The organism is Microvirga massiliensis, from assembly GCF_001006805.1.
Taxonomy (GTDB): domain Bacteria; phylum Pseudomonadota; class Alphaproteobacteria; order Rhizobiales; family Beijerinckiaceae; genus Microvirga; species Microvirga massiliensis.
In genome coordinates, this window is sequence record NZ_LN811360.1 from 126,180 (window position 1) to 169,254 (window position 43,075).

The 43,075-nt window shown below is 62.7% G+C and carries 58 protein-coding genes; 34 read left to right on the forward strand and 24 right to left on the reverse strand.

Annotated elements, in window-relative coordinates; translation table 11 throughout:
• The first annotated feature begins 97 nt into the window (after nt 1–97).
• Nucleotides 98–1,240 carry a plasmid replication protein RepC gene (gene repC / locus BN1233_RS28540; protein ID WP_046867045.1) on the forward strand — a complete coding sequence of 381 codons (1,143 nt, stop codon included), beginning with the start codon at nt 98–100 and terminating at the stop codon, nt 1,238–1,240.
• 37 nt (nt 1,241–1,277) lie between these two features.
• Here repC and BN1233_RS28545 read toward each other — a convergent pair whose 3' ends face one another.
• Complete coding sequence (locus tag BN1233_RS28545; protein ID WP_046867046.1) at nt 1,278–1,706, reverse strand: SPOR domain-containing protein; 429 nt, start codon at nt 1,704–1,706, stop codon at nt 1,278–1,280.
• A 536-nt stretch (nt 1,707–2,242) separates the two neighbouring features.
• Here BN1233_RS28545 and BN1233_RS28550 point away from each other — a divergent pair.
• The 9 genes from BN1233_RS28550 (at nt 2,243) to BN1233_RS28590 (ending at nt 9,691) form a co-directional block, all read left to right on the forward strand.
• Nucleotides 2,243–2,557, forward strand: coding sequence for an HU family DNA-binding protein (locus tag BN1233_RS28550; protein ID WP_046867047.1), 315 nt, complete (start codon nt 2,243–2,245; stop codon nt 2,555–2,557).
• Between the two features lie 412 nt (nt 2,558–2,969).
• Nucleotides 2,970–3,806: an HlyD family secretion protein gene (locus tag BN1233_RS28555; protein WP_046867048.1), complete on the forward strand. Its 837-nt coding sequence runs from the start codon at nt 2,970–2,972 to the stop codon at nt 3,804–3,806.
• 48 nt (nt 3,807–3,854) lie between these two features.
• Nucleotides 3,855–4,175: an HlyD family secretion protein gene (locus BN1233_RS46145; protein ID WP_046867049.1), complete on the forward strand. Its 321-nt coding sequence runs from the start codon at nt 3,855–3,857 to the stop codon at nt 4,173–4,175.
• Nucleotides 4,176–5,897 (forward strand): glycosyltransferase, encoded by a 1,722-nt coding sequence (locus BN1233_RS28565; protein WP_244471030.1) that lies wholly within the window; start codon nt 4,176–4,178, stop codon nt 5,895–5,897.
• Between the two features lie 6 nt (nt 5,898–5,903).
• Entirely contained in the window at nt 5,904–6,158 is a 255-nt protein-coding gene (locus BN1233_RS49965) for a hypothetical protein (protein WP_244471031.1), read from the forward strand.
• A 62-nt stretch (nt 6,159–6,220) separates the two neighbouring features.
• Nucleotides 6,221–7,360, forward strand: a complete 1,140-nt coding sequence (locus tag BN1233_RS28570) for a cache domain-containing protein (RefSeq protein WP_046867050.1) — start codon at nt 6,221–6,223, stop codon at nt 7,358–7,360.
• Nucleotides 7,361–7,945: 585 nt separating this feature from the next.
• Nucleotides 7,946–8,158: a hypothetical protein gene (locus tag BN1233_RS28580; protein ID WP_147707613.1), complete on the forward strand. Its 213-nt coding sequence runs from the start codon at nt 7,946–7,948 to the stop codon at nt 8,156–8,158.
• Nucleotides 8,143–9,081: a cache domain-containing protein gene (locus BN1233_RS28585; RefSeq protein ID WP_046867053.1), complete on the forward strand. Its 939-nt coding sequence runs from the start codon at nt 8,143–8,145 to the stop codon at nt 9,079–9,081. Before BN1233_RS28580 ends, BN1233_RS28585 begins: the two co-directional genes overlap by 16 nt.
• 97 nt (nt 9,082–9,178) lie before the next feature.
• Nucleotides 9,179–9,691, forward strand: coding sequence for a hypothetical protein (locus BN1233_RS28590; RefSeq protein WP_046867054.1), 513 nt, complete (start codon nt 9,179–9,181; stop codon nt 9,689–9,691).
• Nucleotides 9,692–9,830: 139 nt separating this feature from the next.
• On the opposite strand, the gene BN1233_RS48585 is transcribed toward BN1233_RS28590, so the two are convergent.
• The 3 genes from BN1233_RS48585 to BN1233_RS28600 form a co-directional block, all read right to left on the reverse strand.
• Nucleotides 9,831–9,971, reverse strand: a complete 141-nt coding sequence (locus tag BN1233_RS48585) for a hypothetical protein (RefSeq protein WP_156312736.1) — start codon at nt 9,969–9,971, stop codon at nt 9,831–9,833.
• A gap of 598 nt (nt 9,972–10,569) precedes the next feature.
• Nucleotides 10,570–10,722: a hypothetical protein gene (locus tag BN1233_RS47370; RefSeq protein ID WP_154678303.1), complete on the reverse strand. Its 153-nt coding sequence runs from the start codon at nt 10,720–10,722 to the stop codon at nt 10,570–10,572.
• Between the two features lie 67 nt (nt 10,723–10,789).
• A complete protein-coding gene (locus BN1233_RS28600; RefSeq protein WP_046867056.1) occupies nt 10,790–11,206 on the reverse strand; it encodes a hypothetical protein in 417 nt (138 codons plus the stop codon).
• Between the two features lie 164 nt (nt 11,207–11,370).
• On the opposite strand from BN1233_RS28600, the gene BN1233_RS28605 reads away from it, so the two are divergent.
• Nucleotides 11,371–11,721, forward strand: a complete 351-nt coding sequence (locus tag BN1233_RS28605; protein ID WP_147707614.1) for a hypothetical protein — start codon at nt 11,371–11,373, stop codon at nt 11,719–11,721.
• Nucleotides 11,722–11,803: 82 nt separating this feature from the next.
• Nucleotides 11,804–12,127, forward strand: coding sequence for a hypothetical protein (locus BN1233_RS28610; RefSeq protein ID WP_046867058.1), 324 nt, complete (start codon nt 11,804–11,806; stop codon nt 12,125–12,127).
• Nucleotides 12,128–12,214: 87 nt separating this feature from the next.
• Here the strand turns inward: BN1233_RS28610 and BN1233_RS28615 are convergent, their stop codons facing one another.
• Entirely contained in the window at nt 12,215–12,937 is a 723-nt protein-coding gene (locus BN1233_RS28615; protein WP_046867059.1) for a hypothetical protein, read from the reverse strand.
• Between the two features lie 116 nt (nt 12,938–13,053).
• On the opposite strand from BN1233_RS28615, the gene BN1233_RS28620 reads away from it, so the two are divergent.
• The 4 genes from BN1233_RS28620 (at nt 13,054) to BN1233_RS28635 (ending at nt 15,064) form a co-directional block, all read left to right on the forward strand.
• Nucleotides 13,054–13,239 (forward strand): hypothetical protein, encoded by a 186-nt coding sequence (locus tag BN1233_RS28620; RefSeq protein ID WP_048710068.1) that lies wholly within the window; start codon nt 13,054–13,056, stop codon nt 13,237–13,239.
• Between the two features lie 29 nt (nt 13,240–13,268).
• Nucleotides 13,269–14,105 carry a DNA/RNA non-specific endonuclease gene (locus BN1233_RS28625; RefSeq protein WP_046867061.1) on the forward strand — a complete coding sequence of 279 codons (837 nt, stop codon included), beginning with the start codon at nt 13,269–13,271 and terminating at the stop codon, nt 14,103–14,105.
• Entirely contained in the window at nt 14,102–14,368 is a 267-nt protein-coding gene (locus BN1233_RS28630; RefSeq protein WP_046867062.1) for a hypothetical protein, read from the forward strand. Before BN1233_RS28625 ends, BN1233_RS28630 begins: the two co-directional genes overlap by 4 nt.
• A 153-nt stretch (nt 14,369–14,521) precedes the next feature.
• Nucleotides 14,522–15,064, forward strand: coding sequence for a hypothetical protein (locus tag BN1233_RS28635; RefSeq protein WP_046867063.1), 543 nt, complete (start codon nt 14,522–14,524; stop codon nt 15,062–15,064).
• A gap of 140 nt (nt 15,065–15,204) precedes the next feature.
• Here BN1233_RS28635 and BN1233_RS47375 read toward each other — a convergent pair whose 3' ends face one another.
• On the reverse strand, nt 15,205–15,360 hold the full coding sequence (locus BN1233_RS47375) for a hypothetical protein (protein ID WP_154678304.1): 156 nt from the start codon (nt 15,358–15,360) through the stop codon (nt 15,205–15,207).
• Between the two features lie 243 nt (nt 15,361–15,603).
• Between BN1233_RS47375 and BN1233_RS28640 the strand changes: the two genes are divergently transcribed.
• The 7 genes from BN1233_RS28640 to BN1233_RS28665 all read left to right on the forward strand — a co-directional run bounded on the left by BN1233_RS28640 (nt 15,604) and on the right by BN1233_RS28665 (nt 19,607).
• On the forward strand, nt 15,604–15,915 hold the full coding sequence (locus tag BN1233_RS28640) for a hypothetical protein (protein WP_147707615.1): 312 nt from the start codon (nt 15,604–15,606) through the stop codon (nt 15,913–15,915).
• A 17-nt stretch (nt 15,916–15,932) separates the two neighbouring features.
• Nucleotides 15,933–16,361 carry a hypothetical protein gene (locus BN1233_RS28645; protein ID WP_046867065.1) on the forward strand — a complete coding sequence of 143 codons (429 nt, stop codon included), beginning with the start codon at nt 15,933–15,935 and terminating at the stop codon, nt 16,359–16,361.
• 158 nt (nt 16,362–16,519) lie between these two features.
• Nucleotides 16,520–17,044, forward strand: a complete 525-nt coding sequence (locus BN1233_RS28650) for a PAS domain-containing protein (protein ID WP_046867066.1) — start codon at nt 16,520–16,522, stop codon at nt 17,042–17,044.
• A gap of 218 nt (nt 17,045–17,262) precedes the next feature.
• Nucleotides 17,263–18,318 carry a methyl-accepting chemotaxis protein gene (locus BN1233_RS28655; protein ID WP_048710071.1) on the forward strand — a complete coding sequence of 352 codons (1,056 nt, stop codon included), beginning with the start codon at nt 17,263–17,265 and terminating at the stop codon, nt 18,316–18,318.
• Between the two features lie 90 nt (nt 18,319–18,408).
• Nucleotides 18,409–18,582 (forward strand): hypothetical protein, encoded by a 174-nt coding sequence (locus BN1233_RS47380; RefSeq protein ID WP_154678305.1) that lies wholly within the window; start codon nt 18,409–18,411, stop codon nt 18,580–18,582.
• Nucleotides 18,583–18,647: 65 nt separating this feature from the next.
• On the forward strand, nt 18,648–19,154 hold the full coding sequence (locus BN1233_RS28660; protein WP_046867067.1) for a hypothetical protein: 507 nt from the start codon (nt 18,648–18,650) through the stop codon (nt 19,152–19,154).
• Nucleotides 19,155–19,244: 90 nt separating this feature from the next.
• A complete protein-coding gene (locus BN1233_RS28665; RefSeq protein WP_046867068.1) occupies nt 19,245–19,607 on the forward strand; it encodes a hypothetical protein in 363 nt (120 codons plus the stop codon).
• A 161-nt stretch (nt 19,608–19,768) separates the two neighbouring features.
• Here the strand turns inward: BN1233_RS28665 and hpf are convergent, their stop codons facing one another.
• Nucleotides 19,769–20,143 carry a ribosome hibernation-promoting factor, HPF/YfiA family gene (gene hpf / locus BN1233_RS28670; RefSeq protein WP_063776752.1) on the reverse strand — a complete coding sequence of 125 codons (375 nt, stop codon included), beginning with the start codon at nt 20,141–20,143 and terminating at the stop codon, nt 19,769–19,771.
• Nucleotides 20,144–20,252: 109 nt separating this feature from the next.
• Between hpf and BN1233_RS28675 the strand changes: the two genes are divergently transcribed.
• Together BN1233_RS28675 and BN1233_RS28680 are read left to right on the forward strand one after the other, a co-directional pair.
• Complete coding sequence (locus tag BN1233_RS28675) at nt 20,253–20,690, forward strand: hypothetical protein (RefSeq protein WP_046867069.1); 438 nt, start codon at nt 20,253–20,255, stop codon at nt 20,688–20,690.
• A gap of 42 nt (nt 20,691–20,732) precedes the next feature.
• Entirely contained in the window at nt 20,733–20,948 is a 216-nt protein-coding gene (locus tag BN1233_RS28680) for a hypothetical protein (RefSeq protein WP_046867070.1), read from the forward strand.
• A gap of 7 nt (nt 20,949–20,955) precedes the next feature.
• Here BN1233_RS28680 and BN1233_RS28685 read toward each other — a convergent pair whose 3' ends face one another.
• Entirely contained in the window at nt 20,956–21,687 is a 732-nt protein-coding gene (locus BN1233_RS28685; RefSeq protein WP_046867071.1) for a DUF72 domain-containing protein, read from the reverse strand.
• 255 nt (nt 21,688–21,942) lie between these two features.
• On the opposite strand from BN1233_RS28685, the gene BN1233_RS28695 reads away from it, so the two are divergent.
• Nucleotides 21,943–24,816, forward strand: a complete 2,874-nt coding sequence (locus tag BN1233_RS28695; protein WP_187144391.1) for a DEAD/DEAH box helicase — start codon at nt 21,943–21,945, stop codon at nt 24,814–24,816.
• Here BN1233_RS28695 and BN1233_RS28700 read toward each other — a convergent pair.
• Together BN1233_RS28700 and BN1233_RS28705 are read right to left on the reverse strand one after the other, a co-directional pair.
• Nucleotides 24,805–25,353, reverse strand: a complete 549-nt coding sequence (locus BN1233_RS28700; RefSeq protein WP_046867074.1) for an AAA family ATPase — start codon at nt 25,351–25,353, stop codon at nt 24,805–24,807. The two genes, BN1233_RS28695 and BN1233_RS28700, sit on opposite strands and share 12 nt — an antisense overlap.
• A gap of 230 nt (nt 25,354–25,583) precedes the next feature.
• Nucleotides 25,584–27,389, reverse strand: coding sequence for a hypothetical protein (locus BN1233_RS28705; protein ID WP_046867075.1), 1,806 nt, complete (start codon nt 27,387–27,389; stop codon nt 25,584–25,586).
• Nucleotides 27,390–27,688: 299 nt separating this feature from the next.
• Here BN1233_RS28705 and BN1233_RS28710 point away from each other — a divergent pair, with 299 nt between their 5' ends.
• Nucleotides 27,689–27,919 (forward strand): hypothetical protein, encoded by a 231-nt coding sequence (locus tag BN1233_RS28710; RefSeq protein WP_046867076.1) that lies wholly within the window; start codon nt 27,689–27,691, stop codon nt 27,917–27,919.
• A gap of 134 nt (nt 27,920–28,053) precedes the next feature.
• Here BN1233_RS28710 and BN1233_RS28715 read toward each other — a convergent pair whose 3' ends face one another.
• The 4 genes from BN1233_RS28715 to BN1233_RS28735 all read right to left on the reverse strand — a co-directional run bounded on the left by BN1233_RS28715 (nt 28,054) and on the right by BN1233_RS28735 (nt 31,197).
• Nucleotides 28,054–28,263, reverse strand: coding sequence for a hypothetical protein (locus BN1233_RS28715; protein ID WP_046867077.1), 210 nt, complete (start codon nt 28,261–28,263; stop codon nt 28,054–28,056).
• Between the two features lie 249 nt (nt 28,264–28,512).
• A complete protein-coding gene (locus BN1233_RS28725) occupies nt 28,513–29,376 on the reverse strand; it encodes a DUF2182 domain-containing protein (RefSeq protein ID WP_052763966.1) in 864 nt (287 codons plus the stop codon).
• A gap of 11 nt (nt 29,377–29,387) precedes the next feature.
• Nucleotides 29,388–30,038, reverse strand: coding sequence for a DUF1326 domain-containing protein (locus BN1233_RS28730; protein ID WP_046867079.1), 651 nt, complete (start codon nt 30,036–30,038; stop codon nt 29,388–29,390).
• Nucleotides 30,039–30,291: 253 nt separating this feature from the next.
• Nucleotides 30,292–31,197 carry a LysR family transcriptional regulator gene (locus BN1233_RS28735; protein ID WP_046867254.1) on the reverse strand — a complete coding sequence of 302 codons (906 nt, stop codon included), beginning with the start codon at nt 31,195–31,197 and terminating at the stop codon, nt 30,292–30,294.
• 111 nt (nt 31,198–31,308) lie between these two features.
• Between BN1233_RS28735 and BN1233_RS28740 the strand changes: the two genes are divergently transcribed.
• The 5 genes from BN1233_RS28740 to BN1233_RS28760 all read left to right on the forward strand — a co-directional run bounded on the left by BN1233_RS28740 (nt 31,309) and on the right by BN1233_RS28760 (nt 36,030).
• Entirely contained in the window at nt 31,309–32,208 is a 900-nt protein-coding gene (locus BN1233_RS28740) for an alpha/beta hydrolase (RefSeq protein ID WP_046867080.1), read from the forward strand.
• Between the two features lie 59 nt (nt 32,209–32,267).
• On the forward strand, nt 32,268–33,587 hold the full coding sequence (locus BN1233_RS28745) for an MFS transporter (RefSeq protein ID WP_052763967.1): 1,320 nt from the start codon (nt 32,268–32,270) through the stop codon (nt 33,585–33,587).
• A gap of 67 nt (nt 33,588–33,654) precedes the next feature.
• Nucleotides 33,655–34,377 carry an SDR family NAD(P)-dependent oxidoreductase gene (locus BN1233_RS28750; protein ID WP_046867081.1) on the forward strand — a complete coding sequence of 241 codons (723 nt, stop codon included), beginning with the start codon at nt 33,655–33,657 and terminating at the stop codon, nt 34,375–34,377.
• The gene (locus tag BN1233_RS28755; protein WP_046867082.1) at nt 34,374–35,189 is read left to right on the forward strand and encodes an SDR family NAD(P)-dependent oxidoreductase; all 816 of its coding nucleotides are present in this window, start codon (nt 34,374–34,376) and stop codon (nt 35,187–35,189) included. The genes BN1233_RS28750 and BN1233_RS28755 overlap by 4 nt, the downstream gene beginning before the upstream one ends.
• 166 nt (nt 35,190–35,355) lie before the next feature.
• Nucleotides 35,356–36,030, forward strand: coding sequence for an SDR family oxidoreductase (locus BN1233_RS28760; protein ID WP_046867256.1), 675 nt, complete (start codon nt 35,356–35,358; stop codon nt 36,028–36,030).
• Between the two features lie 75 nt (nt 36,031–36,105).
• Here BN1233_RS28760 and BN1233_RS28765 read toward each other — a convergent pair whose 3' ends face one another.
• The 10 genes from BN1233_RS28765 to BN1233_RS28800 form a co-directional block, all read right to left on the reverse strand.
• Nucleotides 36,106–37,428, reverse strand: coding sequence for an aspartate aminotransferase family protein (locus BN1233_RS28765; RefSeq protein ID WP_046867083.1), 1,323 nt, complete (start codon nt 37,426–37,428; stop codon nt 36,106–36,108).
• Between the two features lie 70 nt (nt 37,429–37,498).
• Complete coding sequence (locus tag BN1233_RS28770) at nt 37,499–38,536, reverse strand: amino acid ABC transporter substrate-binding protein (protein WP_046867084.1); 1,038 nt, start codon at nt 38,534–38,536, stop codon at nt 37,499–37,501.
• 76 nt (nt 38,537–38,612) lie between these two features.
• Nucleotides 38,613–39,314: a GntR family transcriptional regulator gene (locus BN1233_RS28775; RefSeq protein ID WP_074078381.1), complete on the reverse strand. Its 702-nt coding sequence runs from the start codon at nt 39,312–39,314 to the stop codon at nt 38,613–38,615.
• A gap of 239 nt (nt 39,315–39,553) precedes the next feature.
• A complete protein-coding gene (locus BN1233_RS47385) occupies nt 39,554–39,697 on the reverse strand; it encodes a hypothetical protein (RefSeq protein WP_154678306.1) in 144 nt (47 codons plus the stop codon).
• A 130-nt stretch (nt 39,698–39,827) separates the two neighbouring features.
• Complete coding sequence (locus BN1233_RS48590) at nt 39,828–39,983, reverse strand: hypothetical protein (RefSeq protein ID WP_187144392.1); 156 nt, start codon at nt 39,981–39,983, stop codon at nt 39,828–39,830.
• A gap of 251 nt (nt 39,984–40,234) precedes the next feature.
• On the reverse strand, nt 40,235–40,396 hold the full coding sequence (locus tag BN1233_RS47390; protein ID WP_154678307.1) for a hypothetical protein: 162 nt from the start codon (nt 40,394–40,396) through the stop codon (nt 40,235–40,237).
• 86 nt (nt 40,397–40,482) lie between these two features.
• A complete protein-coding gene (locus BN1233_RS28785) occupies nt 40,483–40,716 on the reverse strand; it encodes a hypothetical protein (RefSeq protein ID WP_046867087.1) in 234 nt (77 codons plus the stop codon).
• Nucleotides 40,713–40,940: a hypothetical protein gene (locus BN1233_RS28790; RefSeq protein WP_046867088.1), complete on the reverse strand. Its 228-nt coding sequence runs from the start codon at nt 40,938–40,940 to the stop codon at nt 40,713–40,715. Before BN1233_RS28790 ends, BN1233_RS28785 begins: the two co-directional genes overlap by 4 nt.
• Nucleotides 40,937–41,353 carry a nucleoside diphosphate kinase regulator gene (gene rnk / locus BN1233_RS28795; protein ID WP_046867257.1) on the reverse strand — a complete coding sequence of 139 codons (417 nt, stop codon included), beginning with the start codon at nt 41,351–41,353 and terminating at the stop codon, nt 40,937–40,939. Before rnk ends, BN1233_RS28790 begins: the two co-directional genes overlap by 4 nt.
• 537 nt (nt 41,354–41,890) lie before the next feature.
• Entirely contained in the window at nt 41,891–42,178 is a 288-nt protein-coding gene (locus BN1233_RS28800; RefSeq protein WP_046867089.1) for a PilZ domain-containing protein, read from the reverse strand.
• A gap of 313 nt (nt 42,179–42,491) precedes the next feature.
• Between BN1233_RS28800 and BN1233_RS28805 the strand changes: the two genes are divergently transcribed.
• Nucleotides 42,492–42,680, forward strand: a complete 189-nt coding sequence (locus BN1233_RS28805; protein WP_147707616.1) for a hypothetical protein — start codon at nt 42,492–42,494, stop codon at nt 42,678–42,680.
• Between the two features lie 199 nt (nt 42,681–42,879).
• Nucleotides 42,880–43,075 (forward strand): hypothetical protein (locus BN1233_RS48595; RefSeq protein WP_046867091.1); only part of this gene is annotated, 196 nt, incomplete at its 3' end.

Here is a 43,075-nt window from a genome sequence, read left to right on the forward strand (position 1 = left end):
AAGCAAGTTCCTTATGCCAGCACCACAGACTCACGTCAAGTAACACCAAGTCGGTGAACGCTCCTGCTTTGCCCTCATTGTGGAGGGAGCGACGCAATTGGCATCGACAGGAGGCCGGCGGCTGAAACCCGCCGCTCTGGCCGCGAAAACTTTTGCGCTCGAAAAAGAGCGCACTGTATCAAAAGGTGAATTGCGGCAGGCCAACGACGACGCCCAGAAGGCCCTCAAGCTGCGCCCGTCCGTGCGCATGGTGCTGTCGAAGCTCGTCGCATGCTGGGGAGAACACGAATGGGATCGACTGCTCGTCTGGCCGTCGAACGAGTGGCTCATGGCCGGAACCGGGCTCTCTGAGCGCGCGGTGCGCAATGCAATTCGGGAGTTGATCGAACTGCAGTTGGTCGTTCCCAAGGACTCGGCGAACGGGAAGCGGTTCGCCGTTCGCGACGCAACCGGCAAGGTCATCGACGCCTACGGGCTCGACCTCACGCCCCTCTACGTCCGGCGTGGAGAGTGGAAGGCCAAACTCGCCGAGCAAAAGGTCCTGATCGGCCTTCGCAAGCAGGTACTCGAGGAGATCACGATCTGCCGTCGCGCCACCGAGGAAGCGCTCACGGCCCTGGCGCTGCATTTCCCAGATGTGGACCGCTCCGAGTTCGAGCACCGCTTCGAGGGTCTCAGGGCCCGCAGCCGGCGCCTGTCCCGGCTCGCCCATCCGAGTGAGCTCCTGGTCGCGTGGCAGGAACTCCGAAGCTTGGTGGAAAAAGCCTTTCTGGAGTCCGGCAATGGGGGCACGAAATGCAGGCACATAGACTCAGAGTCCAAATCTCCTAGTGAGACTTGTGACAAGGGCATCCGGCCGACAGCGCGATCCGAGCCCCATCCTGGGTCCGCAGAGGATCCCTCGGCCGTCGCGGCGATCGTCGAGGCGTGCCCGACCGTCAGGGATTATCATCGACCCGTTCGGGAACTCGGAGACATCATCGCGGCAGGCCGATATCTCAGGGCGTCGCTCGGCGCCCACGAGAGCGCCTGGCAGGAAGCCGTCGCCGCCATTGGGCCCCTCGAGGCAGCCGCCTCCGTACTCTACGTCCTCCAGCTCTATGCGGACGATGTCGAGCGCGGGAGAAACCAGATCCGTAACCCAGGAGGCTATTTTCGGACAATCGTGCGCATGGTCAAAGCGGGTAAGATCGACCTTTGGGCCGAAATCCGGGCCATGCGCAGGCGGCGGATGTGCTGATCCGATGGACTTGCGCGATCAGCGCGTCCGGATCTCGTCAGCGATCGGCCAGGACAACGCAGCTTTCGCCGGACGCATGCAGGCTGTCGCAGAGTTCCGTCGCGGCCGTGCGCGAGGAAACCTGCAGGCGCACACGGTAGAATGCGGCTCGTCCGCGGTTGCCATACGGCGTCTGGACGACGACAGGCTCGCGGTCTCCGACGAGCTCAGCACGGCGGGCGCGCAGTTGCGAGAACGCGGCGAGTGCCTGTTCCTCCGAGAAGCTGCCGGCCAACTGCACGGCCCACTGCCGCGGAGAGACTTCACTCCCGGAGGTCGAGTGGTTCATCTCTCGAGCCGCAGTCGTCATGGCACGAGGGTCTGCAGACCCAGGAGCCGCATCCGGGGTCCTGTCCGTCGGTTCCAAAGCGACGGCCGGCAGGCTGAGGCCAGCCAGAACAGCCGCGAGTAGAGCGAGCCTGGTCATGCTCCTGCTCCATCATCGATCTCGTGCCGTGGTCAATCCGGCGCGGGCGGGTCCATCCCGCTTGGGTCACTCTCGGCGTGGGTGATCAGGCCAGCCGAGGAAGGCACACGCCGAAACTCGTAATCCCGTTCAGTCGAGAAGGAGGTGCCGTAGCGCACCCTCCCGTGGGTGGATGCGATGGCCTCCCGATGTGGAAGCGCCGGACGATTCCGTCAGGGCTGCCGTTCGCGATTGGAGAGGCCTCCTGCTTGCTGACAGGATCATCATGGCAGTCAGGAGCGCCGAGCGGAAATACCAGGTTGGTTCGGGTTCGATACGCGTCGGCTATGAAGCCGGCTCGCATCGGTCCGATAAGCGGTGTCCCTGCGGGCACCACGCGTGCTTGAATCCTGAGGCTGCAAACCGTCCCAACGTCCGCACTCCCAGCCACTGGCCCATTTTCCGGTGCGTCAGCACTCTTCTTCGCCCAAAGATCCCTTGACGCTCAAAGGAAGGCGTCATCTGCTCGGATCCCTTCTGGAGGAGTTAGGAGCCACATGAACAAAGCCGACCTGATCGAGAAAATCCGGGATGATTATGACCTGACCAGGGTGCTGGCCCGCGACATCGTCGAGAACGTCTTCGAGACCCTCGCGACCACCATCCAGAGTGGCGAAGAGGTCTCGATTTCGAACTTCGGCGCCTTCAAGCTGGCCGACAGGGCCGCCCGCAAAGGCCGCAATCCCGCGACAGGCGAAGCCATCAAGATCGCGGCCAGCAGAACCGTCAAGTTCAGGCCGGCTGCGCCCCTGAAGGCCGCACTCAATGTGAAGCGGCGCTCGTCCAAAAAGTCTTCCAAAAAGAGAGCCTGAACGGGTCGGTTGCTTTCCGACACACGCCACAAAGCAGCAGGACGAAGAGTTTCGCCCTGCCGCACGAAACGCCGGGCGAGCCCAGGCGCTTTGCGACCCGCTCCCGAAGCCGCCAATAATCAGGTCATAATTTCGCTTCGGCAGCGCCACGGCCCGTTCCACGCTTGGAACACCCCATCGGTCGGGCGCTCAATTCGGCGACCTCGAACGGCCGGAGCCCTTTACGAGCCTCGAAAAAGGAATGCTGTCGGGGGACACCGATGTCCAAGCCCAGTCGTCACCGCATTGGAAATACGGATCTTGCCCACCTTGTTTCTTATGATATCCACTTACGCTCATTTTCTGCAAAAAGACACAGGGAAACAGTGATTTAATCCCCAAATTTCAACTCGATCATTGATTTAGGATTATTATGAAGCCCGTTCGCACAGCGCTGGGAGTCGTTTTGCTCCTCGGCGGGTTATACGTTGTCGTCGGAGAACACCTTTCGGGGACGAGCGCAGACGCCACCATCAACGCTCGGACCACCGTCTTGAGGGCGCCCGTCGAGGGCCGGGTGGAGTTTGCCGTCCACACCATCGGCTCCCTGGTCCCGGCCGGAGAGATCGTCGCGAGCATCAGCGACGACCGGTTCGACAACGCCCGCCTGATCGATCTCGAACGGGCCCGCGCCTCTCTCGAGACCGATGCCAAGCGGATCGCCGAGCAAATTGGTGCCGTCACCGAAGCCCGGGCGATCCTTCGGGCCCACGCGGAGAACTACCAGGCGGGCCGGATCCAGCAGATCGAATCGCGCGTTGCGGAAGCCCAAGCCGCCAAGGCCTCAGCTGAGGCCCGCGTCCGCGAGGCCGAAAGTGCGTTCAAGCGCACCTCCCAGCTGAACGACCGAGGCCTGCAGACCAATATCACGCTCGACCGGGCGATCGCCGACTACGATGTCGCCAAGCAGGACGTCGAGCGCACCCGCCAGCAGTTCAACTTCCTGACCACCGAGCTCGCGTCCGCGCGCGACGGCGTGTTCATTGGCGACTCCTACAACGACGCTCCCTACTCGATCCAACGTATCCGGGAGTTCGATCTGCGCCTCGCCGAGCTCAAGGCCGAGGCGGATCACGTCGATCTCCGCCTGAAGCAGAGCGCCGAGCAGATCTCCGCCGAGCGCGTGCGCGTCAACAGGCTCACGCGCGCGGACCTGAGCGTCGACAAGCCGTCGATCATTTGGAACTTCCACTCGAGCAACGGTGAGTAAGTCTCCCGCGGCCAAGAGCTGGTCCGCCTGGTCGACTGCACGACCACCATGATCACCGCGAGCGTCAGCGAAACCGTCTATTCCACCCTGAAGGTCGGCATGCCGGCCCAGTTCCGGGTGAATGGCGACAGTCGCACCTTCGAGGCCACGATCACGCGTCTGGCCGGGTCCGGGGCGGCAAGCCTCTACGAGAATCTCACGATCGGTCCCAGCCCGGAGCATCTCAAGCGGTACGACGTGACCCTGGTGGCCCCGGGCGTGCGCAGTGACCCGGGGCTGTCCTGCGCCGTTGGCCGGACCGGCCGCGTGGCGTTCGCGGGTGGTCCGCTCAGCCTTCTTCGCCAAATCACAGCCCGGTTCGGATTCTAAGTGCTTCTCCTCAGCCCGTTTCTCTCGAGCCTCGCCGGTGCCGCGATCGTCATCGGCATCGCCCTGCTGGTGCTCCCGCACGTATCGCGGACCAATGTCTGGGTGCGCAGCCTCCTGCTCGGAATGACCGCGGTTCTCGCCTGGCGCTACATGCTCTGGCGCTTCACCGAGACGATCCCTCCGTTCAGCCTTGCGCCCGACGCCCTCGCGAGCTGGATCTTCGTCACGATCGAAGTCCTCTCGATGGTGTCATCGACCTTGGCCTACTTCTTCCTGACCCGGCACAAGGACCGGACTCCGGAAGTCGACCAGAACCTCACCTGGTGGGACCGGAAAAATCCACCGCGGGTCGATGTCTACATTGCGACCTACAACGAGGAGCGCGAGGTTCTCGAGCGCACGCTCGCCGGCGCCCAGGCCCTGGCCTACCCGGGAACTCGCGTCTTCGTGCTCGACGACGGGCGCCGTGATTGGCTCGCGGAGGTCTGCCAGCATTATGGCGCCGAGCACAGAACCCGGCCCGACAACGCCCACGCCAAGGCCGGCAACATCAACTACACGTTCCAGCAGCGGCTCAAGGATGAGGACCCGCCAGACTTCATCGCCGTTCTGGACGCCGACTTCGTTCCCCACCGGAACTTTGTCAGCCGGGCCCTGGCCCTGTTTCACGCCCCCACGGTCGGGCTGGTCCAAACGCCTCAGCACTTCTTCAATCCCGATCCGGTCCAGCACAACCTGAAGATCGCCGACGCCTACCCGGACGAGCAGCGGTTCTTCTTCGACAACGTCGAGCCGGCCCGTGACGCGTGGGGGATCGCCGTGTGCTGTGGCACCTCGTCGATGGTCCGGGTCGAGGCGCTGAAAGCCATCGGGGGCCTGCCGACCGAGTCCGTGACGGAGGACTTCCTTCTCACGGTCCGCCTGAGCACCCATGGCTGGAAGACGGTCTACCTCAACGAAGCGCTCACCGAGGGTCTCGCCCCCGAAGGCCTCCACGAATACGTCGTGCAACGGGGCCGGTGGTGCCTCGGCATGATGCAGATCGTGCGCAACGTCTACAATCCGCTCGGATCCAACAATCTCCCGCTGATGCAACGCGTGAGCCTCCTGGATTCTGCCCTCTATTGGACGACCACGTTTCCGTTCCGCCTGATCAGTCTGGTGGGCCCGCTTCTGTATTGGTTTTTCGGCATCATCGTCGTGATCGCGACGGTGCCGGACATCACGTCGTATTTTCTGCCGTACTACGTCGCCGTCCTCGTTACCCTGAACTGGATTTCCCACGGGAAAATCATTCCCGTGCTCAACGACGTCTCGCAGCTCCTGGCGGCTTGGCCCATCACCCGGGCCGTGTTCATGGGGCTGTTCACGAAAGGCCCTCACAAGTTCCGTGTGACCGCAAAAGGCGGCGATCGGACTAGGACGGTCGTGCAGTGGCCACTGATGAAGCCCTTTGCAATCCTGTTCGGGCTGACCCTGCTGGGCATGGTTCTGCCGCTCACCACCGACTCCGGTTTCAGCCATATCGGTCAAGCCGGGGACGGGATCCGCGTCGTCCTGTTCTGGACGATCTACAACCTGCTGGTTCTCGCAATCACGATGCTCGCCTGCATCGAGCGCCCGCGCGTCAATCGCCCCCAGAGAGGGGTCGTCGAGAGGGCCCACCTGTCATCGGGACACACGAGGATCACGTGCTGGCTCCTCGAACTCGGTATCGATTAGGCCCGGTTGAGAGGAGCCGACGGACTGAACATCGGACACAATGGCACCCTGACCCTGCAGGACGTCGGCGATGTTTTCGTCCGCATCACCGAGAAGCTTCACGATGGGTATCGTCTCAGCCTGCACCCGACCGAGTCGCAGAAGATCCAGATCCTGCAGAAGATCCACACGGCGGATGCCGTGCCGGGCGCAGCGGGCGGGGATCTCTCCGGCATGGTACGGGGATGGATGCGGGCTCTGTCGTTCAACAAGAGCGCCTGATCCGGAGAACACATCAGCACAACGCCTGAATTCACCAAATCATTTATTTTAGGATTTTCGATATGCGCCTCAATATCAGGACTGTCATCGTTCTCGGAATCGGCGCTCTCATGATGGCACCGGCGCTGATCGCGGGGACGATTTATACGAACGCCGTGCAGCAGCGCGCCGAGGCCGTCAATATGACCCGCCTCAAGACCGTCGGACAGATGGCGTCCGACCTGCTCGGGCGCCGTACGCATCAACTGTGGCGCGATGTGGAGGGGCTGTCCCGGGTGCTGGACCTCGAAGACACCACGGAAATCCGCCGTCACTTGTCCTTCATGAGCCACATCGACCCGCGATTTACCTGGATCGGCGTCGCCAATGTCGAAGGCCAGGTCCTGGCGGCGTCGCAGGCGCTGCTCGAAGGGCAGAGCGTTGCCGAGCGCCCCTGGTTTCGCCGTGGGCTCAATGCGCCGACGGCGGTCGACGTGCACGATGCCAAGCTCCTCGAGAAAGTCCTGCCCGCGCGGCCGCAGCCCCGCCGCTTCGTGGATTTTTCCGCTCCCCTGAAGGATACCATGGGACGGGTCGTCGGGGTCGTCGGCGCTCACTTCGACTGGGATTGGGTTGAAAGCAATCTCGCCGGGCTTCACACCCCCGGGATTGACGTGCTCCTCGTCGCGCGCGACCAGCGCGTCCTGTTCGGGCCCAAGGATCTGCGGAACACCACGTTGTCGGTCGGATCGGCCATCGCCGCGGGCCAAGGGGTCTCGATCCCGTTCACGGAACGCTGGCCGGACGGCAAAGACTACTTCACCGTGACCCTCCCGATCCAGTTCGAGGACATGCCGAGCTTCGGGTGGAGCCTCATCGTGCGCGCCGATGCCGAAAACGCCTTGGCGCCCACAAAGGCGCTGATCCGGTCGTTCTGGACGATGCTGGGTGCGGGCTTCCTGGTCGCGCTTGGACTGCTCTATCTCTTCGCGATCTGGCTGAGCGGCCCCTTGATCCGCATCGTCAAAACGGCTGAGCAACTTGCCGACGGAAAGGCCGATCAACCACCCTACGAAGAAACGCGCTATGCGGAAGCCGCTCGCCTCAGCGCAGCGCTTGTCCGGCTCCAAGCTCTCGCGATGACGGCTCGCCGTTCTGCTGCGGAGGGCAAGGACGGTGGTGAAGACGACGGAGCAGTTTCGCACGTTCGGCTCGTGAAGTAAGCCGCGCCGACCGGAACACGGCTTCTGGACGGGCGGCCTCTTCGAGACATGGCCACCGTCCTGTTCATCACCGATCCGGGAGTCGTCATCGGCTCGAAGGTGCTGGCCGCAAAGGCCGCAATCCCACGACCGGCGAAGCCATCAAGTTCAGGCCGGCGGCGCCTCCGTAAGCTGCGGTCAACGAGACGCTGCGCTCATTCAAGACGAGCCCCTGACCGATCGGGCCCTTGTCCGGCTGACGACAGCTTCATGCTGGTGCTCGAGACCGAGATTCACCTCACCGTGAGCATCGGCGCTCCAAGCTGAGCCCTCGGCCTGTCGGAATGATTACTTGTCGTTCGCGCCCGTGAGCGCATCACAGGCGAAGTTTTTCGACTACGCGCAAATCCCAAATAGTTCCCGATAGAAACCCGAGCCTTACGCCCTGGGCTCGTGATGATGTTCCGCGCGCAAATACACGGTCGGTGGTGAGCCGAGAACGTCGGGTGGAGATCTCCCTGGCATGGTGCGGGGCTGGATGGGGCCTCGTTGGCCGCAAACCCGTAAATTGACAAAGATTTTTCTCAGGAATTTTTCGATATGCGCGTGAGCTTTAAAACGGCCATGGTTCTCGGTGTCACCGCGTTGATGATCGCGCCAGCTCTGATCGCCGGAACCATCTATACGGACTCCGTTCAGCGTCGCGCCGAGTCGGTCAATATCAGCCGTCTCACGACCATCGGGCAGATGGCTTCCAATCTGCTTGGGCACCGGAGCATCAGCTGTGGCGCGACGTGGAATCCATGTCCCGGGCGCTGAACCTGGAGGATCCCGCCGAAATCCGCCGCCATCTGTCGTTTCTGAGCCATGTCGAGCCCCGATACACCTGGATCGGCGTCGCCGATGCCGAAGGCAAGGTTCTCGCCGCATCTCATGGAATGCTTGAGGGCCAAAGCGTTGCCGAGCAGCCCTGGTTCCGCCGCGGCTTGAACGCGGCGACGGCGATCGACATCCACACCTCGACGATCCTCGAGACAATTCTCCCGGCATCATCCGAGGCTCGTCGCTTCATCAACTTTTCGGCTCCCCTGAAGGATCCGGCCGGCAAGCACATCGGTGCCCTCGGAACGCATCTCGATTGGACCTGGGTGAAAAACAACCTTGCTGCGTTCAAGTCGCCCGGCGTCGATGTGCTTCTGGTGGCCCGCGATCAGCGCGTGCTGTTCGGCCCCGATGACCTGCAGGATGAGACGCTCTCCGTCGGGGCGGCGATCGCGGCCGGCCAGTCCGTGTCGATCCCGCTGACGGAGCGCTGGCCGGACGGAAAAGACTACTTCACCGTCACACTCCCGGTGCAGTTCGATGACATGCCCGGCCTCGGCTGGAGCCTCATTGTCCGGGCCGATTCGGCAAACGCCATGGAACCCACGAAGGCGCTGATCCGCTCCTTCTGGACAATGTTGGGCGGTGGCTTCCTGGTTGCCCTCGAGCTCCTCTATGGATTCGCTCTGTGGCTGAGCAAGCCCTTGGCCCGGATCGCCAACACGGCCGAGCAGCTCGCTGATGGACGGTCGGATCAGCCCCCGTATGAGGAAACCCGGTATTGGGAAGCCTCTCGCCTCAGCGCGGCGCTCGTCAGGCTCCAGGCTCAAGCGATGAGCGATCACCAGACCACTCCCGTAACGACGGCGGGCGGTGATGAAACCCAGGTCCCGCGGGTTCGGCTCGTCGAGGCTGCTTGATCGGCCTGCAGATCAAACTCCAGAACCTGCCGCCTGCTGCCCGGCCATAGCCCGTGGCAGCGAGTTCCCCGTCACTCTCCCCGGAGCCCATATCTCCATGACAGCCCAAGCCGTCATTGAGCCCTTTGATCCGTCGGAATTGACCGAGGAGGAGTTTCTCCTCGGTCCCGATCGCGACGATGATCTCGATATAGACGACGTCTTCTCGAAGGAATTCGAGAATATCTATGCCGATCAACTCATGTTCGATCGGTCATCCGTCGCGATCACGCCGAAGTCGCTCTGGACGCCCTCAATCGTCGATGCGGATTACCGCTTCGTCGACGTTGAAGCCGGTGTGCTCCTCATCGGACCGGACGGCAAACCCTGCGGAGGCTATATCGGCTGCGATGTCGCCATCGGCTGGATCCACCGAGGCCGCGGCCTCGGCTCCGAGCTCATTCTCGAATATGCGATGCGGCACGGACGGCTCCCGACCTGGGATCTCGATGAAGCATCGTATTCGACCGATGGCTACCGCGCTCACTGCAATGCGCATGCCATGGCTCGGGATCGGGTTTTCTTCGACCGAAAGCGGCAAGCCCTCAAGGACGCAGCTTCAGGAAAGTAGAATTCGCCGGTATCAATCCCGGTAAGCGGCGATCGTTACGCAGTAACGATTTTTAGTGACCGCCCTTTCCCGGGAAGCATCCGAGAGAACACGAGTCGAGGGACAGCGCCCTGAGGCGTGGCAAGGCCGCAGTGCTTTCCTAGGCTGCTGGCCTATGGCGAGGATCGTATCTCAGGAGCTTCCCGCGAAGCTTCTTGCCCTCGTCCATCCACTTCGCCGCCTTCTTGCGGAGCTTGTTCTTTTTCGCGGTGCTGCGGTGCTTCTCGCTACCCTTGCCCATCGCGCGTCTCGCCTGAGAACGTAAGTCCTGCTTCATTTTGATGAGGCACTCGACCGAGTCAACGCGCTCTAGCCCGTTATTGCCAGTGCCCCGGCATAGACCGGGCTACCAAGACAAGCCTCCGCGCCTATTATCCCTTGTCAGAGAGCTGTTCCATTCGGTCTCTGGTGACCTCGTCTCGACGAACTGCCGGCGGCCAGAAGAAGGGAGTTGGCATGAGGTACTCGGGTCTTGGCGTCGCAGCGATCGCCGCGTTTGTGGCTTTGACATCTCTACCGGCTGACGCTCAGTCGGGACCAGGAGTGGGCATTCGCTCTGCCCATCAGGTCAGAGGTCGAGTCAACCGACCCGTCATCTATTTCGAGAACCGCGCCGGAAACTTCCGCCCGGAATACTTCAGCAGCTCAACGGCCCCGCGGCGTGACTTCGGTCGCCGGGTCGTCGGGCCACGGGTCGTTGGTCCGCGCGTCGTCAATCCAAGAGTCGGCTTTGACCATGATAACCGTCGGCGGTTCGGTCACCGTGGATTTGGCGACCGATACATCGTCCGGAATGTCTACGCCGGACCCTACTATCCGCTGCAGCAGTCGCAGTTCTCCTATGACGTGACGCCGGTTTCCGCGAGCCCGGCGCCGGTCACCGTGACGGCCCAATCGGCACCGCCTGCTCCTCCCCTGACGATCCGGGTCGGGGCCATGTGCATGACCCCGGACAGGACCTGCCGGCTCGAGAGCGCCGGCGCCGTGGGCACGGACTGCTCCTGCCGTGGGTCCGAGGGCACCATCCACCGATAGGCGTGCTCGGTCTTTCGACGAGGATCACTGGACGAGGCGGATCCGCTCCAGTTGGAGCGTGTCGACCGACACCCAGCCGATATCCGGCTGCGGAAGCGGGACGAGGTAAACCCGACCTCCCTCGGCCTGCGTGACCCGGCACGAAATCGCCCGCTGCTCTCCCGGAGGGCGATAGACCACGATGGACCCGAGTTCGGGCGGGCATCCCTCCGGATCGTCCTCGAGGGGCTCCATGGCCGATCGATCCATCTCACCGGACGCAGCCGCCTGGTCTTTGCTGGCCCGAAAGCGGTCAAGCGCCGCGATCGCCACCCGGGCCCGATCTCGGAACCGTTCGCTGACCACCCGCAAAATCGGGCCTTTGGTGCGGCCCGGATACCAGGAAGGGCCGCCAACCTTCGCGAGCTCGGCGGCGACCGCCTCAACCTCTTCGTCTGACACCTTGATCCTCTGGGTTGCGCTGAAAAAGGCGACGGTGAACTCGAATCGTCGTCTTGGTTCGGATGAAGCCCATCAGTCTCGATTATGGAAAATTCGAGTCCGGCCTCAACGGATACTGGCTCGCACAAAAGCCTGTTTTCACCGCAAATCCCAAGGAGCACTCAATGCCAATTCTGACCGATGAAGACTTCAGTGACGTCGATACGCATGAGAAATTGTCTGAAATCCTGTCGACCGGTTTCGGCCTTTCCGGACAGCCCGGCACGCGTGAGCATGCCGAGGATGCCATCGTGGCCCTCAGCCAGGCCAATGACGACATTTTCTGGGACTATGGGTCCTATGTCGCGGATAACGGCCTCGCAGCTACGGCCGCATCGCACGCCAACATCTCGCGTCTTCAGGCTGGTGCCGACTATGCCCAAGAGGTGCTCAAGGTGCTCGCCGCGAACCCCGACCTGATGGCCCGTGTCCGGGCAGAGTTGGACAAGAAGCCGGCACGGCCTCAGATCCCATGATCCTGAGCATTCAAGCGGCAGTCTCGAGCAGGGCACCTTTGCTGACGATCTGCCACTTTGCAGAATAGTGATTGGACAAACGATGGCTCACACCAAGACGACCACGATCGAGATAGCGTCCACTGCTGTTGCCGCTCTTCAGGGCGAGAATCTCGAACGTCCCGGGACTTTCGAACAATTCGAAAAGAGATTCGGAACTGTTGATGTCCCGGATGCAGATGGTCTGATCCTGTGGGACAAACTTCCCGAAGGCGTCAATTCAGCTCTCGTCTGGACGGTTGTCGATGGTGATGATGGTCGAACCTACCTTGAACCGGGCTTCCACCGGGTGAACAGGGTCGGCAACGCGATTGCCGAGCACCCGCGAGCCGACGCTCCCGCCAGCTATCGGACTTACAGCTACTGAGCTTTCACCGTGACGCTCGGATCTTCGACCACCAGCGATCACGCGTGATCCGTTCATCGTTCCCTTTCAGCAGGCCGTCAGCAGTCCTCAGACGCGCTGCATCTTCAGCGTCGTCGAGACGGCATTCAGCTGACTCGCGAAACGCTGCTTCACCTGGTCCAGAGTTGATTTCAGGTCGTCAATGCCCTGCGTGAAGACGGCCTCCTGGGCATGCAACTCCCTCTTCACGAGAGCAATCAGGTCATCCTTGTCTTCGGCCGACCCAATCGTGCCGTCCTGGAGCGCCAGCACCCGTCCATCGCTGAGCACGAAGAAACTCGTTGTGTCCTCCTCCCGATAGAGGCGGAACACCGATCCTTCCGGAGGCAGTTCGGCCCCGTGCTGCAGGGCCATGCTCCTCAGGATGTCCTGGCGTTCGGCCTTGACTACCGGGCGAGGCTCGACCACCTCGAGGCCCGTCAGCTCGCCGAGGCTGCTCCGGAGCGCCGCCAAGGCTTCCCTTTGGCCTCTCTCCACACGGGCCATGACCTGCTGGAGCCGCCTCAGGGTCCGCTCGGCCTGCTTGCGGGTCTCGTCGAGCGAGAGACCCAGTTGCTCCAGATGAAGGCCGATCAGCTTCGTGTCCTGGATGACGGGCATCTCATCATCCGAGGCCTCATGGTCCTGCTGTGCCGAGGGCCCCTCTTTCTGCGAGGCGCATTGGCGGGCCTGCTCGGCGAGCGCCAAGCGGTCTTCCACCATCTGCTGAAAAAGGCTTTTTTCTCGCTCGAAAATGAGCTCTTGAGCCCGGCGTGTCGGTTCGACGATCATCGAATTGGGTATCCCTGGATTCGGGTCTTCAAACCGAAAATGGGAGAAATGTCACCCGCCAAATGGTGGTAGTCTCCGGTCGCCTGGACCGGCAAGGTTTGGAGCGGCGAAATACGATGCAGGAAAATCCCCTTCGTCCGCGATATCGCCTGAAACGCAACCGGATCGATCCGGATCTCGAGCGCTATGGCCTCCGCACGATTCAATCCCGGTCCGGATCGGCGCCGCCGGGACGGCTCTTGCTGGCTCTGTGGAACCTGCCCTACATGGTTCTCAGCACTGTTTGGGCGAAGCTCCGATGAGAGCCACCGCGGTCCGGAGAACTCCAGGGATGCTGACCAGGGCAGCCGCTCTTGCTGTTCTGGGCTCTCTCGCCTGCTTGGGAGCGGCCTCTGATGCTTCCGCTCAGACCGGCGGCGAGTGCCCCCAGTTCTTCGCACAGGGGCAAGCGCCGACCCTCGCGAACGAGCGTCTGGCCGCAAAAACCCGCGTGCTCTGCTACTCGTTCTTCGCCGTCCTGCACTCCGGGGTCACCCGCACGCCGCTCTGGACCGCTGAACACCTGACCCGCGAGGATCTGCGGCGAGCCGCCTGCATCGACCGAGTGAACAAGTTCCATGCCGAGACCGGGCTGCCCAAGGACGAGCGGGCTGAATTGTCCGACTACGTCCGCAGCGGCTTTGATCGCGGCCACCTCGCGCCGGCCGCCGACATGCCGACCGAGGACGCTCAGGACGAGTCCTTCTCGCTCGCCAACATGGTTCCCCAGGATCCGACGCTCAACCGCCGGTTCTGGCAGCAGGTCGAGACCACCGTGTCCGGGCTGACGATGCGCTACGGCGAGACCTATGTCGTCACCGGTGTCGCCTTCCGGGGCCAGAACCTCCAATCCCTGAAGGGAAGGGTGCTCGTCCCGACCCAAATCTTCAAGGCCGTCTATGTCCCAAGCCTGGAGCAGGCCGGAGCCTATGTGGTCGACAACGTCAACACGAAAGATTGGAAACTCCTGTCGATCGACGAGCTGACCGCGCTCACCGGGATCGATGCCTTTCCGGGGCTGAGCCCCGCCGTCCGGGCCGGGGCGATGCGCCTTCCCGAGCCGAGCAATCGCGGCCGGCCCCGCTGCCGGGACATCCCGGTTCCCGACGAAAGGTCCACCACACAATGAAATCCCTCACACCCTTCGCCAACGACACGGAATCCCAGAACATCGGAGGGCTCACCTTCGAGAACGGCTCCGACAAAATCGTGGTCTCGGGCGATCTCGAAATCACCAAGGATCAGGCTGGCCTGAAGCGCGCGAAGGCGCTCCAGACGCTCGTGAACAAAATCGTCAAAGCGCTCCAGGCCGAGAAGGATCTCCCGGAGGAGATCGAAGAGACGACGGAACCGACCCAAGAGGTCCCCAATCCTTTCGAGACAGGATCCTGAGGCCCTCGTCCGAGGCGGTATGTCGGCTCCCGCAGAGGGCAAACGCGATCGTTAGAAAATAATAGCTGAGTCGGGCTTTCCCGAGGGCAACGGCTACTGTCCGAAACAAAATCCCGAAAGGAAGTCGCGCTCCTCACAAAGCGAGGGAGCGCGATGAAATCTCCGATGCCCATCACCCGCTGCACCATCACTGGCCTCGACGACGTCGCGCTGATCCCGCAGGTCAACGAATTATTCCGGCAATTTCCGTTCCTGGAAATTGGTGTGCTTTTCTCCGAAACGCGCGCCGGGCAGGAAAATCGGTTCCCGAGCCCTGAGAACCTCATGACCATGGTCCAGCGACTCGAGGGCCCGGTGGCCCTCCACGTCTGCGGCCGCGCCGTCCGGGACGTCATTTTCGGTAATTCGCACGCCAGCGCAATTTCGTTCGTTCGGCACGAGAACGTCGGCCGGGTCCAGCTCAACCTCAACGCCCGTGCCAAATGGCTGCCGGCACCCGAGGTCATCGACACCGCAATCCGCGGGTTTCGCAAGCCAGTTATCATTCAGGAAAATTCCGCCAACCGTGACCTCAACCGCCATCTGACGGCGCCCAACCACCAGGTGCTGTTCGACTCCTCCGGGGGCTCGGTATCGCTGCGGAAAGCTGGCCCAAGCCCATTCCGGGGAAGGCCTGCGGTTTCGCCGGCGGCTTAGAGTCTGACTCAAAACTCACCGCCTCTCTGGGCGGTTGGGATTCCAGCGACGTGAGAGGGCTTGGATCGGGCGACTTCGAGCCGGCTCCGCTCTATCAGGTCGGGATTGGATGCCTCCATGCGCCGTTTTCAGTCAGACACTTAGGCCCGCAGACGATCGCCGAGCAGGTTCCTCTCATCGAGGCCGCGGCGGGCGACGATTGCGCTTGGATTGATATGGAAGGGCGCGTTCGCACCGAGGACGATCGGCTCGACCTCGAAAAGGTCAAAATCGTGCTCAAAGCGGTCGCCAACCATATCGCGAGGGCTCCGATGCGTGACACCAGATCAATTCTCCCGGACTGCGGCAGACCACGGACGGCCGCATGAGACCCGAGGCGAGATCGGTTCCGATCTGACCCTCCATCCGCCCCGAATTGCGGGGAAAACCGACCGATCCCATTGCCAAGCTGGCGGGTCTCGCACGAAATCAGGCCCTGGGGCGATTCGGGCGCAGGCCTGAGCACGTCCCGTGGCGAAGATGTCGATCGGGACGGCGGCGTGAACTCGAGAAAGACCAAGTCGTTTCCGATGACTCCTGAGAACTTCGCCCGCCTGCGCCGAGCCGTGGGCTTGCTCGCCGACGAGCCGGGACTGCGCCTGCTCAGAGTCGAGGCGCATCAAGGCAAGATCTGCTTCAGGCTCGTGCTGACGGAAGTCTTCGGGACGAAGATCCATCCGAAGGATCCTGCAGTCGTGGTCGGCATGTCATCCGATCCCGCGACAGCAATGGAAATCGCGCTCGCCAAGGGCAAGACCCTGATCCGCGCCATCAATCAACCTGTCGATCACGCGATCTTCCGCACGGTTTGACCGTGCAACCACCAGCGATGAAGAAGGCGCTTGTCACCGCCTGCCTGCTCGTCCTCATGTCGGCCCATGCCCAGGCCGGCCGCGGGGCCGAGCAAATCCTGCAGGAATTGAGGGTCGACGCCCTGCGTGGCTACACGACCTGCAGCGTGATCGCCACGACCATCGGCCGCAAGAGCGATACCCTGAGCGTGAAAGCCTTCGCGAAGGAGGTCCAGAAGCTCTCAGGCTGCATCTCCGGGATGGTCACCAAAGTCAAAAGCGGTGTCCTGCGGCTCCGGTCACACGTTGCCGGTCAGCCTCACGCCGAGGCCCTGCTGGACGATTTCACCGCAAGCTTCCTGGCACTCTCGACAGCGATCCAGGCCCACCCGGGGTTCTCCGACGCGCCCGGCACGCAGGTTATCGTGGCCAAGCTCGACAGGTTCAGGACGGATCTCAGCCCGTAATTGCCGAACACGGAATTCGGCTTTGAGGGACCGGCATTGAATTTCATCGCCTCGCGACGAAATTCCGCCTATTTTTGATCCCGGTCAATGCCTCGCGAAAATTCGAGGTCCATTCGGCATGGTGAGGCGACGTGATCGCCACCATCGCATTTTAGCTCATGTCCCGTAAAAGCGTTCACCCGACAGGGCGCGAAAGCCCCTTCAGTTCCGACGAGATCATCGTCTCGAAGACCGACCCCAAGGGCCGGATTACCTACGCGAATGATGTGTTCGTCCGGGTCTCCGGCTATTCCGTCCCGGAGCTCCTCGGCCAGCCGCATAGCATCATTCGCCACCCCGACATGCCGCGCTGCGTCTTCAAGCTGCTGTGGGACACCATTCAGGCCGGCGAGGAGATTTTCGCCTATGTCCTCAACATGGCGCGAAACGGTGACCACTACTGGGTGTTCGCCCATGTTTCGGCCACCCGTGACGCCAGCGGCACGATCGTCGGCTACCACTCCAATCGGCGCAAACCCAGCGACGCCCAGATCGCTGCCATCACGCCGATCTATCGGGATCTCCTCAGGGAAGAGCACCGTCCCGCTAACCGCAAGGACGGAATGACGAACGCAGGCGCCATGCTCGCCTCCCTGCTGCGCCAGAAGGGCACGTCCTATGACGAATTTGTCTTCTCTCTGTAAGGGCAGCGCCCTGGCGTGTGGCGCCCTCGTGGCGATCGTGCTTGACGGCATCGCTCTTGGCTTTGGTCTCTATGGGGGTGTCACGAGCCTTCCAGTTCACCTCGTGGCCGCGGCCTGCTTGGCCGGATCCGGCTATTTTTTTCCTGCGCGCCAAGAGAGCGCTGGCGGTGGTCGCCCACGTATGTCACGCAAGCGCCTGCGGCGACCTCGAGAGCCGGGTGATCGGCACCCGAGAGCCGGGCCTCATCGGCGAGCTCGAACGCAACGTCAATCACTTGCTCGACATCACCGATGCCTTCGTGCGCGAGGCCAGCGGATCCATGGAGGCCGTCTCGCAGGGCCGCTACTATCGCAAGGTCCTCCCGCACGGATTGCCGGGCGCCTTCGCCCATGCCGCCGCCAACCTCAATCGCGCAACGGACGTCATGGAGGCGCGGGTTCGCGCCTTTGCGGAGTTCGCCCAGAACAACGTCAGCACCGTCATGGACGGTGTTGCCCATGCCGCCATCCAGATGCGGGCGAGCGCCGAGGCAATGACCGCGACGGCCTCCGAGAGCAACGCCCTCGCGACCTCCGTCGCGGCCGCGGCCGAACAGGCCACGACGAGCGTCCATGCCGTCGCGGAAGCCGCCGAGGCACTGGCGCAGTCTCTCGCCGAAGTGGGATCCCGGGTCGCTCATTCGTCTCAAATTACGCGAACCGCGACCGAGCGGGCAGAGCTGGCCAACACCACGGTCGCCAGCCTGTCCGAGGCCGCCACCCGGATCGGGAAGGTTGTCCGGATCATCGAGGCGATCGCGAAGCAAACCAATCTTCTCGCCCTGAACGCCACCATCGAGGCCGCCCGCGCGGGTGAAGCCGGCAAGGGTTTTGGGGTGGTCGCGACCGAGGTCAAAACGCTCGCCAGCCAGACCGCGAAGGCCACTGAGGAGATCGCTTCCCAGGTTGCCGCGATCCAGGCCGCCACCCAAGGGGCCGTCGATGCCATTCGGGGTGTCGGGGGCATCATCGAGGAGATCAATCTGATCTCCTCCTCGATCGCCACTTCGGTCGAGGAACAGACCACGACCTCGCAGGAGATCGCGCGCAATGTTGCCGAGGCCGCGATCGGCACCGGCGAGGTCACGCGCAGCGTCGTTGGGGTCAGTCAGGCCGCGACCGCCACCGGAGACGCCGCATCCCAGGTGCTTGATGCTGCCGGAAATCTCACCATGCAGGCCGACCAGCTCAGGAACGAGATCGACCAGTTCCTGAACCTGCGCCAAGCGGCCTGACCCAGGGCCTCGCGAGAGCCACGCTACGGCGTCGTTTTGTCCTCAAGACCAGAGGTTTACCCGGATGAGCAGAACTCCAAAGGAAATCCCATGGACATTTTGACAACCTTTTTGCGCGTGCTCGGCATCGTGCTCGAGCATGGAACCTGGCTGTTGGTGGCCTTTGCCGTTCTGGCCACGGCGGTCTTCGTTACTGCCGGCGCCGGCATCTTTTTCGCGGGCCGGGCCACGCTGCGCCTGATCTCATGCCGTCGCGGATCTTGACCCGGCGTTGAGCCTGCCTGACGTCGGACCCAGCACGGCAGCCCCCTGCGCGTAGAGATATTCAGGTGAACAAACTCGTTCGGACCGCCCTCGGCATCGGTCTCTTGTGGCAGATGGGCACGCCCAGCGCTGCTGCGGACCTCGGGACTTGGAGAGAGCTCACGGCCGACGAGGAGGCTGTCCGGATCGCCGGCATTCCTCCGGCATCGATCGATCCCTCGGTGATCGAGGGCGACTTCAACGGCGACGGCATTCTCGATCGCGCCATGATCGCCATCCGCACGACGGATCAGGTTCGCGGATTGATTGCCGTCATTGATAGCCACATCCATGTCATCGCCGGCGACCCCGGGGCGGTTGGCGATCGAGACGGCCTTGGCATTGCCCCGCCTGGACGATGGGATCCCGTCTGCGGCAATGCTCTTCGCGAATTTCACGAGTGCGATGGCCGCCAACCAACAACCATCGATCTAACAACCTCCGGCATCCTGCTCATTGGCGAGGGTGAGACCGTTCTCTACTTCTGGGACAAGAAAATCCCAGGCTTTCGAAATGCCGTAATGATCGACTGAGGTGCGATTGCTTCAGGTGATGGATCTTCCCCAATCCCTGATACAAATGCCGAACCTCTCACCGTCGCCCTCAACCCGGAACCGGCCAGCATGACTCTCCGCAAAGCAGCCCTCGTCACGGTTCTGACCCTCAGCGCATCGCAGGCCTTCGCCGCGGGCGAATGCTTCCTGGAAGTCGATGGCCGGGTTTTCATGAATGGCGTGTGCTCGATCGCGGTGCGCCCCGGGGGCAGCTTCGAGATGCGGGACAGCCTCAAGCCCATGCGCCACGTCGCTGTCGTGAAGATCGACCCTGCCGATGGGACGGCCCGCGCAACCTGGAACGAGCAGCCCCGCGCGAGCCGCGCCCGCAGCGACCTGGGCTCGGTCGTCCGGCAAGGCGGATGCTGGGTGAACGCAAGAGCCCGGGTCTGCGCCTGGCAGCCCGGAACCCGACCGCGGGACTTCCAGTGACCTGCCGCCGCTAGAGAGGCCCCTAAACACCAACGGCCACGATAGCGAGACGGTGCGCGTACCTCCGGCGTCACCGTCCCGGCTCGTGGCCGTCCTCCAGTCACGCCTCAGAGCGTGATCGGGTTCTATGCTATGTAGGGCTGCTTCTTTGATCTACAAGATCAGGATGGGGAGGCCCGCAGCCCCTCCCGCAGGAGCATGTCCTTGTCGGTCCGGACCGGCTTGTCCTCGCGGAGTTCTCGTTTGGCCCGCCGGAGTTGCTTCTCGACCTTTTCCAAGGCGGCGCTGAACGCCCGGTAGCAGTCCTTGTCCTGAGATTCGGCGCTCATGGTTTTCACCGCGCCCATCTGGATGTTCACTGTGCAGTCGAACAGAGGGCCCTCTCGACTGACGTGCACCGACGCCATATTCAGGTGCCCAAAATATTTGCGCGCCGCCCGGATAATACTCTGCTGCGCATGGTTCCGAAAATTGTCGCCGAGATCGATATTGGAACTTTGAATCGTGATCGCTTTGGCAACGTCCGCAAAATTCATTCTCTTCTCCCAAAGGACCGCACCAGAGAGGATAACGAGCGTGGCCGTTTTTGGTTCACACGATTTCCCGTGAGAGTTACATCACGGCCCAGAGATAAGTGACACTCCCATGCTGCATCGCATTAACACCCTGTCGCTGATCACTGCCTACTCCGGAATCCCGGAGGAGGAGTGGGTCCAATCCCGGAGCGATCCGACCTATCACGTGTTCCGCCAGAGCAGCGGAGCCCTCGAGGCGATCGTGCTCTGGCACAACAAATATCCGAAAATCGAGCTGCGCGACCGCAACAACACCCTTGTCCGCGCGCTCAGCAAGAAGCGCGCGATGGATCTCGCGGCGCTCCATACCCGCGAGACCGGAAACGAGGCAGTCTCGGCCGTGTTCGCAACTTTGGGAAAAGCCCTCGGGCTCCCGGCCGAACAGATGGGAAAAATGCTGCTCGCAGCGATCCGGGAGGCCGACCCGAACGATTCCGCCATGAGTAATCGGGCAAATGAGCTCGACGAGGCCGTCCAGGCGCTCCGCTCTTTATTTGAGAAGCCCTGATTTTCGGATTATTTGGTAGCGACGCCAAACAGAGGGGCTGCCATGAAGCGCGAGAAAATTCACGCGGGCGCCTACAGAATTGGACCCTATCGAATAAATCTGGTCCGGCAGGGCTTTTGGGACATCTGGCTGGGCGACGAGCGGGTGGAAATCGATGGCTGGGAGGCGTGGCCGAGCATGCGCGCTGCCGCCCGCGCGATCGAGAGCGTCCTCAAAGAGAACGCTCCCTCCGACCAGAAGGACGATTTCGCACACTGACGAAGCGTCATCGATCCCGGGCCAGCACCAGGCTTTTGGTGGCGATCGCGTCGCCGGCCGCCGCAAACGCCGCGGTGTTGTCGAAGATGCACCACGCCGCGATACCCGCAACGGCATCACGTGCCAGCTTCCCGGCAACTTCCGCCCGCTGCCCCGCATCGTAGGGCGAGTAATAGATCCTCGGTGATCCATGCAGACGGTAATACGACAAGCCGCGCCAGCCTCCGGGATCTCCCGCTGTGGGCACTGGCGCCGGGTCCGCTGCGACCCGCGCGATCCGGAGATCCTTCAACAGCGCTTCGACTGCAGGCACGAACCAGGAGTCGTGCCGGGGCTCACACGCGATGCCGCCCGTAAACCGGTCACGCAGTTCGACCAGGAAACTGTCAGCCACCCCGGTCTCGAAGCGCAAGCTCGGAGGCAACTGGACCAGAAGAGGTCCGAGTTTGGGACCAAGGCCACCGGCCTCCATCAGGAATTGCTCGAGTCGATCCGCGACATCTCGCAGGCGTCCCTCGTGCGTGATCGCTTTCGGGATCTTCACCGCGAAGCGGAAGTCCTCCGGAACCGAGGCGGCCCACCGCTCATAGGTCGTGCGCCGATGAGGCCGGTAAAATGACGAGTTGATCTCCACGGCATTGAGGGCGCCAGCATAACGCTCCAGATGAGATCCCTCGGCGGGGAAGAAGCACGCATGCTCCTTCGGGATACTCCATCCTGCCGTGCCGATTCGGATCACCGAGCGACCTCTCCGTCTACGCCAAGACTCCGGTGAACAGGGCCGGGTCGAAAAAGTTCACCGCGATTGCGGCCAACCTTTTCGGAATTATTCAAATTTTCCCTCTTGACCTCAAGCGACCCGCATCGAAAGCCGGCTGGAGTGCTTGTTCGGGACGTGATGCACCGGCATAATTTGGCAACCCATTGCCAGCCCCCTGATTGCGACCAAGCCGATATTATGTCCGCCGTTCCGATTTCTATCGACGCCACTCGCATGATTTCGGAATCGGAAAACCACCGCACCGTCGGGGACAAGGTTGCCGAGCCCTACCAGGCGCGCATCATGGTGTCCTTGCGGGACGCGATCCGCCGCGGCCGATCCGGCGCCGTTCTCGCCCCAACGGGCAGCGGCAAAAGCCTGCTCGCGGCCGCTGGCGCCGAAGACGCCGTCGAGATCGGAAAACCGATCCTCGTCCTGCACCCGGACGTGTCGCTGCTCCGGCAGAACTACGCCCAGTTCGAGGCCGTCCCGGCCCTGCGCGACGCCCGCACGGCCTTCTATGTCGCCAAGACCGAGGTCATCGGCGACGGCGAGATGGCGCGCAATACGCTCGACGCCGACCTCATCCCCGCGACCAACATGTCGCTCGTCAACAAGCTCGAGGACGAGGAATTCCTGCGCGGCCTTGACGAGTTCGGCCGCCGCGGCGGCGTTGCGCTGATCGACGAGGGCCACAAGGCAGCCGCCGAGCAGCTCTCGGCCGTCCTTGAGCGGATCGCCCGTGCGGGCGGCTCCGGCATCGTCCTGACCGCAACCCCGTTCCGCACGGACGGCAAGGACCCGCTCGATCCCTTCGGGGCCAGCATCGAGCACGACCTGATCGACGTCGCGACCTACGACGAGGTTCTGGCCACCGGCCGGACCGTCCCGACCCGATTCGATCTCGCCACGGGGGAATTCGAAGCACATCTCGGCGCGGAAGCCGTTGGTCTGATCGAGAGCGCGTTCCTGGCGCTCTTGGCCGAGAACAAGTCCGTCGACCAGGCCTCCCAGCAAGCGTTCTCCCGCTTCTTCAAGGCCGACGCCAGCGAGGGCGACCAGGCCATCGCGGACCTGATCGTCACGGCTCTCGTCAGGATCTGGGCCAAGCGCGCCGTGAAAGCCGTTCTGGCGATGATCCATTGCGACAGTGTGGAGTTCGCCAAGGCTCTCTCTCAGGCTCTTTCAGAGCAGCGCATGCCGAAAGGGCACAAGAGGGCCGGAGACTTCCCGAGAGTCGCCTTCGTGGTCGCCGGCGAGATCCGGGTCTGGCGCAACAGCGAGGAGACCGGCCTTGCCGAGGGCGAACCTGCGGGACGCAAGATCAAGCGGGATGACCTCCTCGATGCGGCGCGTGCCGGCGCGTTCGACATCCTCGTCAACGTGAACGCTCTTGGCGTCGGCACCGACGTCCCCCAGACCGATCTCAACATCCTGGCCTGTCAGGAGCGGTCGATCGGCCCCGTCAAGCAGATCAGCGGCCGCGGCGAACGGGCCCACAGGCCGACGGGCAAGACCCACCAGGTCTTCGTCGATGTCGGGAACTCGATCCTGCGGATCTTCAACGACATCGATGCCATGCGCCGGAACGACCCCGAGCGGTCCCGGCGGCAGGTGAGGGGGCTTGCAGCCCCCATCCGCGAGCAGTTCGAGGCATGGTTCGACAAGGACCCGAGCCTGCGCGCGCAGATCGAGCAGCGGCAACGCGAGATCCGGCTGCGCCTCGGCGAGTCCGACAGCGAGCAATACGATGATCCGCTCGATTCCACGATGGCGTGGGGCGACGAGGACACATTGCCGGTCCCGAAGCCCTTCGCGGCCGGGCTCCTGGCGGCCGGCATGCGGCGCTACGATTCCGAGACCCGCAGGTTCTCGAGCCGGCTTGCGCTGTTCTGCGACCTCTACCAGGCGGGCCTCTACGGACCCGAGGCTCTCCCGGATCTCCCGCGGTGGCTGGTCGCCACCCACGACGAACGCCTCAACGTCCAGCAGGCCTTCGTGTGCCAGAGCCTCGACGTCGCGCGCAAATACGCAGCCTTCGTCGGCATCCGCTACGACGATGAATATGAGAACACCCCGCCGAGCGAGCGGCAGCGGAGATTCCTGCGCAGCCTGCAGCAGGAGAAGCCTCAGGCCCAGCCCTGGCTGGAGCCGTTCGCCGAGCCCGAGAGCGCAACCCAGATCTCGGCAGGGATTGACCTTCTGAAAAACCGGGCTTCGCTTCTCGCCACCATGCTCGCTGCGGGAGCGACCCGCCTCATCGAGCGCGCCACCGGAGCGCATGGCCTCCAGCCGACGATCCGCTCGGTCGTTCTCGACCGCCCCAATCAGCTGACACCCCAGCGGCGCGAACTCCTCGCCGCCTATTGCCGCCTGCGTCATCGCCTTGGGGAGATCGCACCCCATGCCTTTGGCCGACGGGCCGCACCATTCTCGATCACGACCTATGATCCGAGCGTCCTGCCCGAGGTCCGCAACATTGTCGCGGCGACCGACATCGGCTTCTTCGTGATCGAGGATGCCGAGAAGGAGGAGGCTCTGAAGCCGCGTTTGGCCGAAGGCCTCATGAGTTCCTCGATCGTCGCGGTCGGCCCGAAGGGCCCGAGTGACGCCTGGATCCGGCAGAAGGCCGGCTTTGCCCGCCATGACGATGCAGCGCACGCGCGCGAGTCCAGTTTCCGGACGTTACTCAGTGAGCTGCGGGATTCAGACTCCGAGGATGGCATGATCGCCATCACGCTGACTCGGCTCGAATACCGCGAGATCGCCAGCGCGAAGCCGGGGCGGGAACTGACCCGGGCGATCGCCGATATGGCTCGGGAACTCATTGCCCTGCTCAGTGCCGACGGCACGATGCCGGCCGATGGAGATCAGGTCGAGACCATTCGCTCCGGGATCGAGACGAATGCGCCCGAGATCGCTGTCTCATTTCCGATCGGTCGGCTTCGGGCGCGCTTTGCGCAGCAGATCGTGCCCAACCAGAAGCGGATCCTGAAGAGCCTCGAGAAAGCTGCCGCGTTCAAGAAGAACCGGGAGGCCTACTTGCAGGCGGCGCAGCAGGCTCCGGAGAGAAACGCCGGTGCTGGCCAGTCCTTCTCACCTGCCTGAGGAGGGTGGTTCCCCCAAAACCGCTTCGATGAAATCCGCGCGGTCCGACACGCTGACCTTGGGCAAGACCACGGTCTCGTAGCCAAGCGTGGGATATGCCTCGAGAAGGCGAGAATACTCGGCCTCAGCGGCCTCGAGCCCGTGCCGCCGCTCCGGGTCGCTGGCATAAATTTCCCGCCAGGGCGGAGCCAGAAACACGCGCCGATGATAGCGATGCGACCGGGCGAGGGCTGCCAGCGCCGGCTCACCTATCAGGTGCTCCAAGGCCGCGGCGGCATCGACCAAGCCCCCGTCGAAAAACACCCAACCTCTTAGGGCAGCTGCTGACGCCCGGTCCTCCAGAGCCATGGCGATCGCAGGACGCGCAAAGGCACCTGCGTTCTTCCAGGGAAGCGCCGCCCCGCCTTCCTGCAACTCTTGCTTGACGATCCGGCGGCCCGGCTCCTCCACAACGGAATGGCCGCGTCTGTGAAGTTCAGCCAGCAACGTGGACTTGCCGCCTCCTGAGCAGCCCGAAATCACAACGAACTGATCCATTCACCTTCCATTCGCTTGCTAGGCGGAGATGCCTGATCCGCGCCGGTAATCCCCAATCGGCATTGCAGCGATCATCATCCAAAATCTTAAAAACATCTTCGGGACCAAGAACCCCAGAAGAATGCCAGCGGTGAACCACCCCGACCCAACGCGGTGCGCTGTGGTCGGGGCTTCCCGGTCGCTCGGGGACGCACCCTCCGCGGCCGGTCTGTTTTTGTCACAAAGGATTCCTAGGCGGCCAGCGCCACCGGGTGGTCCGACTTCGGGCGCAGCACGGGCCACAGCGCCAGGGTCTGCGCCGCATGGAGATCCGCATCCCAGCAGGCGCCATCAGCCCGTGCGGTGAAGACCGCGCCGCGCCGCTGCCGCGTGTCCACGACCCCAAACCGCACATCCGTGCAACTCGTCCAGAAGGACGGCACCACCACCTCGGGAATCCCGTTCCATCGCAATTTGTCCGAAGCGCGTCGGATATACTGCCCCTTCGCGCCATGGGCGATCATCTTGTTGAAGGTCCGACCCTTGTAGGTCGGGCTCTCCTTCTCCTCGGCAACCACCGTCAGGTCCTCGCGGACTACGGCGGCATTCCACGTGCGCGCCAGCTCCAGTTCCTGGCTCGAGACATAGCCGAACCAGCTCTTCTTGATCCCCTCGATCGCCCGATAGGCGCGCCGACGCTGCTCCTTCAGCCGGCCGACATATGCGAGCAGCCGCCGCAGCCGCTTGAGCCAGGCCGCGAGCTTGGCGTCGGAGGTCTGCTGCTCGAGATCCACGAGCGCATCCGCGGCATGGCCGAGAAGCCGGTTGATGTTCGCCTTCAGCGCCTGGATACGATTGTAGGTGCGGTCGATCTCGGACCGCAGCGCATCGATCCGCTCGCAGTGGCCGGCGATCGCCTTCAGGAAGTCGGCCCCGTCCAGCACCGTGGCCGCGACAGGCGCGCCAGCGTGGATGTTGTCGCTCAGATGCTGTTTGGCGCGTTGCTTGCCCCAGGTTCTCGCCTCCGTGAGCAGACCCGGATCGATCGTGCCGTCCTTTGCCACGACCGCGAGCGCGACGGTGTTGCGGTAGCCGAAGTCGCGGCCCACGAGATGGGTGACCTCGGCCAGGGGCTTCACCCGCGGGGTCTTCGACACCACGCCCTTGATCGCGACGCGTGTCTTGCTGATCTCGAGGCACAGCGAGCCGATCGCAAAGGCCGTGGGATCCTTGTCGCCGAGCAAGCGCCTGAGCCCCTCGCGGCGCAGCACGGCGCGCACGACTAAGGGCGCCTGCCGTGCCACTGGAGCCGCGACGAGGACCGGCACCCGCGCCGGCTTGCCCTCCACCAGAACCGCGGGCACCGCCTCCGTCAGACGCTGCGTCAGGGCACGCCAGGTCGTCTTGTTGGTGCCCGCATCACTGGCCGGAACGCAGCGGTAATCGAGATGGAGCTGAACGACGGTGTCATCGCTCTCCTGCCAGGAGGGATGGCGGAATTTCTGCTCCACGGTCGCGACAAGCGCCCGCAGGGCCTCGGCCTGGAGCGAGGGGATGTTGGCCCTGCCATCCTGCACTTTCTGGAGAAAGGCCATGGTGCCCTGAAAATCGAGGGCTTCCGCGAGGGTCTTGAGAGCCGCGACATCGGTGTCGGACAGGCGCTGCGACCATTCCTCGGGCAGATTGACGAGGCGGCGTGTGCCGTCCGCGCAGGGACGATCCCCGACCGTGTCGATGTGCCGGAACCGGCCGAAGAGATTGGCCCGGGCCCGCTTGTGGCGCTCGATCACGGCGGATTTTGCCGTGATGCGAGCCTTCTCGGCCCAGACCGAATTCAGGCGGCCTTTCAACTCCGCTTGGGCGGCGAGCATCGCGGCATCGAGCGCCTTGCCGCTCGGCAGATCCTCGAGAACAGTGGGACGGATCCGCTCTGCGATGAGGTTGGCTGCAGCTATCCATTCTGACCGCAAGTGCAACCAGCGTGCATCGACGGCCATCGTCCCGAGCGGGATCATGCGCTTGTCGTCGTTCGTGCGGGTGCCTTTGCCGTATGCCATCGCGCCACTGCAGATGTGTTCTGCGTTTGTTCTTCCGCGGATTTTCGGGAGAAGTCAATAGCCACGCTTGCCGGCAGATTCCTCCCCAGTCAAACGTTCCAGCGTTGTGACTGGGGTATCCTGCGCAGAAATGATGAACTCGCTGACGTCGTCGAGCCACTGAAGCGCTCGCCGACAGGAATAACATAAGGCGCCAACGAGTAACCCCCGCGGATTGCTGCCCACGTGGCCAATCACGCTTCGGCAGTCGCCTGGAGCCCCATTCCAGGCCTCGGTGGGGAGAGACAAAGGAAAAATTAATGCCCGCGAACAAGTTCACCCAGGACGATCTCCGGGTTCGTCTGCATGTCCAGCTCGGATTCGTGCTCGCACTCGGATTGCACACCGGCCCGATCACGAAAGAGAGGGTCGCCAAACGCATCGAGCAAATGCTCACCGACACGGATGTCGAGGAGTTCATCGAGAGCATCCAGATCGTAAATCTCGAGCTCGAGAACGGAACAGTGCTCGCTGCGCGCGAGGCTAGCTAGTGCGGTCACCAAATGATTTGATGATGGGAAATGTTGAGAACCGATCGCCCATAATCCATCGGTCCGCCTCTCTCCCCGCACAGGATGTCTCATCCGAAAATCGGATCTGCATGGTGTGGTCCACGAAAAGCGGGTCAGACCGCACTTCGGAAGTCCACGTCCTGATCCATCGTCTCTATAACGAGGAACACCAGTCGTGTCGTGATTAGCATTACCTGATCGCTGAAGATCTCTCCCGGTTGAGCGCCGGCCTCCTCCAACTCGTCGACGATCAGCTTTGGGCCCCGGTCCGAGAGGTCATCCCGACGATGAATCACTTGGTCCAGGCGTGTGTTACGGCTCATCCGGCTTGGGCACAACGCCGCGAGATCGACCTTATTCGGCGAAAGCTCGACGCAATCCGCTCCTGGATCAACTGATCCCGTGGCACTTCAACGGCGGCCCTTCGGCCGCCTTCTTGTGGGCACTCGCCAAAATTCCTGGATCCAGCAATTTGGACAAACGTCGGCTGCCGCCACCGAGACCCGGATCGATCTCGCCATGAGCCGCCAACGAAGCCGTTGAACTTGCCGTCATCGCAATGAGGATCATAGCTAGGGCATCGGCACGGCGCCGCTCGCAACAGCCAATCCGAAGACCACCAAGGCCACGCCTATAGCCCATGAAGCATGGCGCCCCAATGGCAGCAGCTTCTCGATGGCAACTGCCAGTGTGACGAGAAGCATCCAGGCCACACTCATGATGCCGGTGGCAACCAGTACGGCAAATAAGGCCCAGCAACAGCCAAGGCAATAAAGGCCGTGCCGAACGCCCATCAGGAGAGCGCCGGCGCGACCATCGCGCCAGTGCAGGGCCACGAAGGCCAGGGGCGAGCGGCAGTGGGCCAGGCATGTGCGCTTGAGGGAAGTGAACTGATACAGACCGGCGCCCGTCAGAACCGCTCCGAGGGCCAAGGGCGCCCAGTGCTCCCGTTCGGCGCTGGTCAGGCTCGAGACAATCGTGCTGCCGGCCTGGACAAGAACATAAACGAGCAGGCCCGCAGCCAGCCAGACCAGCAAGTATCCGGCAATGAAGACCCAGGTTGGAATCGCCATGGTCCGCGTCCGCCGCGCCTGAGCGGCGGCGAAGGTCAGGACCATGGGCGTCATTGCGGGCAGCATCATCGCGGCCATCATCACGGTCCACATCGCCACAAACGCAACCGCTCCCGCCAGCGACCAGCCGGTTGCCGGAACGGCTGCCATGGCCATCCCGCCCATGCCATCCATGGTCGAGCCGCGGGACACCGCGATGCCCATGGGTTCCGCCATGACAAGGGCTTGGTGCAGAGTCAGCACCCAGGCACCTGCCGTCAGGACGCCGAGGGACAACAGGAGGCCGAACCGCGCCGATGCCGGAGAGAACGTCAGGCGCGGTCTTGCAAGGTGATCGGTGTCGTCCGACGTTGGCTCAGACAACGGCCCACCTCTTACGCAGAGACGGGATCCGGTCCGGCCCAGTCAAAGGGGATGTGCTTGCTGGAGCGGCTCTCACCCGACCATTGGAAGCCAAATCCCTCCGTCCGGATGTCGACCGACTGGCCCCAGGTGGCGACCTGCCCCGGCCCGACCTCGGATCCCGGCGGATTGATCGTCTGAACGCGCTTGCCGGGTGGCGTCGTTGGACCGGTCAGGGCTTCCGCCCGCCCAACGACCCGGTCCGGGATCTCGGCCCGCCAGAAGGCGAGGTCGTCCGCGACTTCAAACGCAATAGGGACGAATTCGACCCCCCGAAAATCACCAACCAGAGCGGCAAACTGGGCCGGCCACCCGCCGGCTTCGCCAGCAAAAATCCTCTGCAGGGCCTCGCGCTGCTGCCCGTCGGCTCTCTCGTCGATAAAGAGGCCCAGTGCGACCGTTGCGTTGCCAGCCCATATGTTGCCCTCGAAGGCACCCAGGGCGAGCAGGTTCAGATCATCGAGCCGGACATCACCGAAATGACCCTGCCGGACATGCCACGCCAGCAAGCCTTGGCAGGTGTTGTTCGTCGGGGCTTGGGCAAACTCGCAGGGGCACGGAATATCGCAGCTGCAGATGTCGAACCAATCGCCGGCGAGCCGCCATTCAGGGACCGTAGTCATCGGATGTCCCTCCATGAATATGCGTTACCCTGATCCGCGGTGATGTGGGACGTTTGGCTCGGCGCCAATGACATGGCCAGCAGTCAACGCACTCTCTGGCTGGCACAGGCGGATCGGGTTGCTCCAAAATACTACCATCCGACGAGCCCAACAATGGCGACCAAGCCGATGTCGGCAACGTGCACAGTCCTCATTCGGGTGATGCTCGACTCCATCCGGCCCTGGATCAGAGGCTACCCGGACATCGAGCCACTCAGGTCGACATCGTCCCCATCCGGTGCGCCACCGTCCGAGCGGCGTGTTCGAGATCTTGTATGACCGCGCGATTGTCGTCGGCGCGCCAGGCCAGCGCATTCTCGATCGGGGGCAGATCGAGTTCGACAAAGGCGATGCCAGGATGGGTGAAGTAGTCACGGGCGCGGGCTGAAAGCGTCATGACGCAATCGCCGGCCGCCACGGCGAGAAGCCCTTCACGCACCGTGGTGATTTCCGGCCCCGCGGCGATCCGACGGCCCTGCGGGGTCGTTGTCGGAAAATGGTATGTCGTCCACCCATCGGAGACGTAGCCGGGCGGCAATTGCGCCATGCATTCGTGCTGAAGTTCCTCGGGATCGACCAGACCATGTCCGGCCAGGCGGTGGTTCTCTGACACGACGAGCAGGCGCGCATCACGGAAGAGGATCGCACCTCGGACGAGCCCGGCATTCGGCAAGGGCAGACGGACGACAGCAACATCGGCCAGACCATGGACGACGGCCGAGCCCTGATTCAGGTAATTGAGTTCAAGGAAACGCAGTTTCACGTCCGGGCGCCGGCGTTGGAACTCCGCCACGATTCCGGAAGACAGTTCATAGAAGCCGCCTCCGAGATACCCGATGGTCAACTCCATGGACCGCCCCTGCGCCCGGCGACGGGCATCGCCGATGGCTGTCTTCAGGGCCATCACTGATGGCTGGATATCCACCAGAAACGTTTCTCCCAGCGGCGTGAGAGTCACGCGCCGGCTGGTCCGCTCGAGCAGTTTTCCTCCAAGTGCCTGCTCAAGGGCCTTGACCGACTCGGATACGACCGACTGACGCACCCCGATGAACTCCGCGGCCCGTCCAAAATGGAGCATCCGGGCCACAGCGACAAAACATTCAAGCTTTCGCAGATCCATTCCACAATCCATCGGAAATCGCGATTGATCGGCCGCGACTTTGACATTGATCAATCGGTATTGCAGGCAATCATTGTCGGTAAAGTCAAGTAGCTTATTCGAGAGGTAGACATGGACATCACGGAAAGTCCCGTAGCGTTTCCATGTTACGAACAAACGATCCGGGGCACATTTTATTTGCCCGAGGGGCAGCATAACGCCCCTTTTCCAGCGGTTGCTCTTGGTCACGGCTGGGGAATGGTGGCCGGCGGGGACCTCGAGGACTATGCGCGGGCCATCGCCGCGCGGGGTATAGCCTGCCTGACCTTCGATTACCGCCGTCTCGGCAAGAGCGATGGCCTGCCACGCCAGGAAATCGACCCGGCCTGGCAGCAGGAGGATTACCGGGCGGCGATCACCTACCTGTGTGCGCGCAACGAGGTCGATGCCAACCGCATTGGAGTCTGGGGCTCAAGCTATAGCGGCGGCCATGTGCTGGTCATCGCGGCGACGGATGCGCGTGTGCGATGCGTGGTCAGTCAGGTGCCGACGGTCAGCGGCTACCAGTCCGGATTGCGCAAGACCCATCCCAACAATCTGAAGGCGTTGCACGACTTCTTCGCCGAGGATCGTCTGGGTCGGCTACGGGGCGAGCCGCCGCGCACCATGAAGGAAGTGGGCCTCGAAGGCGAGGCGAACGTGGCCTATCCGGGCGCCGAATCCTACGACTACATGATGGGCCAGGCCGAGCGCTGCCCGGAATGGCGCAACGAGGTGACGGTCCGTTCGCTCGAATTGGCGCGGACATATGAACCCGGACAATGGATCTCCCGGATCGGACCCAAGCCCCTGCTCATGATCGTTGCGGACAGCGATCGTCAAACACCCACCGACCTGCAGCTCGATGCATTCAATCAGGCGCGGGAGCCGAAGCAATTGCTGTTGGTCAAGGGCGGGCACTACGCGGTCTACACGACCCATTTCGATCAGACCAGCACGGCGGCCGCGGACTGGTTCAGCAATCACCTGTGATCGGCGGCAGGCCAACCGACCCGGAAGGTCGCCTCGCGGGAGGGACTAGGAGCAAACACATGGCAAACACTCACGCAATAACCGGGGTTGTCGGGCTGGATACGCCCGTGACGGACCGGCAGAAAGCAATCCGTTCACTGCGAGCGGCGGCCGTCGGCAATTTGCTCGAATGGTTCGACTGGACGCTCTACGGCACGTTCGCCGTCTATCTGGCAGCGAACTTCTTCGACAAGACCAACTCGACGTCCGCACTCCTGTCGGTGCTGGCCGTCTTCGCGGTGGGCTTCATCGCCCGGCCGATCGGCGGCATCGTCTTCGGACGCTTCGGCGACCGGATCGGCCGCAAGAACACGCTCATCCTGACGATGCTGACCATGGCACTCGCCAGCCTGATGATCGCCCTCATTCCAAGCTACGAGAGTATCGGCATCTGGGCATCGGTCCTGCTTCTGACCGCACGTCTCCTGCAGGGGCTGGCCCATGGCGGCGAGTCCGGCGTCTCCTATGCCTATGTTGCGGAGATTTCGCCGCCCCAGCATCGCGGCCTATGGGCAAGCTCGGTGTTCGTCAGTGTGACGCTCGGCGTCATGGCCGCCACCATGCTCGGCATCATTCTGACATCTGCCTTCTCGACGGAGGAAATGATGTCCTACGGCTGGCGGATCGGCTTCGCCATCGGGGGGCTGCTGGGTATCTTCGCACTCTACATGCGCCGTGCGGCTCATGAATCGCCTGTGTACAGCAACAAAGCCGCGTCCAAAGCGGATGCGAGGCCTCTGACCGGTCAGGAAAAGCTCCAGATCCTGCTCAAGGTCGTCTTCTTCTCGTCCTCGTCCAACGTCGCCTATTATACGTGGGTGACCTTTGCCCCGAGCATGGCGATTTCTGCTCATGGCATGGATGCAAACGGAGCTTTCACCGCCAGCCTGTGCGCGCAGATCATCACCTTGCTGCTGCTGCCGCTCTTCGGACATCTGGCCGACAGGTTCGGCCGCAAGCCGATGGTTTTCCTCTATGGCATCGGCATCATGCTCGCGCCGTTCCCGGTCAGCGCCATACTGACCTCCGAGCCCTGGTCCCTGTTCGTCTCGCAGGGAATCGGTCTCGCGATCTGGGCGCTGATCGCCTCCATCTATCCGGCGCTCATCGCCGAGCAGATTCCGACCCAGCAGCGCGCCCTAGGCGTCGGCTTCCTGTCGTCGCTCTCGGTGGCGATCTTCGGCGGCACCGCTCCCTATCTGAATACCTGGCTCAGCTCCATCGGCCTGTCCTGGGTGTTCTCGGTCTACATCATGTTCCTCGGACTTCTGGCGGTCATCGCCGCGATGATGATCCGGGAAACGAAGGGCGTGCCGCTGAACGAAATCCGCGGCGAATGACAATCGCCGGCTGCCCAATGGGCAGCCGGCAATCCAATCCGTTGACCTCGAGACAATGAATTTATTCATGGAACAGACAAGAGTTGCCGTGATTACCGGCGCGAGCGGCGGAATCGGTTCGGCCGTTTGCCGCCGCCTGAAGGCCGATGGAATGAAGATCGTCGCCATCGACAGGGTGCCGCCCACGCAGAGCGACGAGGATATCGACTACCGTATGTGCGACATCACGGACACGGCGGCACTTGCCGGGATCGCAGACGACATCGCCGACCGGCATAGCTCCATCGACGTCTGGGTGAACAATGCCGGCTTTCTGGAACGCAAGGAAGCGCTCGAGATCAGCGAAGCCGAATGGAACGAAACGCTTTCGGTCAACCTGACGGCGACCTTTTTCGGGGCTCAGCATGCGGCCCGCATCATGCGCAAGAGCGGCCGCGGCGGGGCAATCATCAATCTGTCGAGCTATGCCGGACTCAAGGCACGGCCGAATTGCGCCGCCTATGCCGCCGCGAAGGCTGCCATCGCTCATCTGACCGCGTGCCTGGCGGTGGAATGGGGCCAATACGAAATCCGGGTGAATGCGATTGCCCCCGGATACATCGAAACGGCAATGAGCGCGTGGATGCATCAGGATGAGGAGCACAGGGCGCAACTCCTGGGGCGCACGCCACTCGCCCGGCTGGGTGAGCCTTCGGAAATCGCCGAAGCAGTTCGCTTCCTGGCGCGCGAGGAAAGCAGCTACATCACAGGCCATACCCTGAGCGTCGACGGAGGCATTGTCCGGGCATGACGGAAAACTACTGGGGCAACAAAACCTTCGTCGTCACCGGCGGGGCACGCGGGCAGGGCGCTGCGGAAGTCAATCGGCTGCTGGCGCTTGGATCCAACGTCATCGTCATCGATCCGCTGGCGCCGGACAGCCCCGACTGGGCGGTCGACCGCACGAAGGGTGACCGTCTACGGATGGTTTCGGGCAGTGTGGCGGACGAGAAAACCTGGTCGGAGACGCTGAATGGCGTCCAAGCCTTCGGTGCACCGCTGGCCGGCCTGGTCAACAATGCTGGCGTTACGCTCCGCAAGACGGTCACCGAAACCGCTCTGCCCGAGTGGGAAAACCTGCTGAGCATCAATTTGACGGGAGCGTATCTCGGCATTCGTGCGGTCGCCTCGGTGATGATGGACGGCGGGTCGATCGTCAACGTGTCGTCGACGGCCGGTTTGACCGGGTATTTCAGTGCCGCCTACACGGCCAGCAAATGGGGCCTGCGCGGACTGACAAAGGCTGCGGCCATCGAGCTGGCTGCACGCAAGATCCGGGTGAATACCGTCTGTCCCGGCTTGATCGACACACCGATGATCAACCGGCCAAACGGAGGTTACAATCTCGATCAGGCACGGGCGTTCTTTGAAGGGAACCGGTCGATGACGCCCCTCGCACGCGGTGCCGATCCGGACGAGGTGGCGGGCGCGGTTGTCTTTCTCCTTGGACCAGATAGCCGTTTCATGACGGCTACCGATCTGGTTGTCGATGGCGGCATGATCGGCGGCGGCATCTACTGCCACATAGGACGCAGCGTCGGCACCGTGCAGGAAGCCGTCTGACCGCGGCTCCTTGCAGATCCGAACCGCAGCGCCATTCGGACGGGGCGACAAGGCACACGGCTATGTTCCTTCCGGGACCGCCCTTCTCACCGAAGAGAGCGTTCCGGTCGATGGCGAGAGGCAGGGATATCAGGCGTCAACCCGGCAGGATGGCAGGGAATCTGCAATGAGAACGGCTCTTATTATTGGTGCGGGCAAAGGCCTTGGGCTGGCAATTGCCGAGAGGCTCGCGGCGGACGGCATTCGCGTCATCCGTTCAGACATTGCCGGGAACGTAGACGTGACGCTTGATGTGAGCAAAAGCGCCGACGTGGAGACATTCTTCGCCTCGACATCGGGCGTCGATATTCTCGTGAACAGCGCCGGGATCGCAGGGCCGAGTTCAGCAGTTACCGAAACGTCGGATGCGGAATGGCATCGGACGATCGAGGTCAACCTGAATGGCACCTTCTACATGTGTCGCGCTGCGGCACGGCACATGGCTGCTCGCGGCTGGGGCCGTATTGCCAACATCGCCAGCATCGCAGGCAAGGAAGGCAACCCCATGCAGGGAACGTATTCCGCCAGCAAGGCAGGCGTTATCGGTCTGACGAAGTCGATGGGGAAAGAGATGGCGGCCACTGGAGTCATCATAAACGCCATCGCTCCGGGACTGATCGATACCGAGATGGTCTCTCACATGTCCGAGGCGAACCGCGCTCGATCTTTAGGAAAGATCCCGATGGGGCGTATGGGGCAATCACCTGAGGTCGCCGAGCTCGTGGCGTGGCTTGTTTCGGACAAAGTGACATTCTCGACTGGAGCGGTCTATGACATCTCCGGTGGTCGAGCGACCTACTAAGGGATCCCGCTTCATGAGCCCCACCACCTACGCCGTTGTCCCGTAGGTGGTGAGCTCTATCAAACAAGTTCTGAATCAAGCAGCCTTTGTGAGAGCCATCTCGTCCAGGCTCTCCCGGAGAGCGCGATCGAGAATGGCGATCGCCCGGTCGATCTCGTCGTGCGACACAGTCAACGGAGGCGCGATGCGCCAGACTGATCCACGCTCCGGCCTGCGCCGAATATTCATGCTGAGGCCGAGCTCGAAACACTTTTGGGTTGTCAGAGCACCGAGTTGGTGCGCCGGCTTGCGGGATTCGCGGTCCTCCACGAGTTCGACCCCCAGGAGCAGGCCTTGTCCACGGACGTCACCGATGGCCTCGTAGCGCTGCTGGAGACCCAGAAGGCCCTCGCGCAGGTAAGCTCCCATTGTCCGCGCCCGCTCGATCAAGCTCTCCTCAGCGATGACCCGCAGGACTGCAAGCCCAACCTCGCCGAGCAGCGGATCGGAGACGTGGCTCGTGTAGTAGGTGTAATGCTTCTCATACACGTCCGCCTCGATCTTTGGCGTCGTCACGACACCCGCGAGTGGAAGGCCGCCGCCAAGCGTCTTCGAGACGGTCAAGATATCCGGCACGACTTCATGAAAATCGGACCCCGTCCGGTGTCCGATTCGACCGAAGGCCGTCTGAGCCTCGTCAAAGATCAGGAGCATGCCACGTTCATCGGCAGCCTTCCGCAATCCCTGATAGAAGGCCTTCGGCGGCACCAGAACTCCGCCCGCGCTGATAACCGGCTCGACGATGATGGCCGCACCGCGCCCGGTCGATTGCATGTCGAACAGCTTTAAGCCGAGCTCCAGGCAGGCGAGCGCCTCCTCTTCCTCGCTCAGACCCGGGATGTAGGGGCGGTAAGCGTTGGGCTCGGGAATGACGAAGACCCCTGGGGTCGGCACCCCGTAGCCCTTTCGGTCACTTGCAAGCGAGACGGAACTCGCCCCGCCCGTGATGCCGTGCCACGATCCCCCGACTGCCAGAACCTCGAAACCGCCAGTATACATTTTGGCCATGCGGAGAGCGGCTTCATTGCTCTCCGAGCCCGTATTGACGAACAAGGACTTGGTCAGCCCCTCCGGCATCCAGTCCGTTGCCAGCGTCTGCGCAAGTTCAGCGACGACCTCCGGGATCATCCCGCTAAACATGTGAAAGGCCTTCGTGCCGGCCCGGTTCACCGCTTCGACAATGGCGGGATGATTATGCCCAATGGTCGCGCACATCTGACCGGATGTGAAATCCAGGACTTCCCGGCCAGTGTCGTCACGAACGATCGTCCCCTTGGCACTCGTGAAGAGGTTGGGGAACGCGTCGCCTCCATACCGGACGAGGAATTCCTTCGCGGCGGACCGCAGCTCATTGCTCACGATGTATCTCCTTCGGCCAGCTCCGCCGACCACTGCTTTCCCAGCCCAATAAAGGTATAGCCCCGCGGTCTCACCGCATTGGCGGCGTAATCAGATAGCCGCCATCCTTCCAAAGACGGTTGACGCCTCGCTCGAGGCCAATCGGCTTGACGTTCCGATCATAGCTCTCGGCATAATTCCCGACCTGCTCGACGATATTGACAGCCCACTCCTTATCGAGACCAAGCATGGAACCGAAGTTGTCGCTCTTGCCCGTAAAGCGCTGAATGGCGGGATCTGTACTGCTCGCCATCATCTGGCGAACATTATCGGAGTTGAGACCGATCTCTTCGGCCTCGACCATCGCGACGAAGCTCCATCGCACGACATTTGCCCATTCGTCATCGCCGTTCCGCACAGCTGGCGACAGGGGCTCTTTCGTTATGATCTCGGGCAGGATGACATGGGCCTTGGGGTCCGGGAATTGCGACCGAACAGCTGTGAGCTGCGACTGGTCGCTCGTCATGGCGTCGCATCGACCTTTCAGGTATGCTTCGGCAACAACGTTTGCGTCAGCAAACGCAATAGTCTCGTATTTCATGCCGCGGCTGCCGAAGTAGTCGGCCAGTGTTTTTTCAGTCGAGGTTCCCTGGATTACACAAACCGACGCGCCGTTGAGCTCATTGACCGACTTCACTCCCGAGGCGCTCTTCACCATAAAGGCCTGCCCGTCATAAAAGTTCGTCGCAACAAAGTTGATCCCGAGCTGTGTGTTGCGGCTCAGCGTCCAACTCGCGTTTCGCGCGAGCAGATCGATCTCGCCAGACTGCAGCGCTGTAAACCGGTCCTTGGCACTCAATGGGACATACTGGACCTTGGTCGCATCGCCGAACACGGCGGCGGCTACGGCCCGGCAAACATCGACATCGAGACCACGCCATTGCCCGGAGCTGTCGGCAAAAGAGAAGCCCGCGAGGCCCGGATTGACGCCACAGCGAACAGATCCCTTGGCTTTGACGCTCGCCAGCCGGCCACTCGGGCTCGCCTGTTGAGCTAAGGCGGGAGCGACCACGAGAGTTGCCGCCAGTAGCGACACTCCCGCGAGCAAAGTAGCAAAGCGGCCGCACATTGTGACGGATCGAAAATGCATTTCTTGGGTCCTCTGGCTCGTTGCTGGATTGCGCGGTGAACCCGCGTCTGTGAAATCAGGAAGTCGATTTCGATTTGGGCTTCCCCGACGATCGGCTCTCGTAGGTCGCAACGTGGCTCTCGAGAGCCGCGAGACCGCTCAGGAGATGGGTCTCGATGGCCGATCCGGCGGCAGTCGGGTCGCGCTGCGATACTGCTTTAAGGATCGCAGCGTGCTCCTTGAGCGACTTGTCGATCCGACCCGGGATGTTCCAGAGGATGTTGCCGGGGAAGCTGAGGCCAACCTGATCGATCAAATCAAGCAGGATCGGGTTGTCTGCTGCCTCATAGAGTGTGCGATGGAAGGCGGAATCCGCCTGGGCCACTGCTTGGATGTCGCCTTCCCACTTGGCCCGCTTCATCTGGTCCAACAGCGTCGACATGGAGGCGATCGCCTCGTCGCTGATCTTCGCGACACCCAGACGCGCAGCTTCCGTCTCCAGAAGGGCTCGCACTCGGTAGAGATTGCGCAGGCGCCTAGGATCCAGCTCGGCGACCCTCACGCTGTGATGGCTCTCCTGGACGAGGACCCCACGAGCCAAGAGTTCCAGCACGGCCTCCCGTAGCGGCGTAGACCCGAGGCCGAGTTCCTGCGCAAGCTGGGATTGGCGCAGTTGTTGGCCGGGCTGGTATCGTCCGGACCGGATAGCGTCCTGGAGGGTATCGAGAGCGTACTCCCGTTTGGTGCGGAACGGCCGTGCCGAGGGTGAACTGGTCATCGCCGCATTCTATATTTTATAAAATGTAGAATGCAAGGTCCCCGAGCACACTGCCTTGGCGACAGATTGGATTTCAAGCGAGGGGGTTGTCGTAGATCGACTGAATGGCGGCCCCGCGGGCGAATGGGCGCCCAAGGCGAGGCCCGGCCGTATGATCGTTGGGCCTCAATTCCGGCTCGCCAGCCCGTCGATCACATCTTCTGTCGCACGCCGCTGTATTCGCAAGGCACCGATGCAGATCACGGGCCATACAGGCTGGCCATGGCGGTTGTCGCGGCCCGGTAGCCCACTTGCACCTTGCCGTCCGCCAGCATCAGGACCAAGGACGCAGCAAGGCCCACTGTGGCGACCTTGAGCAGTAAAAGTGCGTCTTCGATGTCCATCGTCAGTAATCGAAACTCGTTTATGACTGTATCCTCCTTTCTGGATGATTGTCGACACTGAGCACTCCGGACCCTCGCTCCGCGCCGATAGCGCTGCGCCACCCCATCGACTGTTCCGCGGCCATGCTGATCAGCGCCGCCCCACGAGATTGTCGCCAGGATCGCCGATGCGAACCGACGACGTGGCGTATGCTTCGTAAGCGGGCTGCTGCATCGAACTCAGCACGCTTGCCGCGGCAAGGGCCAGGACGATGGCGGTCAGTATGGACAGGATCATGATTCTCACCCAGGTATCCTCATTGTTGATGTGCGGCCCGCCGCCCGGCAGTCGCGATAGGTCTCTCTCGAGACCCATGCCGCGAAGGCGACGACAGCCACACCAAAGATCGATAGGGTCGTGGTGTTGGCGATGAACATCGCACCCAGCACGCCGAGGGCCAGACACAGGCCGACGAACATCGCGACAGCCAAGAGAGTCGCGCGATAGCTTGTGATTCTACTCTTCCTAGTTGCTTGAGCCCCGTTCGAGCCCGCTTCCTAGCTCCACCAGAAAGCCGCGACCACGCCGGCCGCGAGGACGATCCAGAACGTCCACCGCATGGCTTGCGCCCGGAGCTCGGTGATCTCTTCGGGCGTCAGGCCGTACAGGTCATCGTTTCCGATGTCCTTCCAGTGCCAATAAGGGTTCATCGTCGTCATCGCGTTCTCCTTTCTCAAGTTGGCGATCGTCTATCCTGAGGTCAGCGTCGCACACGGCTCGGGAATTCCTGCCGCGAATGGCCTGATCACGCTTCCTCAAAGGGCATATCGCGAAGTGCTTCGCGCGCGGCTCGGATCCAGCCCCTCAGCAACCCCGCATCCTGCCGATCGAAGGCTGCCCGCCGCCTCAGGTCGTCGAACGTGTCGTCCGGACGGGTTCGCTCGTATCTTTCGCGGATCCATGCCTCGAGGTCGGGACGCAGGCCGAACCCGTCGGGGCGACCCGGCGTCCCCGTCGACGATCGGGCAACGACGTTCATCGGCCCGCTCCGATCGCGGGATCATCCACGCCCAGGCGATACAACTCCCGGGACATCCAGGCGGCGAGCGCCACCGCCGCGATGCAGAAGAGCGCCCAAATCCTGACGTCCGCGATGAGGATCGTCGCGAGCATGCCGAGGCTGACGCTCACGCTCACGCTCACGAAGAGGAGAAGCGCTGCGAGCAGCACGCGCAAGCGATCGAAGAACCGTAGTCCTGTCATGACGGCTCCCTCCTTTCCTTTTCGCTGACGACGCGGATCACGCGGAGCGTGCGCCATCCATGGGTGGCGCTGTGCCACCGCATCGACTGTCCCACGGCCATGCCGATCAACGCTGCCCCGAGGGGCGACAGCACCGAGATCCGGCCGGAGCCGCCATCCTCCTCGCCCGGATAGACCAGGGTGGCGCGCCGGACCCGGTCGGTGATCCCGTCCGTGAACTCGACGGTGGAATGCATCGACACGACGTCGTCCGGGAGTTCGGACGCATGGACGACGCGCGCGCGTCGGAGTTCACCGGAGAGGAGCCGCGCCGTCGATGGAATCCGCCGGTATCGCATTCCGGACGTCGCGATCCCGGCCAGGCGGGCGTAGTCGGTCGAGGAGATCGTCGGGAGGTCGTGGTTTTCGCGCATGGCACCTTTCTTGACAAGCATCATCACCCCAGCGTGGTGTGCTCGGCTCGGTTGCAGGGTGTCGCAAGCACAGGGCGAAGAACTCGTCCGTTCGCTTACGAAGTTGAACTGAGTTGTGCGATGTTCCCGGGTCGCAAGACAGGCGTCATGCGCCCGGGACTACACGCCTGATTTGAGGCGGGCGGCGCGGGCAGTCAGGCGGATATTGTGCGACGACCTGAACATGGCATCTTCAACATGGGATCGAACCGCCAAGTTTTCAAGAACTGCAAAGGTTTACGTCCTGCGCCGAGGAGCAGATCGGTGCCGCATGCGGGTCCGACGATAACCGCAGCCCGTTATTCACGGTGAGTCTAGCCGAGCGCACGTCTTGTTGCGCTATCGAGGTCGTAGCAACTGCAGGGGCTGGGCGTCGCGGATCCGGTCGTATGTCCGGCGCGTGATTACGCGCCGCAGGCGAGCTTGGTCGTCGCAGCCGACATGCCGGCCGATTTCGGCCAAGAGCCCGCACTCTGCATGCAGGCACGGCCGCTGGTGCTACGCATCCATCTCAAAAGAGATGCCGATCTGGTTTCCCTTGTGCCACCGCAGCCGCACCGAATAGGTGCGCAGGGATTGTGCGGCGATAAACAACCGGAATGTCTCGGGCAAAGTGACCTCCTGCCGTAACGCGATCTTCGCGCCTTGGGTCGACAGGTCTCGGACCTCGCAGTCGATCACGGCATGGGGCAATACGATCTGGGCCCGCTGCGAGACACGCAAACGCCGGCCGCTTCTCCGCTCCGGGCGCGGCGTGCCCGCAACTTGCTCACTTGGCCCTCTCATCCCCAGCCCTTGCCGTCACCACCCCACCGCCAACTTGGATCATGGGGAGCCACTGATCCGCAAGGGTCATATGACCATTAGGCTGAAGGGCTGGTTGAGACGATCCTGTTCGAGGAAGAGCGGGGGCTATGCCCGACCTGACAGCGCCCAGCCGAGCGGCAAACGCCATGAGTTTGCGACAGGCCCGAAAGAGGTCCCGGACGGAGAGGACGGCGTCCGCTGCAACCCGTCCGCCCTTCGAGAGATCCGGCCAGAAGGGAAGGGTGCTCACCACCAGAGCGCTAATCCCCTGAGGACAAAGGTGCTCAATCCCATGGATCAGACGAACGCGACGCCGGAGCGCAAGCTCACGATGAAGCAGATCTACGCGATGCGCGCCCGCCAGAAGGCCGAGGCCGAGGCAAAGGCGGCTGTCGAGGAGGCAGCCCGCAAGGCCGCCCGCCGCCGCGGCTTCTTCATCGCCCGGGCCCGCAGGGCCAAGGCCGCCCAGAACGCGGCGTGATCGAGGCGGGTCCTTCGGGACCCGCTTTTTTGATTGGGCAATCAGAAAAATCCGCAGGCGTGTGTGAACCATCGGACGGCCGCGCAAACTCTCCCATTTGCCGGTCGAACGAAACTTGCAGTCAAACCCCTCGAAGAACCCGAACGAAGAAAGGCTGCTCGCGTCTGCCAGGGAACCGGCCGACGAAGCAGAATTGCGCATGATCAAAGGTATTCCGGTCTATGTCCGCGTCGATGGCACACCATCCCATCCGGATGACGAGGGTGTGGCTGATATTTATCTCGTCGAAGTCGATGCCGACCTGGACCCTAACCTTCGGGCGTCAGCTGCGCTCGACTGCTTCCATGAGCACATCGGCATCGAGTCTCTCGACGATTTCTGGATCCAGGTCTTAG

Bases quoted from the DNA above. Each gene is read 5' to 3' on its own strand.
- BN1233_RS28705 (WP_046867075.1), bottom strand. From the start codon at position 27,389: ATGGCATACGGCAAAGGCACCCGCACGAACGACGACAAGCGCATGATC.
- BN1233_RS28745 (WP_052763967.1), top strand. From the start codon at position 32,268: ATGGCAAACACTCACGCAATAACCGGGGTTGTCGGGCTGGATACGCCC.
- BN1233_RS28715 (WP_046867077.1), bottom strand. From the start codon at position 28,263: ATGAGCCGTAACACACGCCTGGACCAAGTGATTCATCGTCGGGATGAC.
- BN1233_RS47380 (WP_154678305.1), top strand. From the start codon at position 18,409: ATGGACATTTTGACAACCTTTTTGCGCGTGCTCGGCATCGTGCTCGAG.
- BN1233_RS28805 (WP_147707616.1), top strand. From the start codon at position 42,492: ATGGATCAGACGAACGCGACGCCGGAGCGCAAGCTCACGATGAAGCAG.
- BN1233_RS28800 (WP_046867089.1), bottom strand. From the start codon at position 42,178: ATGAGAGGGCCAAGTGAGCAAGTTGCGGGCACGCCGCGCCCGGAGCGG.
- BN1233_RS28635 (WP_046867063.1), top strand. From the start codon at position 14,522: ATGAAATCTCCGATGCCCATCACCCGCTGCACCATCACTGGCCTCGAC.
- BN1233_RS28675 (WP_046867069.1), top strand. From the start codon at position 20,253: ATGCTGCATCGCATTAACACCCTGTCGCTGATCACTGCCTACTCCGGA.
- BN1233_RS28650 (WP_046867066.1), top strand. From the start codon at position 16,520: ATGTCCCGTAAAAGCGTTCACCCGACAGGGCGCGAAAGCCCCTTCAGT.
- BN1233_RS28645 (WP_046867065.1), top strand. From the start codon at position 15,933: ATGAAGAAGGCGCTTGTCACCGCCTGCCTGCTCGTCCTCATGTCGGCC.
- rnk (WP_046867257.1), bottom strand. From the start codon at position 41,353: ATGCGCGAAAACCACGACCTCCCGACGATCTCCTCGACCGACTACGCC.
- BN1233_RS28615 (WP_046867059.1), bottom strand. From the start codon at position 12,937: ATGATCGTCGAACCGACACGCCGGGCTCAAGAGCTCATTTTCGAGCGA.
- BN1233_RS48585 (WP_156312736.1), bottom strand. From the start codon at position 9,971: ATGGGCAAGGGTAGCGAGAAGCACCGCAGCACCGCGAAAAAGAACAAG.
- BN1233_RS47385 (WP_154678306.1), bottom strand. From the start codon at position 39,697: ATGGACATCGAAGACGCACTTTTACTGCTCAAGGTCGCCACAGTGGGC.
- BN1233_RS28665 (WP_046867068.1), top strand. From the start codon at position 19,245: ATGACTCTCCGCAAAGCAGCCCTCGTCACGGTTCTGACCCTCAGCGCA.
- BN1233_RS28630 (WP_046867062.1), top strand. From the start codon at position 14,102: ATGAAATCCCTCACACCCTTCGCCAACGACACGGAATCCCAGAACATC.
- BN1233_RS28710 (WP_046867076.1), top strand. From the start codon at position 27,689: ATGCCCGCGAACAAGTTCACCCAGGACGATCTCCGGGTTCGTCTGCAT.
- BN1233_RS28620 (WP_048710068.1), top strand. From the start codon at position 13,054: ATGCAGGAAAATCCCCTTCGTCCGCGATATCGCCTGAAACGCAACCGG.
- BN1233_RS28775 (WP_074078381.1), bottom strand. From the start codon at position 39,314: ATGACCAGTTCACCCTCGGCACGGCCGTTCCGCACCAAACGGGAGTAC.
- BN1233_RS28695 (WP_187144391.1), top strand. From the start codon at position 21,943: ATGATTTCGGAATCGGAAAACCACCGCACCGTCGGGGACAAGGTTGCC.
- BN1233_RS28790 (WP_046867088.1), bottom strand. From the start codon at position 40,940: ATGACAGGACTACGGTTCTTCGATCGCTTGCGCGTGCTGCTCGCAGCG.
- BN1233_RS28570 (WP_046867050.1), top strand. From the start codon at position 6,221: ATGCGCCTCAATATCAGGACTGTCATCGTTCTCGGAATCGGCGCTCTC.
- BN1233_RS28755 (WP_046867082.1), top strand. From the start codon at position 34,374: ATGACGGAAAACTACTGGGGCAACAAAACCTTCGTCGTCACCGGCGGG.
- BN1233_RS28770 (WP_046867084.1), bottom strand. From the start codon at position 38,536: ATGTGCGGCCGCTTTGCTACTTTGCTCGCGGGAGTGTCGCTACTGGCG.
- BN1233_RS28750 (WP_046867081.1), top strand. From the start codon at position 33,655: ATGGAACAGACAAGAGTTGCCGTGATTACCGGCGCGAGCGGCGGAATC.
- BN1233_RS28735 (WP_046867254.1), bottom strand. From the start codon at position 31,197: ATGGATCTGCGAAAGCTTGAATGTTTTGTCGCTGTGGCCCGGATGCTC.
- BN1233_RS28585 (WP_046867053.1), top strand. From the start codon at position 8,143: ATGTCCCGGGCGCTGAACCTGGAGGATCCCGCCGAAATCCGCCGCCAT.
- BN1233_RS28680 (WP_046867070.1), top strand. From the start codon at position 20,733: ATGAAGCGCGAGAAAATTCACGCGGGCGCCTACAGAATTGGACCCTAT.
- BN1233_RS28760 (WP_046867256.1), top strand. From the start codon at position 35,356: ATGAGAACGGCTCTTATTATTGGTGCGGGCAAAGGCCTTGGGCTGGCA.
- BN1233_RS28605 (WP_147707614.1), top strand. From the start codon at position 11,371: ATGCCAATTCTGACCGATGAAGACTTCAGTGACGTCGATACGCATGAG.
- BN1233_RS28545 (WP_046867046.1), bottom strand. From the start codon at position 1,706: ATGACCAGGCTCGCTCTACTCGCGGCTGTTCTGGCTGGCCTCAGCCTG.
- BN1233_RS28625 (WP_046867061.1), top strand. From the start codon at position 13,269: ATGCTGACCAGGGCAGCCGCTCTTGCTGTTCTGGGCTCTCTCGCCTGC.
- BN1233_RS28700 (WP_046867074.1), bottom strand. From the start codon at position 25,353: ATGGATCAGTTCGTTGTGATTTCGGGCTGCTCAGGAGGCGGCAAGTCC.
- hpf (WP_063776752.1), bottom strand. From the start codon at position 20,143: ATGAATTTTGCGGACGTTGCCAAAGCGATCACGATTCAAAGTTCCAAT.
- BN1233_RS28550 (WP_046867047.1), top strand. From the start codon at position 2,243: ATGAACAAAGCCGACCTGATCGAGAAAATCCGGGATGATTATGACCTG.
- BN1233_RS28785 (WP_046867087.1), bottom strand. From the start codon at position 40,716: ATGAACGTCGTTGCCCGATCGTCGACGGGGACGCCGGGTCGCCCCGAC.
- BN1233_RS28730 (WP_046867079.1), bottom strand. From the start codon at position 30,038: ATGACTACGGTCCCTGAATGGCGGCTCGCCGGCGATTGGTTCGACATC.
- BN1233_RS28610 (WP_046867058.1), top strand. From the start codon at position 11,804: ATGGCTCACACCAAGACGACCACGATCGAGATAGCGTCCACTGCTGTT.
- BN1233_RS28590 (WP_046867054.1), top strand. From the start codon at position 9,179: ATGACAGCCCAAGCCGTCATTGAGCCCTTTGATCCGTCGGAATTGACC.
- BN1233_RS28555 (WP_046867048.1), top strand. From the start codon at position 2,970: ATGAAGCCCGTTCGCACAGCGCTGGGAGTCGTTTTGCTCCTCGGCGGG.
- BN1233_RS28740 (WP_046867080.1), top strand. From the start codon at position 31,309: ATGGACATCACGGAAAGTCCCGTAGCGTTTCCATGTTACGAACAAACG.
- BN1233_RS47375 (WP_154678304.1), bottom strand. From the start codon at position 15,360: ATGGTTGGCGACCGCTTTGAGCACGATTTTGACCTTTTCGAGGTCGAG.
- BN1233_RS46145 (WP_046867049.1), top strand. From the start codon at position 3,855: ATGATCACCGCGAGCGTCAGCGAAACCGTCTATTCCACCCTGAAGGTC.
- BN1233_RS47390 (WP_154678307.1), bottom strand. From the start codon at position 40,396: ATGACGACGATGAACCCTTATTGGCACTGGAAGGACATCGGAAACGAT.